The sequence below is a fragment of the aff. Roholtiella sp. LEGE 12411 genome (assembly GCF_015206995.1).
Classification (GTDB): domain Bacteria; phylum Cyanobacteriota; class Cyanobacteriia; order Cyanobacteriales; family Nostocaceae; genus Komarekiella.
The window spans coordinates 1-44331 of record NZ_JADEXR010000044.1 but is presented as its reverse complement, the minus strand read 5'-3'; the positions used below and the strand labels follow the sequence as shown (position 1 = coordinate 44331).

30 protein-coding genes and 1 pseudogene are annotated in these 44331 nt (G+C 38.1%); 6 read left to right on the top strand and 25 right to left on the bottom strand.

The window, feature by feature from the left end:
- The first annotated feature begins 52 nt into the window (after positions 1–52).
- From IQ246_RS12510 to IQ246_RS12495, 4 genes are all read left to right on the top strand, one after another.
- Positions 53–277, top strand: a complete 225-nt coding sequence (locus IQ246_RS12510; RefSeq protein ID WP_194003441.1) for a hypothetical protein — start codon at positions 53–55, stop codon at positions 275–277.
- Between the two features lie 117 nt (positions 278–394).
- The gene (locus IQ246_RS12505) at positions 395–538 is read left to right on the top strand and encodes a hypothetical protein (RefSeq protein WP_194003439.1); all 144 of its coding nucleotides are present in this window, start codon (positions 395–397) and stop codon (positions 536–538) included.
- 907 nt (positions 539–1445) lie between these two features.
- Entirely contained in the window at positions 1446–2108 is a 663-nt protein-coding gene (locus IQ246_RS12500; protein ID WP_194003437.1) for a response regulator transcription factor, read from the top strand.
- A 333-nt stretch (positions 2109–2441) separates the two neighbouring features.
- Positions 2442–3080, top strand: a complete 639-nt coding sequence (locus IQ246_RS12495) for a response regulator transcription factor (RefSeq protein WP_194003435.1) — start codon at positions 2442–2444, stop codon at positions 3078–3080.
- A 27-nt stretch (positions 3081–3107) separates the two neighbouring features.
- On the opposite strand, the gene IQ246_RS12490 is transcribed toward IQ246_RS12495, so the two are convergent.
- From IQ246_RS12490 to IQ246_RS12420, 15 genes are all read right to left on the bottom strand, one after another.
- The gene (locus IQ246_RS12490) at positions 3108–4151 is read right to left on the bottom strand and encodes an aromatic ring-hydroxylating dioxygenase subunit alpha (protein ID WP_194003433.1); all 1044 of its coding nucleotides are present in this window, start codon (positions 4149–4151) and stop codon (positions 3108–3110) included.
- Between the two features lie 143 nt (positions 4152–4294).
- Positions 4295–5674 (bottom strand): amidase, encoded by a 1380-nt coding sequence (locus IQ246_RS12485; protein ID WP_194003431.1) that lies wholly within the window; start codon positions 5672–5674, stop codon positions 4295–4297.
- A 117-nt stretch (positions 5675–5791) separates the two neighbouring features.
- Positions 5792–6562, bottom strand: a complete 771-nt coding sequence (locus tag IQ246_RS12480) for a hypothetical protein (RefSeq protein ID WP_194003429.1) — start codon at positions 6560–6562, stop codon at positions 5792–5794.
- Positions 6563–6609: 47 nt separating this feature from the next.
- The gene (gene acpP, locus IQ246_RS12475) at positions 6610–6909 is read right to left on the bottom strand and encodes an acyl carrier protein (protein WP_194003447.1); all 300 of its coding nucleotides are present in this window, start codon (positions 6907–6909) and stop codon (positions 6610–6612) included.
- A gap of 378 nt (positions 6910–7287) precedes the next feature.
- Complete coding sequence (locus IQ246_RS12470; protein ID WP_194003427.1) at positions 7288–8454, bottom strand: amidinotransferase; 1167 nt, start codon at positions 8452–8454, stop codon at positions 7288–7290.
- Between the two features lie 53 nt (positions 8455–8507).
- A complete protein-coding gene (locus IQ246_RS12465) occupies positions 8508–12770 on the bottom strand; it encodes a beta-ketoacyl synthase N-terminal-like domain-containing protein (protein WP_194003425.1) in 4263 nt (1420 codons plus the stop codon).
- 6 nt (positions 12771–12776) lie between these two features.
- Positions 12777–15188, bottom strand: a complete 2412-nt coding sequence (locus IQ246_RS12460; protein ID WP_194003423.1) for an SDR family oxidoreductase — start codon at positions 15186–15188, stop codon at positions 12777–12779.
- Between the two features lie 20 nt (positions 15189–15208).
- Positions 15209–16390 (bottom strand): phosphopantetheine-binding protein, encoded by a 1182-nt coding sequence (locus IQ246_RS12455; RefSeq protein WP_194003421.1) that lies wholly within the window; start codon positions 16388–16390, stop codon positions 15209–15211.
- Between the two features lie 38 nt (positions 16391–16428).
- The gene (locus IQ246_RS12450) at positions 16429–19377 is read right to left on the bottom strand and encodes a type I polyketide synthase (RefSeq protein ID WP_194003419.1); all 2949 of its coding nucleotides are present in this window, start codon (positions 19375–19377) and stop codon (positions 16429–16431) included.
- A gap of 238 nt (positions 19378–19615) precedes the next feature.
- Entirely contained in the window at positions 19616–20764 is a 1149-nt protein-coding gene (locus IQ246_RS12445) for an amidinotransferase (protein ID WP_194003417.1), read from the bottom strand.
- A gap of 181 nt (positions 20765–20945) precedes the next feature.
- On the bottom strand, positions 20946–22142 hold the full coding sequence (locus tag IQ246_RS12440; RefSeq protein ID WP_194003415.1) for an SDR family oxidoreductase: 1197 nt from the start codon (positions 22140–22142) through the stop codon (positions 20946–20948).
- 14 nt (positions 22143–22156) lie between these two features.
- Positions 22157–22945: an SDR family NAD(P)-dependent oxidoreductase gene (locus IQ246_RS12435; RefSeq protein ID WP_194003413.1), complete on the bottom strand. Its 789-nt coding sequence runs from the start codon at positions 22943–22945 to the stop codon at positions 22157–22159.
- Between the two features lie 169 nt (positions 22946–23114).
- Positions 23115–23879, bottom strand: a complete 765-nt coding sequence (locus tag IQ246_RS12430; RefSeq protein ID WP_194003411.1) for an SDR family NAD(P)-dependent oxidoreductase — start codon at positions 23877–23879, stop codon at positions 23115–23117.
- A gap of 321 nt (positions 23880–24200) precedes the next feature.
- Positions 24201–25526: an aspartate aminotransferase family protein gene (locus tag IQ246_RS12425; protein ID WP_194003409.1), complete on the bottom strand. Its 1326-nt coding sequence runs from the start codon at positions 25524–25526 to the stop codon at positions 24201–24203.
- A gap of 157 nt (positions 25527–25683) precedes the next feature.
- Complete coding sequence (locus tag IQ246_RS12420; protein ID WP_194003407.1) at positions 25684–27297, bottom strand: PfaD family polyunsaturated fatty acid/polyketide biosynthesis protein; 1614 nt, start codon at positions 27295–27297, stop codon at positions 25684–25686.
- A gap of 639 nt (positions 27298–27936) precedes the next feature.
- Here IQ246_RS12420 and IQ246_RS12415 point away from each other — a divergent pair.
- A pseudogene (locus tag IQ246_RS12415) lies at positions 27937–28092 on the top strand (cysteine peptidase family C39 domain-containing protein); the annotation flags it as partial.
- A 442-nt stretch (positions 28093–28534) separates the two neighbouring features.
- A complete protein-coding gene (locus IQ246_RS12410; protein WP_194003405.1) occupies positions 28535–29431 on the top strand; it encodes a CPBP family intramembrane glutamic endopeptidase in 897 nt (298 codons plus the stop codon).
- A gap of 354 nt (positions 29432–29785) precedes the next feature.
- Here IQ246_RS12410 and IQ246_RS12405 read toward each other — a convergent pair whose 3' ends face one another.
- The 10 genes from IQ246_RS12405 to IQ246_RS12360 all read right to left on the bottom strand — a co-directional run bounded on the left by IQ246_RS12405 (position 29786) and on the right by IQ246_RS12360 (position 43458).
- Positions 29786–30976 carry a sensor histidine kinase gene (locus IQ246_RS12405; protein WP_194003403.1) on the bottom strand — a complete coding sequence of 397 codons (1191 nt, stop codon included), beginning with the start codon at positions 30974–30976 and terminating at the stop codon, positions 29786–29788.
- A gap of 40 nt (positions 30977–31016) precedes the next feature.
- Positions 31017–32630, bottom strand: coding sequence for a cyclic peptide export ABC transporter (locus IQ246_RS12400; RefSeq protein ID WP_194003401.1), 1614 nt, complete (start codon positions 32628–32630; stop codon positions 31017–31019).
- A gap of 39 nt (positions 32631–32669) precedes the next feature.
- A complete protein-coding gene (locus tag IQ246_RS12395) occupies positions 32670–33371 on the bottom strand; it encodes a DevA family ABC transporter ATP-binding protein (RefSeq protein ID WP_194003400.1) in 702 nt (233 codons plus the stop codon).
- 66 nt (positions 33372–33437) lie between these two features.
- Complete coding sequence (gene devC / locus IQ246_RS12390) at positions 33438–34625, bottom strand: ABC transporter permease DevC (protein WP_194003398.1); 1188 nt, start codon at positions 34623–34625, stop codon at positions 33438–33440.
- A gap of 222 nt (positions 34626–34847) precedes the next feature.
- The gene (locus IQ246_RS12385; protein ID WP_194003396.1) at positions 34848–35723 is read right to left on the bottom strand and encodes a sterol desaturase family protein; all 876 of its coding nucleotides are present in this window, start codon (positions 35721–35723) and stop codon (positions 34848–34850) included.
- A gap of 339 nt (positions 35724–36062) precedes the next feature.
- Entirely contained in the window at positions 36063–37283 is a 1221-nt protein-coding gene (locus tag IQ246_RS12380; protein ID WP_244142008.1) for an HlyD family efflux transporter periplasmic adaptor subunit, read from the bottom strand.
- A gap of 476 nt (positions 37284–37759) precedes the next feature.
- Complete coding sequence (locus IQ246_RS12375) at positions 37760–38257, bottom strand: DUF427 domain-containing protein (RefSeq protein WP_194003443.1); 498 nt, start codon at positions 38255–38257, stop codon at positions 37760–37762.
- Positions 38258–38356: 99 nt separating this feature from the next.
- Positions 38357–39940, bottom strand: coding sequence for an HlyD family efflux transporter periplasmic adaptor subunit (locus IQ246_RS12370; RefSeq protein WP_194003394.1), 1584 nt, complete (start codon positions 39938–39940; stop codon positions 38357–38359).
- A 212-nt stretch (positions 39941–40152) separates the two neighbouring features.
- Positions 40153–43164: a peptidase domain-containing ABC transporter gene (locus IQ246_RS12365; RefSeq protein ID WP_194003392.1), complete on the bottom strand. Its 3012-nt coding sequence runs from the start codon at positions 43162–43164 to the stop codon at positions 40153–40155.
- A 66-nt stretch (positions 43165–43230) separates the two neighbouring features.
- On the bottom strand, positions 43231–43458 hold the full coding sequence (locus IQ246_RS12360; RefSeq protein ID WP_194003390.1) for a hypothetical protein: 228 nt from the start codon (positions 43456–43458) through the stop codon (positions 43231–43233).
- Positions 43459–44331 lie beyond the last annotated feature (873 nt).

The window sequence follows — 44331 nt, the reverse complement described above, 5'->3', positions numbered from 1 at the left end:
GCGTCGTCGTATGGTTGAGGAATGAAGAGAGTGGGGCATTGGGCATTGGGCATTGGGCATTGGGCATTGGGCATTGGGCATTGGGCATTGGGCATTGGGCATTGGGCATTGGGCATTGGGCATTGGTAGCTGCCCCATACTTCTTTACGAGAGGCTGCGCGAATGCGCTCAGTACAAGTCCCACATTGCCCTTTATCCCCAGAGGGGGCCCCAAATTCCCCATGCCCAAAAACTCCATCCCCTTGTAGGTGGAGTTTTTCATCTCGTTCCCAGCTAGGAGGCTAGGAATGCTTTTTTGGACGCTCTGCCTTCCTTAATTTATTCCCATGCTGAGTATGGGAACGAGAATACTTCAAATAGTTACTAATCAAGCTTTCATCTGAAGTTGATACCAATGAGCATTGACGTGTCCCTACCAAAGTATTTGTATCAGTCTTCAAGTGAAATGGTATTAACTATAACAAGGAAAATGGCGATCGCTTATTTTGATCAGGTAGAACTGGCATTGATTAAATGCTCATTACTTCAGATGTATTAGGTTTTAGGGGCTTTAGGATAATTAATGTTTAAAATACTTATTTAATTACAGCCCATCTTCTCCGAAGAAAGTTGCTCCTATAAGACTCCTGATAGCTTTCTTGTAGACGATGGTTTTAACGCTTACTCCATAATATTTTAAGCTGCTTTTAGTACACTTAGAATATCATTTTAATCAATCAATATTTAGATGCGATCGCTCCATATTTAAGAGTGGTTTAGTCGGCAATTAAGCTAAACTTCTTGTAACAAAAAGCTTAGCTTATCAAAAGCGGTGGAAGAATAAAATTCAATTATTAAATTAAATTATATCTTATCATAACTTCAATTTAATCTTAAATCATTACAATTTTATATTGTTTGAATTTTATCTATCTAAACTAAAGACATTTTTTTTGTTAAATTAAGTTGATTCATTCATCTTATGATCCAGGGAGTAATAACATCAAAAACTGATGTCAAACTTACCAAAAAAGCAATTAAAGATGTTGGAAATAAATTTCAGAGATTTTAACATATTTACTAAACATCAGGGATTGTCAGGCATAGATATAGGAATCATATTTGATTTGGGAAAAAAATTCAGTACATCTTTATTACTTCTTCTCCATGCCCCATTCCCCATTCTCCATTCCCTGTCTCTACGAGTCAGTTCACGAATCAAATCGGATTACTATAGATGATTGGTTGATATTTATTATGATTATACGTAACTACGCGATTTGACTTAACCATTGGAATAATCTATTCTTTGGAAATATTGGAATCAAATTTGCAGAATGTCACTTCTTGATCAATGTAGATTTTTGTAAAAATTTGCATAAAATTTGAATCGATAACAGATTTATATAAATAAGGCAGCAATAGTTAAAGAAGATAAACATGTTGACTCAGGAGGGATATAGTGTATGCACAATATTATTCGAGTACTGGTGGCTGGTATAGATTCGCTAGTGGGAGTCGCTATTCGTGCTACGTTGATTGCCGAAAAAGATTTAATCATAGTAGGTGAAGCAAATGATACCCACAAAGTTCGAGAATTGGAACGAAAACTTAAGCCTAATCTGTTAATAATTGATTTTGACTCGCCTAATTTTACACCACCTGAACCAGTGTTTTACTTACATAAATCCTGTCCAAATTTGAAAATGCTGGCACTGGCTAACTGTGGTGAAATTGACCTGTCAATTTTAAGAGCGGGCGGTATAGTAGGCTGTGTTTTAAAATCTGAAAAGCCGCAAACATTAGTTAGTGCTATCCGTACAGTGGCAAAAGGTAATACCTGGTATAGTCCGAGCGTTTTAGATGAGCTTGTTGCACAGGAAGTAAATGAGCTAAATCAAGATGGAAAAGCGACTTTGACAGAGCGAGAGCAACAAGTTCTCAGCATGATTGCACAAGGTTGGGATAATATTCGCATTGCTTGTGAACTCAACCTTGGACACCAGACAGTGCGGAATTACATTAGCCGCATCTATGCTAAATTAGCAGTGAATTCACGAGCTGAGGCGGTTGTATGGGCTATGGAACATGGCCCCAAGAGTTTCAGAAAAGTACTAGAGCCAAGATAACTAAACCATTGGAGAATGTAATGCAAAAACCTGAAAAGCATTGTTGCAATCACTGAACTCCGTTTTCAAGTAGTAATGGATGCTGTTGGCGAAGTTAAAAAACTTCTTTAAGCCTTCTGCTTTCCAGGTGTTTGGCACAATGTATAGCAGTTGCCAGATGAATTAGGACATAAATTGATCTCAAATCCTGATAACAAAAGACTTCCAAGACTATTCTCTGTTCCCTATTCCCTATCCCCTATCCCCTATCCCCTGCCATACATGCTTGTAGCAAGTTACATGGATGTTAAAAAATTTTCTACTATATCCGTTCACTAAATTTAAAATAGTGTGATGATTCGACTTTTACTTGTAGACGACCAAACACTGTTTCGGCAAGGATTAGCATCTTTACTGTCACTAGAAGAAGACTTGGAGATTGTTGGTCAAGCTAGTCATGGCAAAGAAGCGATCGCTCTTACCGAACAACTCCAGCCTGATGTTATTCTGATGGATGTGCGGATGCCTATCTGCGATGGGGTGGTAGCAACGCGCGAAATTCATCAACGCTTTCCCTGGATAAGAATTCTCGTATTTACAACTTTTGATGAAGACGAGTATATTTGGCAGTCTTTGCAAGCAGGCGCACTGGGGTATCTGCTAAAAAGTACCCCTGCGGCACAATTAGCAGCAGCAATTCGCACCCTACACCAAGGTTACTGTCAACTTGGTTCAACAATTGCACATAAAGTCTTTGCCCAACTCAACCCTCTATCGTCTGTCAAACAAAACTCTTATCAACAGCTTTTGAGTGAGCGGGAATTAGAAGTGTTAACCCTAGTAGCTCAAGGTAAAAATAATCGGGAAATTGCTAAAGCGCTACATCTGAGCGAGGGAACGGTTAAGAACTACGTTAGTCAGATTCTAGCTCGATTGGGACTACGCGATCGCACCCAGGCAGCTCTGTGGGCAAAGCAGAATATTTCAATTTAGAAGTAGGGATTTGGAGAAAAAGAATCTTTACTTAGCAAAGGTTTCAGAATCTGCTCCCACTACTTGTTGATCGCTACCCTCGATACTTTCTTCAGAATGCAGTAAACTATCATACTGCTTGTGCCAAATGATGATTCCTTCATCGGCAGGAACAAATTTGTTCAAACTAAGGCTACTGAGGCTACTATGTCGTGGCTGTAATGATAGGCATATTTTGTAGTCATCCGGTAGGATAAAATTTATCTCGATCCATGCAGCGAGTCTGGACATCCAACGGCTAATCCAAGTATTGATGTACTGAGCATAGTAGCGGAAGTAAGCCCAAGTATTCTCTTCATCAATTGGTGTGACAATCACCAGAAACTCCATCCCGCCAAACGCAAGGTCAAGTAAGCCCATATTGGGAAAACGCAACCAATGTTGGAACAAAGGGAAGCGTTCTTTAGATTCTTTATCTGAGCCTGCTTCTTCAGGAAGGAGTCGCCCCGAAAAATAAAAGAAGTCGTCATCTTTCCTCTGTTCGTCGATCTCTAATAAAGTATAGGAAGTGAGTGAAAAAAAGTTCGCAACCCCTCGGTGTAAGAAGGAAAAGTGATGGATATCGAGCAAGAGGTTCTCTGCTGTTCTAGTAAAAGTAACATTCCAATCCACCGCACCTGAAGCCCAACGCATAGGACGATCTAGGAGATGAGCAAACCAAGGGATAGGAGGATATTCTGCTTGCTCTTTCCCCCACCAGAGCCAAATCAGGTCGTGCTCTTCCCTAACTACATAAGTCTTTATTCTCATCTTTGGGCTGATGTGCGCCTCTTTTCCTTCGCAGGGCATAAACGTGCAATGTCCATCTGGAGCATAGCGAAAACCATGATAGGGGCATTCAATGCATCCATTGTTCACTCGACCTAATGCCATATTGGCTCTCCTATGGGCACACAGGCTACTCTGGCAAACAATTTGTCCATTTAAGTCTCGCCATAGTACTAAATCTTCACCTAAACGTCGTAGACCAATAGGTTTATTACGGATGGTCTTTGACTCGGCTATTGCCCACCATTTGTTTTCCGGAAACATAATTTTATCCTAAATTTTTCAAGATTCAAGAGTTACGCAGTTGCTGAGAAAGTAAGTTGTGCCGCAAATTTTTTTGATGACAAAAGCTTTGCATAAATCAGAACTAATTACCCAACTATTCCAAATATTTGAGCAACAAATGCCTATCTTCTTTTGTATCTAGGAAATACATTTTCGAGTGCTAAAGCTAGGCGTAAAAGTAGTACTTCAGAGAACGGTGCTCCTACCAACATTAGTCCGACTGGCAACCCTGAAGAAGTAAATCCCACAGGTATAGAAATTGCACACAATCCAAGCAGGTTTGCTAAACGCGTATTTCGTAATGACAAGAGATTCTCTGCGGCATACTTCTGACTATTTTGTTCTAAATCGTTGATAATGGGTGGTACATTTGCCACAGTTGGCATTATGACAGCAGTATAATCATTCGTTCTCTGCAAATACTGTTTTTTAAGGTCTTTCAACCCCTGATAAACTTCTTGAGCATTACTTTCCTGAATTTTAGCTCCAACATAAAATCTATCTAATATGTCTTGTGAAATAGATTTAGGATGAGCTTCTAAAAATTTCAGCCAATTTTTACTTGCTTCATAGTTAACAATATTACCTTTGGTATTAATAAGTTCTAGTGCTTGTTCAAACTCTGGAATATTGCTTCTGTTAATACTTGCCCCTTTTGCTGCAATATCTCCTATAGAAGCATCCAAAATAGCCGCAACTTCAGAATCAATATTTTCCCAGACAATATTTGTACATACTAATAAACTTAAACCTTTACATCCAACGTCCGAAAAATCAATCTTATCAGTTTGGGCAATTACATGGTAAAGAACAGCTGCATCTCCAACGCAGCGAGTAATAAAACCAACTGTATCTAATGTTTGACTTAGAGGAATAACACCTTCTGTTGAAATCAGCCCCGCAGTTGTTTTTAAACCAACTAAATTATTCCAAGCAGCAGGTGTTCTGATGGAACCACCTGTGTCAGTTCCAACGCCAGCACAACACAAACCTTTTACTACAGCAACAGCAGAACCTGATGAAGAACCACCTGGAACTCTTGCTTGCTCAGAACTAAAAGGATTTATTGGTGTTCCGAATGTAGGATTGATTCCTAGACCCGAAAAAGCCAATTCCGTCATATTAGTTTTACCAAGACAAATAAAGCCAGCATCAACAGATGTTTTGTAAGCTACTGCATCTTTTTGAGCAACTCTGTCTAGTAAAACCTTTAACCCTGCACTTGTCGGTTTACCTTGGACATCAAAATTGTCTTTCCATACGAGGGGAATACCATCATAAAGTGAAAGCCGTGTGTTAGTAATTGCCCTTTTATATGCAGCATCAGCTTCCTTTTTAGCTTGTTGTCCAAAAACTTCTATGAATATTTTTTCCTTCCCTGTATCTTGATCAATTTTAGTTAAAAAATACTCAACTAATTCGCGTGGATCTATATTGCCATGCTCAATACCATATCCAATAGCTTCCATAGTCAAATTTTCCCAAACTTGATCAATAGTCATTAGTTCCTCCATTAATGATTTATTTGGATACAGTAAAAGTAGTTACTTACGCACAAATGCTATTTTGAATGGACACTCAATTATGCAGATGATTTAAAAGGAAAAGCCCGGAAAAGACTACCATTCTAGAATCGGTTCGGGAATGGGCTTATCAGAATTGTCTTTCTCTAATTCAGATACAAGTTTTATAAATCTTTTTTGTTCTTTCCTTGATAAATTATCTAGCCTTTTTGTAAATAGAGACTCATATCGAGCCAATTCTTTTTTTAGATAATCGGGTGCTTTCTTTCCATATAACTTAACAAACATCCGATAAGTGTTGTAGTTGTTTTTATCTACATCATCTTTATAATCAGCAATGTCATCGTGAACATCAATCAGTACCTCTAGCGGCCACATAACATCAAAAGTGTTTTGAGCGTAAGTCTTGTTAGCAACTTGTACTAAAATTCCGTGCAAAGCACGTATATCAGAAGTGCGTAACTCAGTAGCTTGGATAATATCTGCATAAACTACAGCTTCATGAGACAATAACTGACTTTCTAATTCAAAGTATTTCCCTAGATTTTTGAATTCTTGTTCAATTAATGGATGATATAAGTTTCTTGCCCTAAGCACATCAATGATGATTTTATGCTTTTGATTCCAGGAGTTTTCTACTTCAGAAAATAATTCTTGTTTTTCAAGGGTTTCTATCGTCTCATCAATTTCATACACTAAAGCTTCCACAAATCCGAGAACTGGGTAATAAGCAAAAAAGTCTTTATAGGAAAGCTCATATAGTGGAAAATAAAGTGATGTAATTAAATCTAAAATTCGTGCAGACTTGTGCATACCCCAGTAAGAAACATAGGGTCGCATAACAATGTTGCTACTTACAGTAGTCATATCTTATTTACCTCTTTTGAATTCTTAATCTAAAATCAATGTTAGATTCAATTAGCTAACTCTACATCCACCTCAAGTTTTTGACTAATGTAATCGATAGTATGTTGTACTGTCACAAGTTTTGTAGTTGCTTGATTAGAAATTTCAATATTGAATGTTTCCTCTAGAGCAACTATTAGTTCTAATGTATCTAAAGAATCCGCTCCAAAATCTTTGGTAAAACTTGCTAACGGTGTGACTTTTTCTGGCTCGATTCCTAGCTTTTCTACAACAATACTTTGTACTTTCTCAAAAACTTTTAGCTTCTTTAATCGGTTAGAGTGAGTGATTGTTTTAATTTCCTCCATGAGCTTCGCTAATTCTTTCAATATCATTAAAATACGTTGATAGCGCTGAATATCCTCCTTATTTAAAGGAAAGCCGTTGCGGGCTTGCAGCCATTGTTTACAAATTTGATATCTATAACAATCAATGCGGAAGTCCCAAGCTTCTGGTGACATTGTTGCAAAACAGTGATCTTGATTATTCTGCTTATCTGTCAGAGGCTCGCTAATTTTTAATAAAAGAGAGTCGTTCATGGCTAATTATGGAGAATTTTCAAATGTTTACAGCGTTGTGTAAGGTGGTATTACCATCGATATCTCTAGCCTTTTGTGAGCAATGCTCACCTTACTATTTGTGGTTTAATTATTTGGAAAACGCTGTAAGTTGTTTTCACATCAAGTCTAAAAATAAGATTGTAATGTGCCGCGACGTCGAATGTCTAAAGTTGCACAATGAAATGCACCTCCAAAGGGATTGAAGTGTAAAAAATTGCAAGGTATTGGTTTAAACCCCCAATCTTTTAAAGCTTGGATTGTTGGTTCTTGGGATTTCTCACATATTACTCTTTCTTCATCTAAAACTAAGACATTCATGCTTAACCACATACTACACAAAGCAGCGGTTTCACTGAATAAACCTCCTTTAATAATCACTGGTTTTGGTGCAATTAATATATCCCAAGATTTCAAAATTGATGGCAGTTTTTTCACGTCAATATACTCTGGGTTAATCATGACTTTACCTGGTGCAAGTGGCACAAATGTAGTGTCAATATGCATAGGCTGTTTCGAGCGTGTCTCAATAATATGAACACGGAAATCATTTCCCAAATGACGTTGTAACCAATTGATTCCAGCCTCGTTAGTTACATTACTTTTAGTTACAAAAAGATCCCTACCACAGCGGACAAAATCGGCAGCGTCAAAAACAACTTCAGATTCATTAATAACATAACGCATGGATTCTCCATCTTTGGGGACAGTGTAGTTTTTGTCATATAGAGAATCTAGTAGCATAGGTCTAGGAGCAGAAGTCCATTTTGCACCTTGCTCAAAATATTCTTTAAATAACGAGTAATAAGCATGACGTTCAAAATAACGACATCTCCAAGACATAGGTGCTTCAATAATTTCATTTCCTATGACTAAAAAACAGTCTCGTGGACAAGCAGAGCAGTTACCTTTAGATTTCCAATCAGGAGTAGAAAAACTCCGACTATAGTCAATGAAATTAGGACGCTTGACCTTAACGCCTTCTGATTCGAGAATATGAATAAACTCATCTAATTCTTTTTGCGCTGGTACAATACCCCATCTCTGCGATACTTTACTTCCACCAGCCAAGGAAAGAACATTATAAAGTTTTTTGGGGATTCCTCCTAATAAAGATATGTGTTTGGGTGGATGAATAGCACCTTCTAATCTTCCAACAACAATTTCTTCTAATGGATCCCATTCATTATATGAATTAACAACAAAGTTGTCTGTTTTGGCATTGTTAAATTCTCCATCTTCATAACTTTTATTTTCAGATGCTCTATCTATTTTTTGTATACTGCTGAGTTCCATAACTGTTTACTCCAAAATTTTTCTAGTTTGCTTGATAACTTCTGACAACCTTCCTAGTTTTTACGCTCCACCAGCTTGATATATAAATCATCACAAATGCCTATTACTTTGTCGTTATAGATAACTTCCGTTACAGCTACTAAGTAGGGTTCATCTGCATCAACCAGTTCTTTCACTGTTACTCGAAATTGAACCTGATTCTTTTCCCTTTTTACTTCTCCACGGAATTTAGTTGAGCTTTTGAGAGAGCTAAAAAATATAGGTTTACAGTTAGTAAACTTAGTATGTAAACCTAGATAGTACATATAGAAAAACACAATTTGATAGCACCCCTCTATCAGCATTGTTCCTGGCATAACAGGATCATTTTTGAAATGTGCGTTAAATACCCAATGCTCAGGGTCAATATCTACTTCACCCAAAACCTGCCCTAAACCCCATGCTCCTGCTTTAGAATCAACGTGTAAAATCCGACTAATCATCAGTAGTTTATCGCTAGCAAGAGCGCAGGGCTTTTGCGGTTGGTAGGCATCACCAAAGCAGATATTGAAATTTCCTTTTTGCAGAGCTTGAATATCTTCGTCGCTGAACTTGGTTTTATCACATGTCAAAAGAGGTGAAAAATTCTGTTTGACAATAGTTTGTCCTGGGGAAGCAATATAGACAGGTAATCCTTTGGAATTATTGATATCTGCGTCTGAGAAATAACCTGAATTGGCATTAAGTCTGACTAAAGGTCGATTTTTGTGATAGCAGATATATTCGTATTGCAAGAGCAGATTGTTTTTGGCTTTTATTAGCTTATGGATAAATACTTCCCCGCGTATCGTTTCACCTGGTGGGGGAAACTCATCTAGACATTCAGACTGACAACTTAAAGCTCTATAGCGTAATTGCCCTTCAAACATCATGTCACAACCTATGTAAGCCAGAGCCAGGAGCATTGCATGAGAAGCCTCCAAAATCATCAATCCAGATAGAGTATTGTGAGCTGCATAGAACGTATCTGGAGGAATATCATATTCCCACTCGATCATACATGGTTGTAACTTACCACGTTCAGCTGTCATCTTAGTGACTCTGCTGATGAACATAAAAGGAGGTGAAGGTGTTCTAGTACGTATGGGCCGTTTATCCATTTCTTGATAATAAGCCCCTAGTACATTCGAGATTTTTCCGTCTACTATTTCTGTTATTTCTGGTAAATCCCAAATTATTTCTTTTGGTTCGTGAACTATTTTACTCTCATCTGCGGGGATAGAGGGAATAGTCGCAATAGTTTGATGTGATGCGGCAGGAATAATTTCTAAAGCTAAATTTGCTGATTCATTTCGATCTATATTGGTTGTCCAACTAGAACCAATTTTTTCATAAAATGCATCTTGAATTTGTAAGAACAAATTCTGTAACTTTGCATTCCATAAGTACTGTTTTTCCATAAGACTTTGTTTGCGATCGCGCATAATAGGCTGCATCCCTATCGAATTATTTGCTGAGAAAGATTGTCTTGGTGTAACTTTTACAAGTTGAGGAATTTTTATAGTGTCAAATTGTTTGATATTATCGTTATTCAGAATAATATCTCTCATTCTGGCACTACCGTTTAACAGGGTTTTTATCACCCCTTTTTTACTTAATGCTTGATGAGCGATTTGAGGATTTTGCTGGATTTCTTGATAATCTCCTTCACCCAAAACTAGATGGGCATAGGAGGAATCATTACTCATCATGTTAACAGCCCCAAATCGCTTTTCTTGTTGACTAGATAACTGCCATAATTGGATAGACTGCTGCGGAGAAATGCTTGGGATAAAGCGATGATAAAGGCACAAAGATGTTTTGATAATGCTTGCCATACCTGATAAAACAAAGGTATTAGCAACATTATCTTTGACAGAACCGACATTTGTGTGTTCAAGAGAATACAGTGTATTCAAACCTATTTTTTCATCTTTATCTTGGGTAAATATTCCACTTTTATTTAATTCTATATAACCCACTTCATTAGGGTTAACTTCAGCTATTGCTAAAGACTTTCGCGTTGCTTGCCATACGCAGTCAGATACAACTTCTTTTCCATTTCCTTGAATAATTGCTAGGGATTCTATCGTGGCGTAAATCTTATCTTGGGACTTTTGTGCATCTTCTTTTCGCTTCAGGACGATCGCACCTGCACCTTCTCCAAAGGTAAACTGAGAATTGTGCTGATTAAGCTGTTTTCGCCATTCTACATTTTCCCAACTTGCTGCTTGGTCGATGGCTCCCACTAATACAGCATCTACTGTGCCAAAGTCTAGTAAAAGCTTGGCTATTTCAATTGCTTTGTAAACAGAACTTTCTTGGGCTGATACTGTGAAAGCGGGCCCTGTAAAATCCCAGAGGGCTGCAATTCGACTGGCTACTAAATTTCCTATTCCTCCTGTTACTCCCTCTACATAAAGGCATGGCGACATACTATCTTTCAAGACAGATTCCAGTTGATTTATCTGGTCATTTGTCAATTGAATATTGAATTTCTTTAAACCTTCCCGCAGATGCCAAGGCATATTGAGCCTGGTAATATTGCGGTGAACTGTCAAATTCATTTCTGTCGCAATGATGACAGCTGTATTACTATCCTGATGTCGGGTGAAACCAGCATCACGCAAAGCCATATCAGCAACTTTCATCATGAACAAATGATCAAATAAGATAGATCCTGCTTCTTTTGGAGGTATTTTGAAAGCAATACAATCAAGATCAAATTTATCTAAATAAGCTGCTTTAGGTGGAGTTTCGGTTAACGTTTCTTCGGCTCCTGACCAGCGTTCAGGTGGCAAAGATTCCATCAAATCTCGACTATCGCAGAGTGCTTGTGCAAAAGCCTCAAGTCCTTCGACATCCCCAACATGTATGTGCATACCAACAATAGCTGGAATACTGGGTTTACTCTTTTTTGGCTCAAATACAAGTGAAGTTGGTTGAGTGGAAGTAGAGCTATACTCTCTCAGAATTAAATGGGCATTTGTACCACCGAAACCAAATGCATTTATCCCGGCCCTTTTAGGTTTATTTGTCTGCGGCCAAGGAGTATGATCACAGACAATATTTGCAGAGGTTATTACCCCATTCTGTGTAGCGATCGCATTCTCAACGCCAATGGTAGCAGGGATTACCCCCTCTTTCATGGCCCAGATTACCTTAATTATGCTGGCCATAGCTGAAGCCGTCAGCATGTGACCTGTATGAGCTTTATTGGCTCCCAGCAATGGTATTTTATGCTTGGTTGTAAAGAATTCCTCTATGGAATTGAGTTCTGTCTGATCTCCTAAAGAAGTTCCAGTTGCATGGCATTCTATATAATCTACTGGTTCCGACCCCTGGTAAGCTCGTTTCAGCGCCAGATGTTGTCCCTTCTTCGATGGACTCAGGATATGTTTTCCGCCACCATCATTGGATAGACCAATATTTTCAATTACAGCATAGATGCGATCGCCATTTTTCTCTGCATCCGAAAGCCGCTTTAAAACAAACATCCCTACTCCTTCTCCGATTTTAATACCTTCGGATGATTGATCGAAAGGAGCGCTATTTCCTTGGTCTGGAAAAGCATTCAGCACATTAAATCCGTGAATAATATTTAGGCGTTCTGAACCACAAACTGCACCGGCAAGCATCATATCTACCTGACCAGTATTCAGATAATAAGAAGCTAGCTCCATGACATACAAAGAACTGGAACAAGCAGAATCAATTGTGTAGCGAATCCCACCCAATCCCAAACCGCTGCAAACAATACTAGCTGGTAAGCTCGCAGTTATAGCATTATCAAGAGAGATATTGAGTCCCGATGTTGGGTCATTGAAATGAAAATCTTGATAGTTGAGAAGTTCTTTAACAAAGTACTCTAAAGTTTTTAAATGCATTGATGAGAAAAACTTACTAGAGTGCTCTGTCGCAAAAGAGAGATTACCTAGAATCAGTCCACTTTTATTTAATACTTCCTCATTATGAAGATAGCCACTATCTTTAAGAGCTTCCTTAGCTGCATAAAGTGACCAATGAAATATTCTATCTAGGGCGATTAGCTTTTCAGGATGAACTTTGTAACCATAAGGGTCAAAGTTAAAATCCCGAATATAACCGTTTCTAGTATAGCTAATCTTATCTGGTATTCCCCGCTTTTGATTGTAATATATCGATGGATCTCTACCCATGTCTTCGGCAGTCAATTCAGAAGTGACATCTTTGCCACTCATTAACATTTGCCAGTATTCTTCAGGGCTTTCTGCTCCGGGAAATAAGCAACCAATTCCAACAATAGCAATCTCATTCATTGAATTTTATACTCCTTTTTCCCAATACAGTGCTTGGAGATTTTTCATCGTAATATAATTAACTTCGTGCCAGCGAATATAGATTTCACCTTGTTCGTTGTGAACAAAAATATTTGCTGTTAATTTGTTTTTATTAATGGAAGTAATTTCAGTTGAAACATAAAAGTCTTCACTGAAGTTAAGAGGCTGAAACTGCTCAACTTTTTCAAATCCCATTGGTAAACAACTATTATCCAGTTGGTAATAAGCCCAGATCAGGGCACTTTGTAACTGAACATCAGCCAGGTAAGGATTAAATGAATTAACAGTGAATTGTCCCTGTTGTTTTTGACTAATAGCAGGCAAATTGCAGAGGGAAGTAATTTTGCGATCGCTAATATGTAAAACTTTCTTTATCCCTTGAAAGTTTTTCCCATGAAACAAGCCACTTCCTTCCTGATAAGTTTTGTAGGCTTTACCATCTGATTTAATATCTAAATTGCTGTAAATAGGCATGGAACCCCATTCTTTTTCAAAAAAGAGTGTTGCACCATAGTGATAAAGCGAATTATTTTTATTTTTTGGCTGGCTGCTGATTTTGACTACAAAACTATGTACATTATCTTCAGCATTAGCAAGAGTTATCCGAGCCAGATATTCTTCCTGGTATTGTTCATTAAAGACAATACCTTTAAGTACTTTGAAGTTTTCAATAGCTCTAATTTTGTAGTTTGGTAGGACATCTTCAGAAGACTTCACCATCCAGTTAACAGCACAAGTTGCTGGTAAAACTGCATCCTTGCCAATCACATGATCTTTGATGAATGGATTACCATTTTGTTGCATAATCCGTTTACTTTCTACTACATTAAGTTGTTTTATTTGGTGATTATTGGGTAAGCTTAATCTGCCACTTACAAGAATTTGTTCTACAGCCTGAACTCTGGCGATTCGTAATTCATTCCGGCAGAATTTAATACCTATATCCACAGGAATCAGATCAATACTATTTTCTTGGTAAAATTTCTTGAGTGTTGGGTTAATCATTCCTCTATCCCAAGGGCCCCAGTTGATTGAAACGATACGAATCTGAGGATATAAATGTTTAAAAGAGTAGGCGAATTTATTCAGAACATCATTAGCCAAGGCGTAATCTGTTTGACCTGCATTTCCAAAATAGCCAGAGACAGAAGAAAATAAAATAACATCTTTTATTTTTTCTAAATTAACAATAGAGATTAAGTTTTTTAATCCCAATATTTTGGGTTCAAATACTCGATTGAAGTCCTCTTCTGTCTTTTTCTCAATTCGTTTATCAGCTATATTACCAGCTCCGTGAATGATACCTGTGATTTGTTTAAAACTTACTGGCAAATTTTCAATTTGCTTTTTCAAATCAAGTCGGTTGGTAACATCTACACTCAGATAAATTGCTTCTCCACCATGTTGCTTTATCTGCTTTAATGAGTTTCTAATATCACGTTGTGATATCAAATCGTGTAAAAATTTATCGACCTCAATGGGAGTTGGTTTCTTTCCTTTTTGAAGGAAATCATTAATAATCAGCTTTTTGAGTTCTTTGTCATCAGTACAGTTATTTATCCATTCAGGCTCATGAGGCTGTAAAACAGTGCGTCCTAACAAAACGAATTTAGAGTTATAAACTTTTGCAAGTTCTGCTACACAATCAGCAGTAATTCCACGTCCACCGCCACTAACTAAAAATACACTCTGAGAATTTGGCTCCTCAAGGTAAGTAACATTATGAACGCGCTCTGTGGTTAGAGAAATTCTCTCTCCTAATTGATTTCGCCCAACTTCTACTAATCCCAAATTAGTATCAGCTATTTCCTCCATAACAATGTTTGCAGCTTCGTTAATGTTGATACTGGATTCTAAATCAATATAACGACAATAAACATTTGCCCATTCGCGGTTTAATGACTTGACTAACCCTGATAAACCACCGCCGATGACAGCACAGGCTTTTTTACCAGAAGTTCCCATTTGTCCATCAAGCTTAGTAACAGTGACAAAATAGGCATTATCACAATTATTTTCAGATGCATTATTCAAAGACAATTTGAGATGCTTAGCAATTAAAAAGATTAATTTAACTATCTCTTTGTCTTGTTCTTGAAAAAGGTCGTTGGAGGACAAAACATTTTTAGCCGCTGGATGCGTATGAATGAAGCCTCCAACCAAACCAAATTTTTCTTGAATTGTCTCTAGAGTTTCTTTGAGGTGCAATTCTGTTGAAGAATTTAAGTTGATTACATCAATATTCGTTTGGGAAACTGATTCATCAGAAGCTGAGTAGGTAGGGAGTTTTAAGATAACTGCTTTTTGTCCTTGTTGATGTAGCTTTTGCGCTACAGCAGTTCCAACTCCCTCACCTCCCTCAGTTATTAACCAGATATAACCTTCAGACAGTTGCAACTTCCGCTGATCAGGTTTGCTCAGAATTTTTTTTTAACAACCTGTCTTTCAATACCCAAATCCTGATCAGTATTGCCGTTATTTGATGTTTGCGTTGCTTGATTTTTTGACAAGTGTTCTTGTAAATAATCAACAATTTTAGCCAGTGTTCGCAAATCTCTGAACAATTCTGGATCTACATCCATATCTGGAAATTCTTCATGCATAGCAGCGAAAATCTCTAACTGCTTGATTGAATCAATCCCCAAATCTGCTTCTAAATCCATATTTAGATCGAGCATATCCACCGGATATCCAGTTTTATCGCTAACCACCTCCAGTAATCGATTACTGAATCCACTCAAATCAACTGTAGTTGAGGGAGCATCTTCTTGAGGATGAACTGGCGCAGAAACGCTCTTTACAGAATTATTAATGGGTTCTGGCGAAGTAGGGATACTGGGTGCAGAAACGCTCTCTACCACATCATTGGTTGGTTCTGATGTAATGACAACTTGCTGTAAGAGGGAGGGTTTAGGTGGTGTGGAAACGGTTGGAGAAGTAGCAGCTACAGTGTCAACGATGTTAGTTTTAGGAAAAGAACCATTAGGTTCTTTGCTAACAGGAACATAATTAAACTCATGAGAAGAACGAACTTGTGCTAATTCCTCAGCTTGTGTAGGTATACTGCTTGCTGATTGACTAGCAGATGAATCTAGAGAACTTTGCAATTCTTGTTTGTGAGAAAGAGGAAGTACCGCTTGATTTTCGGAAATTGCAGTATTGAGTTGTTTACTTAAAGAAACATCATCTAGCTTGTTGGATATATCCGTTGGTAACTCACTTGTGCGAATCAAATTTAATTGATTCTGCAAATAACCTTCATGATTGATATTGTAATTAAGCTGATTTTTTTGCAATATTTGGAGTATTTGGTCAAAATTATGCATTGCTTTAGGTAGCGCAGCAGAATCTTGATATTTATCAAGCATTAATGCTTGATAGTCAACAATTTTAGACAAGAGATCGATATATTTGCCTTGATTTTGATTGAATTGTTGATGCACTGTACTTAAGAAATTTTGCTCTTGAATCTGAGCCAGAATATCACTTTGATTGACTACAGGATATGCTGCTACAGAAAGGTTTTGAGGATTACGATTATCACCGTTACCAGAATGGTTATTTTTTTCGATGTTAGCTATTTGTGTTGTTGCACTCATGATTGTCTCCTGATTGTGTTTGATTTTCACGCTTAGTCTTAAGAACGTGATGGCGCTTGCTTATTGAGCAATTCATCTAAAAACGATGTGTCTTTTTCAAAAAGTGCTTTTTCTCTGAGTTCCTTAGTTTTGGGATTGAAATAAAACCCACCATTCAAATTGACAGCTACGCTTTTTCCAGATTTAGGTTGCTCAATGATTTTTGGTGTTTGATAAGGGTCGATATCTTGAAGCACAAGACCACCTACCAAAAGCTGAACTATAGAACGACGGAACTCGTATTCTGAACTGTTTTGGGAACGCGGATTTAGAGCGATCGCTAAATGTTCTCGACCTTTAAGAATATCGCTCACGAAGTTGGTTAATGTGTTCTTCGGCCCAATTTCAATAAACACCAAACCTCCTTGATTATATATTGTTTCTATGGCTTGTTGAAAAGCAACTGGACTTAACAAATGAGTAGCAAGTATTTTCTTAATATCTTCTGCATTGTGAGGATAAGGTTTGCTAGTTACGTTGGAATAAACCGGAATAGAAGGCGTTTGGAAGTTGGTTTGAGAAATTTCTTTAGCAAAAGGTTCAGCAGCATATCTGACAAAATTTGTATGATAAGCGTTATCAACACTAAGAAGCGTAGATTGAACACCCTGTTTTTGCAACGTCTGATACAATGCCCTGATCGATTTTTCTGCTCCCCCTAAAACTATCTGAGAGTTGGAATTGTAGTTGGTGATTTTGACATCAGAGTAATTAGCAATTAGAGTATTAATATCTACTTCATAAGCATTAACTGCTAGCATTGAACCCCGCTCTTTTACTGAGGAATTTTCTGCCCTCATGGCGTGTCCTCTAGCTATGGCAAGTTGATAAAAATCTTGATCGCTGAGAGCACCTGATGCCCATAAAGCAGTAATTTCACCAAAACTATGTCCAATAACAAAGTCAGGTTTTAACCCAGCTTTTTGAAGTATTTTGTACATTCCTACACTGATAGCACCAATAGCTGGTTGTCCATATTCAGTTTTCATAATCTCATTTTTTTGTTTGATGATGTTATTTTCATCAAAGACCGAAGGCGGATAAATGATATCAGACAAAATACACTGTTTCTGTTGATAAAAGAGTTGATTCACCTCTGACAAAACTCTACGCATTTCTGGATAGTTTTTAGCAAAATCTATTCCCATATTCAAGTATTGTGAACCTTGTCCTGGGAATAAAGCGACAATTCTACCCTTCAAATCCATGCCAAAAGTTCGGTAGTAAATACCTTTAGGATGCTGCCAGTTATCCTTATAGTTAGAACGAAATATTGATAAAGAATCTTCCAAAAACTCTATAGTTTGCTCTAATGACTCACTCACAAAACCAATTCTGGCTGAATTGATCGGAATATCTTTGTTTCTAGTATGTTGAAGATATTGATAATAATCTTTTTTACCAGATTCCGATTTAAAAATATCTAGCAATTCCTCGCATTTTTTAATCAAAACATTGCGATCGCCTGCATGTATGATCACAATATCGGGAACATTATGCATCCTATATACAGCATCGTGTTCCTGCTGATATTCTTCCATGACTACGTGAAAGTTAGTACCTCCAAAACCAAAAGAACTAATTGCCGCCCGACGTTTAGAACCATCAATAGGTTGAATCCAGGGTCTAGCTTCAGTATTTAAATAAAAACTACTGTTTTCTAGATCAAATTTGGGGTTTGGTTGAACAACATTAATTGTTGGAGGTAATATTTTATGATAAAGAGCTAAAGTTGTTTTGATTAAAGCAGCAGAACCAGCAGCGGTTCTAGTATGTCCAATTTGAGACTTGACGCTACCTAAAGCTACAGAGTAATTTGGGACTTGATGCTGTTGATATACATGACTAATACTTTGAAATTCACATATATCTCCAGCAACTGTTCCTGTTCCATGTGCTTCAACTAGTTGAATTTCTTTGGGGCTAATTCCCGCTTTCTCATAAGCCCTATCTAAAGCTTTTACTTGCCCTTCAAACCTCGGAGCATAGATACTTTTTGCACGTCCATCACTGGAAGTACCTATGCTTTTAATGACACCATAAATTTTATTATTATCTCTTTCTGCGTCTTCCAAACGTTTCAAAACTACCATACCCACGCCATCACCCAAAACAATGCCATCAGATGCAGCATCAAAAGGACGAGAACGACCTTCTCTAGAAAGTGCTGGAGTTTTGCTAAAACACATGTAAGCTAATATGGAATTATCAACATTAACTCCACCTGTTAATACTGCGTCGCAACTACCATCAGCTAACTCTGCGATCGCCATCTTCATAGCTGCTAAGCTACTAGCACAAGCTGCATCAATGGTGCAGTTTGTCCCTCCTAAATCAAAGTAGCTAGTGATTCGGCCGGCTACTACATTGCCTAGCAAACCAGGAAAACTACTTTCTCGCCATCCTGTATATAAATTTTTCAATTTCTCTACGATGGCAATAACTATTTCATCAGGAAAACCAAAATTTTTGATCACCTGTTCCCACTGAGGATAATTGTTTCTCGTCGCTAGCGGAAAAGCAGTATTACCACATCCTCCAACCCCAAGAATAACTCCTGTTCTGTCACGGATTGCAGCGGTAGACTCATCTCGGTTATAACCAGCGTCTGCTAAAGCCTGCTTAGCTATTAATAATGCCATCAATTGTGTAGTACTAATTGACTCTAAGTTGATTGGTGGAATTCCAAATTCTACCGGGTCAAATTTTACTTCTGGAATGAAAGCACCGACTTTGCTATATGTTTTATCTACAGCAGAGGGATCTGGATCAAAAAACTCATCAATACTCCAGTAACCTTCAAAACTTGGGTCTTCATCAACTATTTCTTTAATACAATTTTTTCGAGTTAAAATATTATCCCAAAATTCCCCAACTGTTTTTGCTTCTGGAAAAAGTGAGCCAATGCCAACAATAGCAACAGGAGTAGGATGATATATTTTCTTCATTACTATTCCTTATTTTTATTTAATGAGTTGTTGAAATATCGCTTATTTATTTGTTGATTATTTGAAAAATTTAGCTCTTATTCCTCAAACTTCATCTCACGCTAATAAATTTCTTGGCTCATAGCTTAAGTCCACTTAATTAGGCTAAGATTCAACCACCAATAGGGTTTAATCCTCTTAAGAGGACTTTCGCTATTAGCCATAGGTTTCTAACCTATGGCGTGAAAAAAGGAACTAATTAAGCATAAGACTTGAGTACACCGCGCCTACGCACATCGAGTGTTGAACAGTGGAAAGAGCCTAAGAATGGATAATAATCTTCAAACTCACATACGATAGGTTTAAATCCCCAGTCTTTTAGTGCTTTAATCATGTACTCTTGAGATTTTTCGACGACGACTCTCTCTTCGTCTAGACTCAGCACGTTCATGTTTACCCAATGGCTGATTACATTTGTTCCATAAAGTGTCTTGGGTGTCCTGTTAGGTTCAGGTGCAATCAAGATATCCCAAGATTTTAAGAAGTCAGGAAGTTTATTAACATCTAAGTTAACCGGATTCACTAATACCTTCCCTGGAGCTAGGGGAACTAAGGTGGTATCAATGTGTAATGCTTGTGGACAAAGAGAATCTACCACATGTATGCGATAGTCATCACCTAAATGACGTTGTAACCAAGCGATACCAAAGCTATTGGTAACATGACTCTTCTGTACAACAATATCCCGACCAAAGCGCACAAAGTCTGCTGCATCAAAAGTAGGCTCAAACTCGGTGATTACAAAGCGTATATCTTCACCAGCAACCGGATATTTGTAATCTTGATCATACAGTTCATCAAGTAGTTGTGGTCTAGGAACCGCAGTCCACTTAGCTCCTCCCTTAAAGTACTCTTTGAGCAGAGAACGATAGCCCCAAGTTTCAAAATAACGACCCCTATCGGCCATAGGAGCCTCAATAATCTCATTCCCAATAACTATAAATACGTCACGAGGATTCGCAGAGCAAAAGCCATTGAGTATTTTCCAAGCAGGTGTACTGAAGGATGCAGAATGGTCAACAACATCGGGCCGACGTACAACAACCCCCTCAGATTCAAGAATATGGACGAATTCTTTGAGGTTTTTAGTAGCTGCTTCAATCATCCTCTTTGGATAAGGAAGTCGATATTGCTCTATCTGCTTGCTCAGTTCATTCATTTGATTATCTTGACCATCAGGTATCGTCACCCGATAGATGGTATGCCAAGATGGAAACATCGCCCCATTCACAACGCCGACGATAACTTCTTCAAGCAAATCCCATTCATTGTAAGAACATACAGGGGATGTTTTATTAGTTGTAGTTGTAGCTGTTACTGTATCCAAAGTACTCAAATTGTTTGTCATTGGTTTTCTCTTGAAGTTAATAAGCAGTGGTAGAAATCTGTCCCTCAAAGGATGTTTTAAAAGTCCAAGAAAGTATATAACTCTCATAAAGACTTTTTTAAAACACCCGCTCAACTATTTGATAACTCTGTGCTTGATGAGATACTACGACTTTTAGCGAGTATCGCTATGTCGTTGAGGGTTAATCTTTGATAGTTGCAAGGGGAGCCTGGTTAGCTGGAGAAGCGATAAAGCCTTTTTCAACACAGTAGTTTAAGTAGGTTGAGATTAAGTCAAAATCAATCTTTTTGCAGAAAATACCAGCCTTTGAAAGGAACTTTTCTGCATTGCTTGTATCAATCACCACTGATGTATCTACTAATTCAGGAGTCGCTTCCGAACCTGTTAAAAGATCTGAGAACAGCAACAAGTTAACAAAAGAAGAACTGTAAATCTTCCCATCTTTGAAAACTGCATTATCTCTAAATAGAGATATATAGTGTTCATAGGGAAGCATTTTGACTCTGTAACCAACATCCACAATTAGATTAACAAACTCGTAAAATGATTTACTGTCTGGATTAATAATGTGAAATGTTTCTCCGTAAGCCTCTGGATTAAGCGCTAAGTAAAGCGAAGATTGCGCTGCATAATCAACCGGTGTTACGTAAAAGTAATCTTTTAAGAAAAAGAATAGGCCGGTGTCAACAATGGTTTTGATAATACCATAATATATACCTGAAGTAGTTGTGCCTATAAGCGGATAACAGCCAGTTTTACTGTCACCGAGAATATCACCAAGCCTGACAATTACCCATTTGAGTCCTCGATTTCCAGCCTCATGAACTCGCTGCTCTGCTTGCATCTTAGTGAGTTCATAATTTTGATCCTCAAAAGTCTGCCCAATATCAAGGTAGCTCTCTTTAAATACGAATCCTGGCTCCATAGAGTTACTACCCATTACACCATAACTAGATGTATGGAGCATGGGAATTTGACCAGCTAAACAAAATTCAATAACTTCTGAAGTACCTCTGAGATTGACCTCGGCTAATTTTTCATAACTAGCTACCATGTTAACGTTTGCAGCTACATGAAAAACTTGATCAATCGTCTGTAAAAGTTGAGAATAATCTTCAGTTGTTAGCCCAAAATTTTTCTTGGTAATATCCCCAATTATAACATTAATTCTTGATTCAAACTGGGAATACATCCGATTTTTTGGGTCATAAACTGCAAGAGTCTTAACAACTCTTTGTTGAGCTTTTTGAACATTATCTGCTCTGACCAAGCAATATACATTTGCTGATGTAGATACAAGGATTTCGTATAGGAGTCTTCCTCCTACAACTCCTGTTACACCTGTTATGAAAATATTTTGACAATCTACAAGGCTCATAATGAAAATTCAACTCAAATCAAATTTACGCTTTCTAGTGAACCGATGTTTAAGCCGCCGTCTAAATCTAGCATTGCTCCGTTGAGATAATCGGTTTTACATGTGGCTAGAAATAGAACTAACTCAGCAACATCTTCTGGATTTCCAAAACGACCGACAGGAATATAATCCAGCAACATCTTTTTTTGAAACGAAAGAGAACGTTCTTCTTCCTCAGCATGGTCTAACATTTTAGTTTGGCAAACACCCGGTGCGATCGCATTCACACACACACCATAAGAACCTAGTTCCCTAGCCCAAGATTTAGAAGCAGCAATCATCCCAGCTTTAGAAGCAGCATAAGCAGAAGCAAAAGCTGCTCCCCAAGTTCCAGCAATAGAAGCGATATTAATAATACGTCCTTTTTTTCTTTTGACCATGAACTTAGAGAAAAAGCTGGTGCAATTGTATGTCCCTATCAAATTGGTATCAATAATCTTTCGGGCTTTATCATGATATTCTGCAAGTAAAACTGGAGTACGATCATAAATTCCTGCATTGTTAACTAGAACGTAAATATTATCCCCAAACAACTTATTAATCTTCTCAGCAGCTTGCTGGATGCTTTGCAAATCACATACATCCATACCAAATAATCCTAGTTTTTCAGAAGCGCCCACATAAGTCTGTAGGCTTTCCAATTTATCTTCAAAGATATCTGTTGCGGCCACACAAAATCCTGCTGCTAACAATTGCAAAACTATCTGCTGTCCAAATCCGCCTGCTGCTCCGGTGACTACTGCTATTTTCTCTTGATTATTCATTAATAGTTACTGCTCACTTGATCAATTTCAAAATGTCTTGCTAGTTCTTACACCAATCATTGAGAATTTTTGAAGTATTTTACTTGTATCTACTTGATAGTCTTTGTAAGACTTTCAATAAAAAATGTAGTTTTCATAAATAACATCTAAGTTAATTCAGCTATGAGATTTATCCCTTATTAAAACCACCGTCTAAATCGAGTATCGCTCCGTTGAGATAATTGGTTTTACATGTGGCTAGAAATAGAACTACTTCAGCCACATCTTCAGGAGTACCAAAACGACCACCAGGAATGTAATTCAGCAATATTTTTTGTTTTGCAGAAATAGAACGCGCTTGTTGCTCTGGAGGTTCTAACATATTGGTTTTACAGACACCCGGTGCGATCGCATTTACACACACACCATAAGAACCTAGTTCCCTAGCCCAAGATTTAGAAGCAGCAATCATCCCAGCTTTAGAAGCAGCATAAGCAGAGGCTAAGGAAGCTCCGCAAGTACCTGCAATAGAAGCAATGTTAATAATGCGTCCACTCTTTCTTTTGACCATGAATTTGGAGAAAAAGCTAGTGCAATTATAAACTCCTATCAAATTGGTATCGATAATTTCCCTGACTTTATCATGATGTTCTGACGACAAAATAGGAGTAGACTCCATAATGTCTGCATTGTTAACCAGAACAAAAATCTGATCTCCAAATAAATTAATAATCTGCTCACCAGCTTCCTGAATGCTTTGCAGATTACATGCATCCATCAAAAACAAGCCGACCCTTTCAAAAGACCCTAGATATGTCTGCAATCTTGCCAGCTTCTCTTCAGAGGCATCTATTGCTACTACATAAAACCCTGCTGCTAACAATTGCAGAATAATTTGATGTCCAAATCCCCCTGCTGCTCCGGTGATAACTGCTATTCTATCTTGACTTTTCATTTGATACCCACTGTGCATTTTATTTAATTAAAAATATGCATTATTTGTAGCATTTGATAAGCCATGTATTCCAAAAATATCGGCTAAAAGCAACTAAATTTATATTTGCTCCGGATAAGGAAAAGGAGAAGATGAGGATTTAATTAGTTGCTTATTTATGCTTGCTAACTATAACCTCATCTTGCCCTAATAATCACTTCAGGAAAGTTGAATTGATCAAAGGCTTTGGAATAGGACACCATGCTGTTGCACTTCACATCCCATGTAACAAAGCGTATGCATGGCTTTACTCATGCTAATTATTAGGAATTTTCTCAAGCCTTACAACAATTCGTTAATTCTGGCAACGTCAGCCATTACTTCACCTATTCTTTCCTTAAAGAAACTTACATCAGAATCATCCATGAGCAGGTTACTAAAAAATCTAGAAACTGGTGAAAATTGTATGCCATAATTCCGAGAAACTCGTGTAATCAAAATATCACGTAGTTTAGTACTTTCGTCATAACCTTCGGCTTTAATAAGTTGTGTTCCCTGAGAATGGAAAACCAAAACACCGGGTACACCTTGAGCCACCATTGGTATTCCTACACTTTTTGCAGTATCCACAAGAGACTGACCTATCTGCATCAGGTAATTTCCCATTCTCTCATAACATGATGGGTCGTTTTCCAGTAACTCAATGGTTGCCAATACAGCAGCTAATCCAAGTGGATAACCATTGAATGTTCCGGCGTGGATAACTTTGCTATCCGTATAGAGTTGCATAATCTCCTTTTTGCCGACAATTGCAGACATTGGTAGCGCTCCTCCACCCATTGCCTTGGCAAAAACAGTAATATCAGGTGTAACACCTAACAGGGATTGTGCTCCACCGAGAGCTACTCTAAAACCGGTAATCACTTCATCAAATATAAGTACTATTTGATATTCATCGCAGAGTTCTCTAACCTTCTCTAAATATCCTGGAGCAGGTACTATTCCACCTCCATTAATACAAATAGGCTCCATCAAAATAACGCCTATTTCATCACCACGATATAGCAATAGCTTTTCTAAAACGTCGATATCATTCCAGGGAATCAGAAAAGACTGTTCTTCCAAAATATTAGGAGCACGTCCATCAGTCCCCATGAAATCACCTTCATAATCAACAGGGACAGGATACTCAGAAGATGTTGGTTTACCACCCATAATGTTGTCCGCATTACCGTGATAATGCCCTTGGAAACGGATAAATTTAGGCTTACCTGCATAGGCTCTGGCAAGCCTAATAGCATTTTGTATAGCTTCTGTACCACTCAGCCCAAAACGTACCATTTCAGCACTAGGCACATGATGAATAATGCGTTCACAAACGCGTTCTTCCAAATCACATTGATCTACAGAGAGAACTTTATTAATGTAATTGATTAGCTTTGCATTATATTCTTCATTTTTGTGTCCGACAATCAAAGCACCAAATTTACAAAATAAATCAAGGTGTTCATTGTTGTCTAAATCCCATACTCTTGAACCTTTACCTTTATTAAAAGGTATGATGGTATCTTTGCCTTCATACCGAAAATTGTAATGAACTCCTCCAGGCAAATATTTCTTAACTTGACTAGCTGCTTGTTGAGATTGAGGAAATTTAAGTTTCGGCATTGTTTATATCTAACCTGCTAAAAGTTGAGCGACTAATTAGAAACGATTATTTTCAAGAAAAGCCCATTAAAATCAAGGACTTTAAAAAAAATGCAAGTCTTGATAATTGGATTACTGCTTTGTTATTCCAATTACATATAGTTAAAGAACTCAAAGATTATGGTGTAACTTTATAAGTTCCATAACTATCAATATAATTTACTCCTAAACTGCTGAGTTGACGGATACGGAAGAGATAAGCCGCACCTTTCATTAAATGCTCAGCAATATCAATCACATGACGGTTTTCTGGTTTCTCCAAGTAAGAACCCTTTACCCACTCATTAAATGCTCCCATTGCTGGGCCACACCATACTTGATAGTCCATTTTTCGTTCTTGCATTCCAGCTTTAGCCCAAAAAGATGATTTTCCTAAATACCATCTAAAAATGAGGGCCATTTTCTTCTTAGGGTTTTCTAAAGCTTTCTGAATTTGACTAGGGTCACGCTCTTGGAAAAACTGAACAGTTTCATCCCACACCGTATCTAAATTTTTTTGAAACAGCTGTTCTTCAATTTTGTTCCTTTCTATCAAGGGAATTTCATCGATAGAATCATATTGTCGATAAATTTCATAAAGTTTCTGGGCACGCATAGCAAAAAGCGTTCCTCTTTTCAGGACTTGTACTTTTACGCCCATTTCAAACATATCTGCGGCGGGAGCCATAGCAACATCTACAATATCTGCTTGGGCTAATGCGGCTTTGACGATTTCCGATGCTCCAGACTCTCTACAAGCTTGATTCACTGAACCAGTCACTACATAGTCTGCTCCCATCGCAAAAGCAGCTAAGACCGCTTGAGGTGTGCTTATTCCACCTCCCGCTCCTACTCTAATGTTTTTTTCGTATTTGTATTCTTTTTGGATGCGGTTTCTAATCTCTTGAATCAAAGGCAGTAAACAAACAAGTGGTCTGTTATCTGTGTGACCCGCCGAATCGGCTTCTACAGTAATATCACTAGCTACAGGAACCTTTTGAGCTAAAGCACTTTGCTCTGTAGTAATTAGACCTTTTGATACCAAATCTTGGAGTATCTTCTCTGGTGCTGGCTTCATGAAGACTTCCGCAACTTCTCTGCGAGAAATTTTAGCGATAATGTTATTTCTAGCTATAATCTCGCCATGACTACCTTGGAAAAGTCCAGCAGCGCGATAATAAACGATATTAGGCGTTAAGTTCATAAAAGCAGACGCTTCTACCGTTTTTACTCCATACTTTAAATACAATTCCACACATTCTCTTTCCAAGTTGGGTTCGGAAGGACTGTGAATAAGATTAAAAGCATAGGGAGCATCATGAAGAGTAGCTTGGAGGGTTGTGATTGCTTCTTCCACTGTCTTCAAAGGTAAACCTGCTGCACCAAACGAGCTTAAATATCCTTTTCTACCTAGGGAAGTTACCAAATCAATCGAAGCAATACCATTAGCCATAGCCCCTGCTTGGTATGCATAATTTGTGCCATGAGCTTTTTTAAAAGCATCACTACCAAGACATGCAGAATTAAAAGCTGGTATTAAGCCTAAGCAATTGTAATTTCCTATAGGCGAGATTTCCCCACCTGTTGCAAGCGCAATACTAGAACCAGTGTGCAATATATAGAATGGTGTGTCTATATCGTGTAAACAGTGCTCAATTTGCTTGGCATCTGTTTTGAGTAGATAATCTGACCCTTTCCATTTCAAGGGTGTATGAGCAATATTAGTTTTAGGAAAAAGACCATTATCAATCATGAAGTTGCAGTTGTGTATTTGCGAGATGACTCAGGCTAGAACAAGCACAACACTACCTGAATAAGACAATACAGAAGTACTGTCAGTTATTAAGTGATATCAGCCCAATAGTTGAAGCTATACGGTATGTATTATTTTCCAATTTCCATGTTTTTTGCATTCATAATTGCAAACCTCTTGATGTTGAGCATAAGATTTGTGAATAGATATAATTCATACTATTCGCTCAACCCTCATCGAGAAACGTTAAGCACGCTCAACTCAATTAGCATTGGCATGTAGTCGTTGATTAAATGTCATATAAATATGATTAACCAAGTTTGAATGTCTGTATAGTTACACAAGTACCTTTTTGATTTGAGTTAGTTATAAAGCTTTAAAAGCTTTTCACAGTAAAACTTATAGAGCTTATAGAGCAATTAATGTAAATAAAAATGTTGCTGACCTAATTGCAATTGATGATCTGAAAAAAGAAATAATCTTACAAGATGAGTGTAAAGTACAATGTGTCAAGTACTTAAAGAAGTATATCGAATCAGTTCATTGATTTATCAAATGATTGCTCATACCAGGATTGGGATTTCAAATCATTTCATCCAGCGGTAATTACACTCATTTGTTATAAAACTATGTATATTACCCACTCCCACACAACGAATCGGGCATTTATGGCAAAGGGTGATTAGGCGCTATCCTTTTTTTGCTGAACAAAGTGCATCAGATTGTGGTGTAGCTTGTTTGGTGATGGTATCTAGATATTGGGGAAAACAATTTAGTATCAATCGCTTGCGTGATCGGCGATCGCAGTCAAATTTATTAAAGAATCAATTAGCTGTAGCTTTGGCGACACAACGACAACAAAATCAAGCTCAAGAGTTAGAAAAGCAGGTTCAAATTGACCAAGCCCGGCAAAGCTATCAGACTATTATGAATCCGTATAATTTACAAAAAGAAGAAAAACTAGCTCAAGTTGATCAGGCAAAAATGACTCTTGACTATAATCAAGACGTAATTAAGATAGCAGAGAGTAGTTTAGCAAGTGCCCAGAAGGAAGTTAAAAGATTTCGTAAGTTAACTCATGAAGGAATTGTTTCGGAAATTCAAGTCGTATACAAAGAAGATATCGCTAAAAAAAACGCCGGATTATTGATTTTATTCTTGACACCTTTAAGAAATTACAACAGGGAGGAGTCAAGTTATAAAATTAAATATTAATGGAATTAAAACAGCCAAAACAATGAATAGAAACATAAAAAAGGTTTTGCTCTTTATTGTTTTTACCTTGGTTAGTAATTATCTTTTGATAGCTCTTTACTTTGCACTCGGCGGCAAATGGATCATGCCTGGTTCATGGATTGTGACTGCGCTCTATATGTTTGTTCCGATGCTTGTTACTATTGTTATCCAGAAGTTCGTTGATAAACAATCCTTAAAATCGTTAGGATTATCTTGGAAGTTAAATAAGTGGTTTTTGGTAGCATTGCTACTACCTGTAATAATTGTACTTGCTGCTTTAGGTATTAGCTTACTATTTCCTGGCGTTGAATACTCTCCAACTACTTCAGAGGCATTAGAGCGGATTAAATCTGTAGTTACGCCAGAACAATTAAAACAAATCCAAAGCGATTTAGCTGCTGTGCCAAGCTATGCCTTGATATTGACAAATATATTAGAAGGTTTGATTGCAGGTGTGACAATTAACGCCGTTTTTGGTTTTGGTGAAGAATTAGGCTGGCGAGGACTTATGCAAACAGAACTTAATTTTATGGGATTCTGGAAGTCATCAGCAATTATCGGTCTAACTTGGGGAGTATGGCACGCTCCATTAATTTTACAAGGACATAATTATCCTCAGCATCCCCAACTTGGCGTGTTCATGATGACAATTTTGACTTTATTGTTATCCCCTATATATAGTTACATCAGAATCAAATCAAAATCAGTGATTGCGGCGGCTATTATGCATGGCACAACTAATGCACTTGCTGCACTTCCTATTTCACTGATTAAGGGAGGAAATGATTTGACGGTTGGGATGACTGGGTTAGCAGGACTGATTGCGATCGCCATCGTAATTATAGGTCTTTTCGCATACGATTCTTTCTTAGCTAAAGAGCCTGTAATGTCAAAGTAAAGGTTGCGCCATAACTTAATCAGGTTAGTCAGGATACGATAACCCCAGTTTATTCAAAAAACTGGGGTTATGGGGTGCTGGTTGATTGGGAGTAGTAGCGCGATCGCACTTCAACTAAAGCGCATATTGCAGCACTCTCCCAAACTCCCAATGCCTCAACCATCTCAATGCTGAGTCTTTTACATCAAGGGAAATCCGGCTGATTTTAGTTGGTTTTTGGGGCTTCTTCATAAGCTAAATTTATCATTATTCCCAAGCAATTAGCTTTTACACTTTTCTCCAAAAACGGTATTATACACTACTAATTTTTGATGTGGGCAAAAGTTTTCGGTCTACTGACTTTAAAATACATCGCTAATTATCGTGCAGTGGAACCATTACCTGAATAGAAGTACCTTTACTTAGCTCAGTATTAATTTCCAGATCACCACCTAGTAGTTGCACCCGTTCTTGCATTCCCCGCAGTCCAAACCCCGAACGAACAAGCTCACAGTCAAAGCCTCTACCGTCATCAGTCAATTCCAGGATAATAGCAGAAACAGTAGAGTAACCCCGCAGCGTTACACAAGAAGCATGAGCATGTTTTTGAATATTAGTAAGTCCTTCCTGCACAATGCAATAGAGTTGATGGCTGGTTTGAAGAGGCAATTTTGGCAGATTCACATCTATACGAATAGTAAAACGTTGGTTTTGTTTCACCTGTTCTATTAAAGTCTTCAAAGCTTCATTGAGATTAAAATCTTTTGAGCGCATTGTTTGTACTGCTATACGCACATCTTGTAAGCATTGTTTTGCGAGGATTTTGGCAGTATCTAGAGCTTGTATAGCTTGTTCAGGTTCGCGCTGGCGTAATCTTTGTACCAGTTCTAATTGCACATCAAGAGTGGTGAGTGTGTGTCCTAGAGAATCATGGACTTCTCTAGCAATGCGGGTACGCTCCAAAGTTGCAGCTAAGACTTCTACTTCTTGAGCAAGAGCAATTGCTTGCTCACGGCTTTTTTGTTCTGCAAGTACAACAAAGCTCATTAAAATTACAAACACACTAGCTGCTAAGTAGTAACCAACATCCTGAATAAGAGAGTCTATAATAATTCGTCTAGTATCATCCGCAGTCGGAGGACTAGCAGAACTCAACCACTCGATTGCTAGAGGAAAAGTTAAAAATGATATGAAACTCCAACCTAATCCTGTAGCTATTACAGTTATAATTACGTCTTTGCGACCCAATAGAAAGCAACTTTTAGCAATAATAATGTAGATTAATATTGTGTCTAAATTAAAACCAATTAACCTAATGAATAATACTAGTAAAATTTCTAAAAAAATATATGCTCTTTTTTGATTAATATTACGGTCAACCGGAAATATTAGACTTAATAATCCAAAAGCACATACAAATGGGAAAATTGTTAATTTAGGTATATTTGGTAAGTAATAAATTGTACTAGTCGTTAAATAAATAAAAGTAGTTACGAACAAAAGTGTCCATTCAGCATATAGAAGAGTACGGCGAATAGAAGGTAAAGTGTTCTTGATTTCATTCATCAGTGTTGAGTTGGGAAATTTTTATTAGCATAACTAATTACTACTTCTCTACTACCTTGCCATAATCTAGTTTAATTAACTGATCTGCCAAGTGGAAATAGCGATCATCATGTGTAATCGCCAAGATAGTTTTGCCTTGATGCTTAAGTTCTGGTAAAAGCTGGTTGTAGAATATCTCTCGAAAGTAGGGGTCTTGATCGGCGGCCCACTCATCAAATAAATAAATTGGGCGATCTTCTAAGTATGCTGTCAGAAGTGCCAACCTTTTACGTTGTCCTTGAGAAAGATTTATAGTTGACAGCGAACCTTCCTTAATCTCAACCTTGTGTTCTAATTGAAGCTTTTTCAGATACTCATAAGCTTCAGCATTCAGATTATTAGAATTCATCCCCAAGAGTTTTTCAAATAAATAAAAATCAGAAAAGACAGTAGAAAATAACTGGCGGTATTGCTCTCGATTATTTCCTGTTATTGGTTTACCATCCAGAACAATTTCACCGGAATCTGGAATATATAAACCTGTAATTATTTTAGCAAGTGAAGATTTTCCACTACCGTTGCCACCAATGATAAAAATTAAATTACCCGGACGAAATGTCAAATTAATTGGGCCTAATAAAAAGTTTTGGGATTCACCCTCTCGAAGATAAGAATACTTAACATCAACTAGTTCAAGTTTGTGAAAAGATGATGGTGAATTAGTAGGTTCATTTGAAATAATTTCAGAACGACTGGCTAGAGCTAATCCTAAATTATTAATTTTATTGATGGCAACACTTCCCTGAACCATCTGTGGAAACATCTGCAAAATATTGGAGATTGGATCGTTTAAAAAGGTAATCACTAGAGCATATCCAGATAGGATTGTTGTATTAATTCCTGTAAATTTTGGAATAACAAATAGCAACATACCTAAGATAGTAAAAAAGAAAAGTTGACCAAGATAAGAGGTAAATCCTAGAAGGGTAATACTAATGACGTTGTAACGCCGTCTCAATTCCGCAGTGACTTGAAATTCTTGTGTCACAAAGGCTTGACGACGAGAGGTGCTGAGTTTGAGTTCTTTAATCCCACCTATAATTGTGTGGAAATGTCTGAACATATAATCCTGCTGTTCGCGAGCAAGTTCCATCAATTTTTCAGACCTAGTTAAAAAAATCTGAATTACTGCTACTGCTAGCAAAAGAAAGATGAATATGCCGAGAAAGATTTGCCATGAAAGAATACTTAGATAAGCTAAACAACCAATAATTAATGCAAGATCAATGAATAGAAATGGTAGAGCGATCGCAGAATCAGAAATTTTGTCCACATCATCAGTCAAGGTTGCTAACAACCGACTAGCTCCCAGTTCTTCTACATAACGCAAAGGACAAGCCAAAATCCAATCTACCAGACGCTGCCTAAGTCTAACAATGGCTGATTGAGATAGACGAACCAGGAAATATTGAGAAAGTGTCCCTGTAATCATCATCACAATTACCAACTCCAGAAAATTCCAGAGAAGTTGATTGTTAATTGGATTTTTAGCATTAATGGTGTCGTTAACCAGGGCGATGAGCAAAACACTACAAGCACCACTGATAGTACCCAAAATTAGAGAAATTACTATTAACCGCCAGGAAGTACGGATTAGAAACCAGATTAGATTCATTTGAGTGCGTAGAGATAATTAAGTGAACCACGAGATAAGTCAGATTTCCAATTGCTTAACACGACCATCTTCCATGTGAATAATCCGATCAGCAATATCTAAAATCCGATTATCGTGGGTTACAAGTAAAATAGCGCACTTCTGTTCCTTTGCCAGTCGCTGCATAATATCTGCCACATCTCGACCAGATTTACTGTCAAGAGCAGCCGTTGGTTCATCAGCCAAAACCAACTTTGGCTGACTCACTAACGCACGAGCGATCGCAACTCTTTGCTTCTGTCCACCAGAAATGTTTTCTGGATAGTAATTCACACGATCTCCTAAACCCACGGACTCCAACATTGCCACTGAGTATTCTTTACGTTGATTCACAGAAAGATGTTTGTGTAACTTTAGTGGCATAGAAACATTTTCCCAAGCAGTCAGACACTTGAGTAAATTATGCGCCTGGAAAATAAAGCCAATCTGACTACGAACCTGTATAAGTTTTTTCTTACTAGCTGCTTTCAATTCCTCACCCAACACTTGCAGGCTTCCTTGTTGCATTGAGCGTAATGCACCGATTAAAGTGAGCAAGGTTGTTTTACCACTACCAGAATGACCAGTCAAAATTACAATTTCACCTGGGTTCACATCCAAATTAATATCCATAAGTACGGGTTTTTGCAAGGCTCCATTCCCAAAACTATGATTGAGATTTCGGATAGAAATGACTTGAGTTTTTAACAAGGTTGCATTCATTTTTAAAGGCTCACCAATTATTCACTTTTTATATAAAAACTGCTAAAAACTGATGCGATCGCCAATTTAAAAAACATCGGCTGGGTCAGCAGAGCGAAGTTTTCCGGAAGCGATCGCCGCAGACATTACACACATAATAATCGTGAGAATAAAAACAGTGCTTGCTATCTCAGCACTCATTATCAGTTCCAAGCGCGTTAGATTACCAAGAAAGCCATACATCCAAAAAGAGACAGCAAACCCAGGAATAAATCCTAATACAGCAAGAATGATTGCTTCGGTAAAAATCACTCCTAACAGTGCAATATCGGAATAACCCATTGCTTTGAGCGTAGCATACTCTGCTAAGTGATCGTTAACATCAGCGTAGAGAACTTGATAGACAATTACAACCCCGACAATAAACCCCATAATGGCACCAAAACTGAAAATGGGGCCAACAGCAGTAGTTTCTTGAAACTTTAATTCTTTTGCAATCAGTTCTTCATGGGTATATGCTTTAATACCAGGAACATTTGCTTCAATTGCTGCTTTAACTGCTTTTATATCGGCACTTTTTTCTAAATCTACCACTCCAATACTCACTTGATTGAGGGCATTTTCTCCAAACAAATTGGTATATGTGACTTCACTCATCATCAGATTACCTGAGCCTAAGAAAAAAGAATTTCCCAAATTAAATAGCCCCACAACAGAAATACGACGATTGTTGAGTACAGCAGTCACATTATCTTTATTGGTAAAGAGTTGGGGAATAGGGCCAAAGTCAGGTTTAGCCATACGATCAAATAAAACACTATTAGGGATATTAAGGAGAGCTTGTTGTTTGATAACCTCTGGAATAGAAAATACTTGTTGCGAGGGATTAAAGGCGTAAACGCGGGCTTCAAATGATTTTTTTTCTTGAGAATAAGCCCAAGGTGTCGACGTAGTTATATAAACCGGAATAGTGTTAACAACACCTTTGATTCCTGCTGCTTGATATAAACGAATGAGATCAAAACTATTAGAACCTAAAAATTCTGTGCTGGAATTTAGTAAGAATAAATCTCCCTTCATACTTTTTGGTAATGCGGTTGCTCCTCCACTAAAGAGTGATAAAAAACCCAATTGCATAAAAATTAGTACATTAGCAAAAGCAATTCCCCCCATTGCTACAGTCAGGCGGACTTTTTGATGAGATAGCTGTGCTACAGCAAGGGGACGCTGACCTAACAATTTATCAAAAAATGATTTTAATTCAGAAGGTTTCATTGGGTAAAAAGTAGAAGATGATATATACAGCAACTCTTGACAGAATGTAAACAATAGTCATACATAGATGCTTTTTTAAATGCATTATTAGCAAACATGTAATTGTTTCATAGAGACAGTTTGATAATGTTGTAGCTGCTCTTGAATGCTAGATACAGCTACAAACAGTTAATAGTTGAAAACCCTACAAATCAACTAGATGTTTGAAAAAAGAACAGATAGTTAATTACGCTTGTTCATAAGCGCTTTAGGCTTCCACTCTGGAGGTCCAAATATACTCTGAAGCTTTTCCATAAAACCTTGAGATTTTCTGAATAGGGATAAAGTCCTGATGTGTTCAATAAAGTTAATCTTGAGTGGATTGTGGGTATTGACATTTTCAGTAAGTCCGTAAAAAACTTTTTCGGTTTCAGGCTCATATGTTCCGAATAACCTATCCCAAATTATGAGCATTCCACCGTAGTTTTTATCGATATACTTCTGATTTGAACCATGATGAACTCGATGAAGAGAAGGAGTATTTAATATTCCATCTAGGAATCCTAATTTACCAACTTTCTGGGTATGTACCCAGATTTGGTACGATGCGACAATTTCACCAGCTAAAATGCATTGCAAAGGATTGAAGCCAAAATACACTGCGGGGATTAATAATGTCCACAAAGTAAAGTCATCAAACCATCCTTGTCGAACTGATGTTGAAAGATTGAAATCAGTGGAACTATGGTGTACATTGTGATTCATCCATAACAATCGTACTCGGTGTTCGGTTCGATGTAGCCAGTAGTACGATAAATCTACAATCAATAATGCTAAAATCCATGTCCACCAATTCACTTCAAGTTTGAAGAGACTTATATTTGAAAAGAATAAGACTCCAATTCCAGCAACAATTTTTCCAGCAATACTACCAACGATCTGGTTCCCTACACTGACACCAAAGTTAGCTAAAGTTTCTTTGTAATCTCGCTTTTTCTTAGCAAAAAAGTCGATAAAAACTTCGACAATCATAATTACCAACATAATTGACAAGAACAACTCTAGCTGATTGGTAATTACATTATAATCAGTAAACTGATGTGCAATGTACTCGTTCATAACTTCACTCTTCCTCTCGAATTACACTTAATTGACAAGAACAATTACCTTTGGGCGAGCACTTGGAAATCCATTTATTTCATCCCTAAGAGTTAAACTCTACTAAAATAGGTCAAATTATTCATCAAATCAGTTTAAACTGATTTTTTTTACTCATTAGGACTTTAATAAATGGTTTTGATATAAATTACTTCAATCTGCTAATTTGTTATCAAAGTAATATTTGTCATAACAAGATTAATGTAAAGAGGATAATATTCTCAAAAAAATTAAATGATCATTTGTGCAAAAATGTTTGAAAAAAGTCAAAAAATGGTCAAAATAGTTAACAGCTAGGAGCTAATTTTTAGTACTTATTTGATTTATTTGCTGTAAGTTAAGTTTCACTCTTACCTGCATATTAGTCAGTCCAGCAACTTTCGGACTATCTTGTTTATCAATTCGGACTTTGACTGCAACAATACGTGCATTTTGGTCGGTAGTTGGACTGTTGGTAGCAGCAGCATCTTGGAGTGATTTCCTACCGATTTGTAAACCAATCTGTTCAACTGCACCACGAATTTCATTTGGAAAACCGCCATACTCGCTGGTAATAGTTGCCCGTTGTCCAGGACGGATTTTGCCAATATCAGTCTCAGAAATTTCGGCAACTGCAAACATCTGGTTAGTCCGAGCCAGTTCTACAATGCCTTGAGTCATGTTAACTTGCTCGCCAATGCGAGTATTAATTCTGAGAATTTGTCCCGCTATGGGCGCTCGTACTTTAGTATTTTCTAAATCTGCTTTTCTTTGATCAACAGCAATCTTAGCTTTCTCAAATTCCAACTGAGCAATCTTGATGTCTACTGGACGTACTTCCAGTAGCTCTGCTAGCCTTTCTTTTTCTTGGGTAATTTCTACTGGGAGGATTTTTGTAGTTTGCTCTAAATCTGCTTTTCTTTCAATTAGAGTAGCTTGAGCAGTTGCTAGTTCACGCTGTGCTACATCTCTATCTGCACGAGAGATTGCTCCTTGGGTTGCTAAAGTTTGCCGACGCTCAAAGGTTAATTGGGCTTCATATAAAGCTGCTTCTGCACTAGAAACTACAGCTTTTTTTTGCTTGACTTCTGTGTCTATTTGTGAATATAGACGTGCGATCGCCGCCTCTTGTACCTTCAGCTCTGCCTTCTTTGCCTCCCCTTGCTGCACTTTTGTAAGTTCTACCTTTTTTAGCTGCATTTGTGTCAAAGCATCTCTTAAAGCAGCTTCACTATTATCGATTCCTTGCAAAATCGCAATTACTTGATTTGCTTTTACAAAGTCACCTTCCTTAACTAAAATTTTGTTAATACGGCTGTCTTGGGCATTGGCTACTGAAAGTTTAATTACTTCACCTTCAGGTTCAATCCGTCCCAGAGCTACAACAGATGTAGCTGGAGCAAGTTTTACAGAAGTGTCTGGGGTAGAATTTTGCTGTGTGGAATCACAAGCAGTGCATACACCAACTATGCTTAAAATAATTATTAATCGCTGCAATTTTCCCATTATTAATTGAACATTAAACTTGAGTATTTTGGTCATATATCTCACACCAAATTAGCGCTAGCCACAAAATTTGTGTGTTTTTACTTGCAAAATTGAACTATGATTTAATGCTAATTTAAAAAATATATTATTCTTACTGCCTAAAGTCATTTAAATTAATGACTTTAGTCATACAGCAGATTTCAGGTATATGAAGTACATAAATAAAACCCGAAACCCTGTAGAGACGTTACATGTAACGTCTCTACGTATGATTCATGAAAATGCTGACTTGTAGAGACACCGAATGGGGGATAGGGGATAGGGAATGGGAAATGGGAAAAAAGGGAGTTAGAGGTGTACGCAGTTCTTTCAAAAATCAAATAGGAATCCTATCGGTTGTGTTAGACTATTCAACATTTGCAGTGGATTTTATCTGAATAGACTACAGTAGGGTAGGCATCATAATGCCTACCCTATAAACAAAGAAATATTTGCTGTAATAAAGACTTTTGGTAAAAACTGAATGAGCCTCACCATCCCCAAGAGCCAGGGACACCTTTGAACGGCCCAACAATATCACTAGTTATCCAACCCCCGTAGAAGTTACCTGGTTGCGGTTGTACTTTTTCGTCATTAACATAGCAAGCATCCATGAGATGAACATAAAAAGCTACATAATCTTTAATAGATGCAAAAGCTGGTGTGGGGTTGGGGTAGAACCAGGCAGCCTTCTGGACTTCTTTATCATCTACACTGATTGTGTAGTAACCAGCTGCTCCTTTCCACTCGCAAAAGCTAGATTGCGGCGTCAATAGCAGATGTTCCATTTTGATATCCGCAGGAGGGATGTAGTAAGAGGGTGGATGACTAGTTTCTAAAACACGCTTCGCACTACTGGTATCTACAATTGTTACGCCATTAAAGATAATTTGGATATGTTTGCTTGTGTCCTCCAAACGAGGCGGACGAGGGTAATCCCAAACTGATTCTTGTCCGGGAGCGGGTTCGATGCGTTGGGGGTAAATCATTCTAAACTTTGGATGATAGATTGGGAATTGGTAATATTTCTTAATATAAACTACAACTTGACTAATTACCTCTTCCCTAATGCCTTCTAGTTTCAAATATTAACGTACCTCTTTGAGAGTCTCTACTTGTTTAGTAAACAACTCGGTGAACAAACTCATCACTGTTCGTTCTTCGCGCACTTTAATATTGGCACTAATCGACATCCCTGACTGTAAGAAAACATTTTTATCCCTAATTTTTAAGGATTGTTTATCTAATTTTATTTTTGCTGGAAATCGATAAAACTGATGTGTTTCATCTGGCGGTAATGCATCTGACCCCAACCCGATTACTTCTCCTTTAATATCACCAAATTCGCTGTAAGGAAAAGAGTCAATCCTGACATCTACTTTCATTCCTTTGCGTACGAAACCAATATCTTTGTTAGTGATGAAAACCTCAGCGATATAGTTATCGTTGGGCACAATTTGGAGGAGTTTTTGCGTGGTATTCGCGACAAAGCCAGGGTTTTTTGCTTGCAAGTCAAAAACTGTTCCGGCTACAGGAGCGCGAAGTTCTTGATATTTGACGTTTAACCGGGTTTGAGAGATTTTGCTATTGATATCTGCTAAACGTTGTTCATTTTCCAGCACAACTTTCATGAATTGGCTATCAATTTCAGCAATGCTCTTTTTGTTGTCACCTATCTTATCCAAAATACCTTTATCAGAAGCAGCCACAGTATTGTTTAAGTTTTGTCGCCCTTTTTCAATATCAAACTTGAGGCGTTGTCCTTCTTGAAATAATTGTGCTACTTCTGCTGCGAGACTTTGTACTTGTTGTTGCTGGTTAAGATACTGAAGCTGAGAAACACCACCTTCTTCTGCCAAGATTTTAAGTTTATCTAAAATCCTTTGCTGGATGGCTAAACTTGCTTTAGTATCTTCTAGTTTTACTTCATTTTGAGCAAGTTGTTTTTTAGTTTTTTCTACTTCCAACTGCCCTGCTGCTGAGCGAGAGTCTAATTCCCTTTTGGCAACTTGTATACGTTCTTGCTCATCAACTCCTAGTCCTGTACCTTGGCCAAAATTCTCTAATTGAGTTCGCAATAATTGATTTTCTGCAACTAACGATGCGCGACTTTTTAAGAGAAAAGTCGCTTCTTGTGACAGTTTACCGCGCAAAAATTGCAGTTCAGATGCTGTACCAGAACTTGCTCCCATCAATCGGCGATAAATTTGGTTTTCTTGATTTAAAGCAGTGCGAATTTTGTTTAAGGAATTTAATTCAGCAACGGTGGCGATAGAATCGAAAGTCAGCAGCAAATCTCCTGACTTTACCTGTTGCCCATCTTTCACATAAAGCTCTTTGACTACTCCACTCACCGGAGCTTGAACCTCTTTAACTGTAGCTTCCGGCTTTAATTGACCTGTCGCTGGTATCACTTGCTCGATTTTGGCTAAACAAGCCCAACCAATACCAAAACAGGCTAATCCCACTAGAGTCACCATGATTGTACGTGACCAAACTGGAGATTGGCGTAAAACAACAGATTGCTCAAAGTTAGAATCATTTGAGGTAATTAATGGCTGTTTAGCAGCCTTACGTTGATCTGTAACTACCTGTGAATCTCGCTTGACTCCGTTTTTTTGCTTGCCGTTTTTATGATTACCGTTGAGTTTATTACCGTTTATAAGAGCCATAGTGATTTTAGATGTTGGATGATTGGATTGAGAATTAGTACTTTAGGACTTACGCAACTGGCACACAAGGCTTCTGGTATAAGAGTCAAGGGTCAAGGGTCAAGATTTTTTGGACTTTTGACCTTTGACTCTGGACAACCTCTGGCGTTAAAAATATGACACTTAACTAATCTGGGCACAAGGAGTATCTACTGATGCCTTGCCCCTACTAATTACAAATTTACTTCTTGTTGCTGATACAGGTAATAATAATGACCTTTAGAAGCCATTAGTTCTTGATGGCTTCCTTGTTCTATCACCCTACCACCATCCATCACGACAATAACATCTGCATTACTCACGGTGTTCAAACGGTGGGTAATAAAAAATACTGTATCACCCTGAAATGCTTTGGCTAAATTGAGACAGACTTGTCGTTCTGTGGGATAATCTAAAGCGCTAGTTGCTTCATCTAGAACTAATAATTTTGGTCGTTGTAAAACTGAGCGGGCGATCGCAATTCTTTGTCGTTGTCCACCTGAAAGTGCCGCACCACGTTCACCCACTCGCGTATTATAACCGTTGGGCAAGCTCATAATAAATTCGTGGGCAGCGGCAACCCTAGCCGCTTCAATAATTTCCTCGGTTGTAGCATCGGGATTTGTCAAGGCAATATTTTCCTGAACTGTGCCATCAAATAACAGCGACTCTTGGGGAACTACACCAACCTGTCGCCGTAACGAATAAAGCTCTACCTTGGAAATGTCGTAACCATCAATCAAAATTCTGCCAGACTCTGTTTCGTAAAGCCTCAGCAGTAACTTCATCATCGTACTTTTACCAGAGCCACTTTGGCCGACGATGCCGACAAATTTTCCGGGAGCAAATTCTAGATTGACATTAATCAGTTGTAGAGGCCCACTCGGCGCAAATCGGAAGGAAACATTCTCATATTTCACTGCTCCGACGATCGTAGGTAAGGGAATATTTTGACGGTCTGTTTCTGCTTCTTGGGGCGTATCGACGATATCACTTAAACGCTCTAAAGACAATGCAGTTTCTTGGAAGCTCTGCCAAAGTTGAGCTAGGCGTAATATGGGACTTGTAACGTAACCCGATATGATTCTAAAGGCAATTAATTCGCCTAAAGTTAACTCTCCTTTGAGTACCAGATAAGCTCCCACCCACAAAACCATTAAGCTGCTGAGTTTATTGAGAAAGTTGCTGGTAGAATTGGCCAGGGTAGAAGTTACAACGGTTTTAAAGCCTGCTGCTACAAAACGAGCATAACGCTCTTGCCAAGAAAAGCGCGATCGCAATTCAATATTTTGTGCTTTTACCGTTTGAATCCCCGACATTACTTCAACTAAATAAGATTGAGTTTCGGAGTTGCGTTCGGCTTTAGCACGTAATTGTCTGCTAATGGTCGGCGAGGCCATTAAAGTGATAATCACAAACACTGGAATTGTGCCTAAACCTACCAAGGTTAGTTGCCAACTATAAATCAGCATCACACCGATATAAACTACCGAAAAGACAGCATCCAATCCTACTGTTAAAGCAGTACCTGTGAGAAACTGGCGGATATTTTCTAATTCGTTGATCCGAGTAGCCAACTCACCCACTGGTCGGCGTTCAAAATAGCGCAGCGGTAAGCGTAGTAAATGGTCAATAATTTGTGACCCCAAACCCATATCGATGCGGTTTGTAGTATCGACAAATAAGTAAGTTCGCAAGGTGGTCAATACTGCTTCAAATAGTCCTACTACTAATAGCAGAATGCCCAAAATATGCAGAGTACTAATACTGTTTTGAGCGATAACTTTGTCGATAATTAACTGAACGACTAGCGGATTTGCTAGCGCTGCTAACTGCACGAAAAAGGAAGCAATAAAGACTTCTATTAGGACTCGGCGGTGACGTGATAAATAGGGCAAAAACCACCGCAAACCAAAGCGCTCTTTGGGTGTATCTTTGGTGGAAGCGAGCAGCAATACCCTGACTTGCGGCGGTAAATTGGTTTCATCAACATCTAATTGGTCAACGAATTGAGAGGGTTTGCACCGCACAATTCCTTGAGATGGTACACCCACAACAATAGTGCTCGCATCTGCTGCATATAAGACTGCAAAACTATCACCATAGCGAATCAGCGCGGGTGTGGGAATGCGCGTCACTGAGGCGATGGGTAAATCTATTAACTGCGCTTTGAGTCCAATTAACTCTGCTAAATAAGCAGTAACTTGAAAAGATATAGTACCCTGGCGTTTGATTTGCTCAGTTAAGATGCGGCGAACCACCTCCCGACGAAATGGCATTTCCAAGTGCTTCGTGAGCATTTGAAAACAGGCGAAGGCGGTATTTAATTCTCCCTTACCACGAACAAACGGGAATTTTTTATGTTTTTGTCTATCTTGTGACGCATAAGGGTCTGAGTGGGGAGCTTCTGCGGTTGAGGCGTAGGGAATTTCTAGCTCATCTGTGCCATTTGGTTCGGTGTCATTTACATTTACTTCAAGCTCTACCTGATTATTATCAAGCAAGAACAAATCTAACGGTCGTACACCAATCAAACGTGCGGGACTTCGCCCAACAACATCAATCACGTCTGTTGCATCGCTCAATTCTAAGCGAGAGCCAACAGGGAAATTTGTAACTGTACCACTACCACTAACAAACCAGATGTTTTCACTATCCAATTGGTTGAATGGAGTTTTTCCTGGCTGAAGGTAATGTATTTTTGCTCCTGCTAAAGCTTTCTCAGTCAGGTCTTTGAGATTTAAAGCAGCATTAGCTTGCTGTGCCAACTGTAGGCTGAGAATATCAAAAATTTCTACTAAAGAACTGTTGTTTTTGCGAATATTGGCAAAATCTGGGTATGAAGAGAGGAGATTGAAATATTCAGCAGCACTCAAGCTTAAACATACTAGTTCGGTAGAGGCGATCGCTGTCTCGCAAGCGACCTGACGTAACAAACCAATTTCGCCGATAATTGCTCCTGGTTGCAGCAATTTTAAGGTAATTGGCATTTGCGTGTGGGGATCATAACCCAACAGGCGTACTTGTCCCTCGTAAATAATTGTTACTTGTTCAGGGAGTTGGTCTTTACCGATGATTTTTTGACCGATGCGATAGCGCCAAGCCTGTAATTGTTGTGATAGATTGGCGATCGCCTCCTCTGGTAGTTGGTCAAAACCCTCCAAAGCAGTAAGAAATTCAGGCAAGGCGTTCTTGGTATAAGTCATATCAAAACAATTCACAACTTAAAAGTGTGGAGTCAGGAATCAAAATTACAATTTACGGAGGAAGAATTAAAACAACTCCCAGATCCCATCTCCTAACTCTGCGATCATCGAGCGTGAACGTTGCTCAATCGCCTCAACAATAACCATCTCTTTTACCCACAACGACAGTACTTGGTGTTTTGCCAGATGCAAAGCTTTTGTGGTAGCCAGCGCGTGCAGATGCGTATAAGCCCAAAGAGCGACTTTATCTAATTGCAGACCTGCATTCATATTGCTTGTTAACAGTATGTCCACCGTTATTAATTATCTTAAAAAAATTATCGCAACTTAAGGTTGAGAGTAGATTATCAAGTAGTTAATGTTACATAATTTTATACAAATTGGTTTTCTGTATTAACTTGCTTATTAGAGGCATGTTTGTCAGAAAGTACAGCACAAAGGCTGATTTGTAAAAATTGGCGCCGAAATTGTTTAATTTTTGATATTCAAGGTAAACTTATCATAATTTTCTACCTAAGTAAATCCCTACAAAAATAACGTCCTATAAATAACTTTTAAATTTATGTGAGCAACTCAAGAGTTGTCTTCAGTAAATTTACTAGTATTTATATTTATTTTGATTCGGGCATTGGGGATTGGGCATGGGGCATTGGGCAAGAATTCTTTTAACCCACATTCCGCACACTTAACTGTCACAATCGGTTATTACGGAAGTAAATTTAGGTAAGAAGAGTAAAAAATTACATTGATCTAGAAAAAACACATTTGGGATAGAAAAATTGCTCAAATGTATTCTCCATAATCAGCAATAAATAACGAGGTTCTCAATCATTAGTTCTTATGTACTAAATATATCCGTTTCTTTGGGATGTGACAGTTATAGCTGTAAGTTCGCTCATTTTGTCTTCGCAAATCTGCCTCTGGGTTATTCTCCGCTAACTGCTTGAACGAGATAGCGATCGCTCTTGGGTCAATTCCTTGGCTGTAGTAAAGGTCAAGGGTATCAAAGATTGGTTTGATGAAATCTCCAAACTCACCATCCCCAAATACCTCTTCCCAATTGTCAGGCTTACGTTGAGGGTTAGGATCTAATCCTCAATCCAATATTCAATCCACTAATCCCTACCTAATACAATCTCCAATACCCCACGCCCCACGCCCCATGCC

What these genes read in the sequence shown, in the direction of transcription:
- IQ246_RS12370 (WP_194003394.1), bottom strand. Translation starts at nt 39,940, where the DNA reads ATGGCTCTTATAAACGGTAATAAACTCAACGGTAATCATAAAAACGGC.
- IQ246_RS12505 (WP_194003439.1), top strand. Translation starts at nt 395, where the DNA reads ATGAGCATTGACGTGTCCCTACCAAAGTATTTGTATCAGTCTTCAAGT.
- IQ246_RS12410 (WP_194003405.1), top strand. Translation starts at nt 28,535, where the DNA reads ATGAATAGAAACATAAAAAAGGTTTTGCTCTTTATTGTTTTTACCTTG.
- IQ246_RS12490 (WP_194003433.1), bottom strand. Translation starts at nt 4,151, where the DNA reads ATGTTTCCGGAAAACAAATGGTGGGCAATAGCCGAGTCAAAGACCATC.
- devC (WP_194003398.1), bottom strand. Translation starts at nt 34,625, where the DNA reads ATGAAACCTTCTGAATTAAAATCATTTTTTGATAAATTGTTAGGTCAG.
- IQ246_RS12435 (WP_194003413.1), bottom strand. Translation starts at nt 22,945, where the DNA reads ATGAATAATCAAGAGAAAATAGCAGTAGTCACCGGAGCAGCAGGCGGA.
- IQ246_RS12440 (WP_194003415.1), bottom strand. Translation starts at nt 22,142, where the DNA reads ATGAGCCTTGTAGATTGTCAAAATATTTTCATAACAGGTGTAACAGGA.
- IQ246_RS12420 (WP_194003407.1), bottom strand. Translation starts at nt 27,297, where the DNA reads ATGATTGATAATGGTCTTTTTCCTAAAACTAATATTGCTCATACACCC.
- IQ246_RS12465 (WP_194003425.1), bottom strand. Translation starts at nt 12,770, where the DNA reads ATGAATGAGATTGCTATTGTTGGAATTGGTTGCTTATTTCCCGGAGCA.
- IQ246_RS12470 (WP_194003427.1), bottom strand. Translation starts at nt 8,454, where the DNA reads ATGGAACTCAGCAGTATACAAAAAATAGATAGAGCATCTGAAAATAAA.
- IQ246_RS12500 (WP_194003437.1), top strand. Translation starts at nt 1,446, where the DNA reads ATGCACAATATTATTCGAGTACTGGTGGCTGGTATAGATTCGCTAGTG.
- IQ246_RS12385 (WP_194003396.1), bottom strand. Translation starts at nt 35,723, where the DNA reads ATGAACGAGTACATTGCACATCAGTTTACTGATTATAATGTAATTACC.
- IQ246_RS12495 (WP_194003435.1), top strand. Translation starts at nt 2,442, where the DNA reads ATGATTCGACTTTTACTTGTAGACGACCAAACACTGTTTCGGCAAGGA.
- IQ246_RS12400 (WP_194003401.1), bottom strand. Translation starts at nt 32,630, where the DNA reads ATGAATCTAATCTGGTTTCTAATCCGTACTTCCTGGCGGTTAATAGTA.
- IQ246_RS12445 (WP_194003417.1), bottom strand. Translation starts at nt 20,764, where the DNA reads ATGACAAACAATTTGAGTACTTTGGATACAGTAACAGCTACAACTACA.
- IQ246_RS12395 (WP_194003400.1), bottom strand. Translation starts at nt 33,371, where the DNA reads ATGAATGCAACCTTGTTAAAAACTCAAGTCATTTCTATCCGAAATCTC.
- acpP (WP_194003447.1), bottom strand. Translation starts at nt 6,909, where the DNA reads ATGGAGGAAATTAAAACAATCACTCACTCTAACCGATTAAAGAAGCTA.
- IQ246_RS12455 (WP_194003421.1), bottom strand. Translation starts at nt 16,390, where the DNA reads ATGAGTGCAACAACACAAATAGCTAACATCGAAAAAAATAACCATTCT.
- IQ246_RS12430 (WP_194003411.1), bottom strand. Translation starts at nt 23,879, where the DNA reads ATGAAAAGTCAAGATAGAATAGCAGTTATCACCGGAGCAGCAGGGGGA.
- IQ246_RS12480 (WP_194003429.1), bottom strand. Translation starts at nt 6,562, where the DNA reads ATGACTACTGTAAGTAGCAACATTGTTATGCGACCCTATGTTTCTTAC.
- IQ246_RS12375 (WP_194003443.1), bottom strand. Translation starts at nt 38,257, where the DNA reads ATGATTTACCCCCAACGCATCGAACCCGCTCCCGGACAAGAATCAGTT.
- IQ246_RS12485 (WP_194003431.1), bottom strand. Translation starts at nt 5,674, where the DNA reads ATGACTATTGATCAAGTTTGGGAAAATTTGACTATGGAAGCTATTGGA.
- IQ246_RS12450 (WP_194003419.1), bottom strand. Translation starts at nt 19,377, where the DNA reads ATGAAGAAAATATATCATCCTACTCCTGTTGCTATTGTTGGCATTGGC.
- IQ246_RS12405 (WP_194003403.1), bottom strand. Translation starts at nt 30,976, where the DNA reads ATGAATGAAATCAAGAACACTTTACCTTCTATTCGCCGTACTCTTCTA.
- IQ246_RS12425 (WP_194003409.1), bottom strand. Translation starts at nt 25,526, where the DNA reads ATGCCGAAACTTAAATTTCCTCAATCTCAACAAGCAGCTAGTCAAGTT.
- IQ246_RS12380 (WP_244142008.1), bottom strand. Translation starts at nt 37,283, where the DNA reads ATGACCAAAATACTCAAGTTTAATGTTCAATTAATAATGGGAAAATTG.
- IQ246_RS12365 (WP_194003392.1), bottom strand. Translation starts at nt 43,164, where the DNA reads ATGACTTATACCAAGAACGCCTTGCCTGAATTTCTTACTGCTTTGGAG.